General features: G+C 71.3%; 44 protein-coding genes, 1 tRNA gene, 2 pseudogenes and 1 riboswitch. Of the genes and pseudogenes, 25 read left to right on the top strand and 22 right to left on the bottom strand.

The window, feature by feature from the left end; all coding sequences use genetic code 11:
* The 7 genes from ABEA87_RS35235 to ABEA87_RS35205 all read left to right on the top strand — a co-directional run.
* Window positions 1-204, top strand: a 204-nt coding sequence (locus ABEA87_RS35235; protein ID WP_345637190.1) for a ferritin-like domain-containing protein, incomplete at its 5' end; no start/stop codon positions are given.
* Window positions 205-298: 94 nt separating this feature from the next.
* Complete coding sequence (locus tag ABEA87_RS35230) at window positions 299-802, top strand: Lrp/AsnC family transcriptional regulator (RefSeq protein WP_345637188.1); 504 nt, start codon at window positions 299-301, stop codon at window positions 800-802.
* Window positions 803-874: 72 nt separating this feature from the next.
* Window positions 875-2,194 (top strand): outer membrane protein assembly factor BamB family protein, encoded by a 1,320-nt coding sequence (locus ABEA87_RS35225; RefSeq protein ID WP_345637186.1) that lies wholly within the window; start codon window positions 875-877, stop codon window positions 2,192-2,194.
* Window positions 2,195-2,251: 57 nt separating this feature from the next.
* Entirely contained in the window at window positions 2,252-3,898 is a 1,647-nt protein-coding gene (locus ABEA87_RS35220; protein WP_425571014.1) for a fumarate hydratase, read from the top strand.
* 56 nt (window positions 3,899-3,954) lie between these two features.
* Complete coding sequence (locus ABEA87_RS35215) at window positions 3,955-5,244, top strand: YML083C domain-containing protein (protein ID WP_345637182.1); 1,290 nt, start codon at window positions 3,955-3,957, stop codon at window positions 5,242-5,244.
* A 194-nt stretch (window positions 5,245-5,438) separates the two neighbouring features.
* Entirely contained in the window at window positions 5,439-6,806 is a 1,368-nt protein-coding gene (locus ABEA87_RS35210; RefSeq protein WP_345637180.1) for a class II fumarate hydratase, read from the top strand.
* Between the two features lie 19 nt (window positions 6,807-6,825).
* On the top strand, window positions 6,826-7,251 hold the full coding sequence (locus tag ABEA87_RS35205; protein WP_345637178.1) for a heavy metal-binding domain-containing protein: 426 nt from the start codon (window positions 6,826-6,828) through the stop codon (window positions 7,249-7,251).
* A 4-nt stretch (window positions 7,252-7,255) separates the two neighbouring features.
* Here ABEA87_RS35205 and ABEA87_RS35200 read toward each other — a convergent pair.
* Window positions 7,256-7,582, bottom strand: a pseudogene (locus ABEA87_RS35200) (IclR family transcriptional regulator); the annotation flags it as partial.
* Between the two features lie 77 nt (window positions 7,583-7,659).
* On the opposite strand from ABEA87_RS35200, the gene cysS reads away from it, so the two are divergent.
* Both cysS and rlmB read left to right on the top strand, forming a co-directional pair.
* A complete protein-coding gene (cysS, locus tag ABEA87_RS35195) occupies window positions 7,660-9,078 on the top strand; it encodes a cysteine--tRNA ligase (protein WP_345637176.1) in 1,419 nt (472 codons plus the stop codon).
* Window positions 9,068-10,153, top strand: coding sequence for a 23S rRNA (guanosine(2251)-2'-O)-methyltransferase RlmB (gene rlmB / locus ABEA87_RS35190; RefSeq protein ID WP_345637173.1), 1,086 nt, complete (start codon window positions 9,068-9,070; stop codon window positions 10,151-10,153). The genes cysS and rlmB overlap by 11 nt, the downstream gene beginning before the upstream one ends.
* Window positions 10,154-10,240: 87 nt before the next feature.
* Here rlmB and ABEA87_RS35185 read toward each other — a convergent pair whose 3' ends face one another.
* The 4 genes from ABEA87_RS35185 to ABEA87_RS35170 all read right to left on the bottom strand — a co-directional run bounded on the left by ABEA87_RS35185 (window position 10,241) and on the right by ABEA87_RS35170 (window position 14,882).
* Window positions 10,241-11,062: an ATP-binding cassette domain-containing protein gene (locus ABEA87_RS35185; protein ID WP_345637170.1), complete on the bottom strand. Its 822-nt coding sequence runs from the start codon at window positions 11,060-11,062 to the stop codon at window positions 10,241-10,243.
* A 4-nt stretch (window positions 11,063-11,066) separates the two neighbouring features.
* Window positions 11,067-12,161, bottom strand: coding sequence for an ABC transporter permease (locus ABEA87_RS35180; RefSeq protein ID WP_345637168.1), 1,095 nt, complete (start codon window positions 12,159-12,161; stop codon window positions 11,067-11,069).
* 17 nt (window positions 12,162-12,178) lie between these two features.
* On the bottom strand, window positions 12,179-13,255 hold the full coding sequence (locus ABEA87_RS35175; RefSeq protein WP_345637166.1) for a sugar ABC transporter substrate-binding protein: 1,077 nt from the start codon (window positions 13,253-13,255) through the stop codon (window positions 12,179-12,181).
* 535 nt (window positions 13,256-13,790) lie between these two features.
* Window positions 13,791-14,882, bottom strand: coding sequence for an ABC transporter ATP-binding protein (locus tag ABEA87_RS35170; protein WP_345637164.1), 1,092 nt, complete (start codon window positions 14,880-14,882; stop codon window positions 13,791-13,793).
* A gap of 235 nt (window positions 14,883-15,117) precedes the next feature.
* Between ABEA87_RS35170 and ABEA87_RS35165 the strand changes: the two genes are divergently transcribed.
* Window positions 15,118-15,190, top strand: a tRNA-Thr gene (locus tag ABEA87_RS35165).
* 68 nt (window positions 15,191-15,258) lie between these two features.
* Here ABEA87_RS35165 and ABEA87_RS35160 read toward each other — a convergent pair.
* From ABEA87_RS35160 to ABEA87_RS35150, 3 genes are all read right to left on the bottom strand, one after another.
* Entirely contained in the window at window positions 15,259-15,747 is a 489-nt protein-coding gene (locus ABEA87_RS35160) for a tyrosine-type recombinase/integrase (RefSeq protein ID WP_345637162.1), read from the bottom strand.
* The gene (locus ABEA87_RS35155; RefSeq protein ID WP_345637160.1) at window positions 15,686-16,189 is read right to left on the bottom strand and encodes a hypothetical protein; all 504 of its coding nucleotides are present in this window, start codon (window positions 16,187-16,189) and stop codon (window positions 15,686-15,688) included. The genes ABEA87_RS35160 and ABEA87_RS35155 overlap by 62 nt, the downstream gene beginning before the upstream one ends.
* A gap of 80 nt (window positions 16,190-16,269) precedes the next feature.
* Complete coding sequence (locus tag ABEA87_RS35150; RefSeq protein ID WP_345637158.1) at window positions 16,270-16,602, bottom strand: hypothetical protein; 333 nt, start codon at window positions 16,600-16,602, stop codon at window positions 16,270-16,272.
* Between the two features lie 380 nt (window positions 16,603-16,982).
* On the opposite strand from ABEA87_RS35150, the gene ABEA87_RS35145 reads away from it, so the two are divergent.
* Window positions 16,983-17,555, top strand: coding sequence for a hypothetical protein (locus tag ABEA87_RS35145; RefSeq protein WP_345637156.1), 573 nt, complete (start codon window positions 16,983-16,985; stop codon window positions 17,553-17,555).
* 21 nt (window positions 17,556-17,576) lie between these two features.
* Here ABEA87_RS35145 and ABEA87_RS35140 read toward each other — a convergent pair whose 3' ends face one another.
* The 3 genes from ABEA87_RS35140 to ABEA87_RS35130 are packed head-to-tail and all read right to left on the bottom strand — an operon-like array spanning window position 17,577 to window position 20,697.
* On the bottom strand, window positions 17,577-18,392 hold the full coding sequence (locus tag ABEA87_RS35140; RefSeq protein ID WP_345637203.1) for a sugar phosphate isomerase/epimerase family protein: 816 nt from the start codon (window positions 18,390-18,392) through the stop codon (window positions 17,577-17,579).
* Between the two features lie 5 nt (window positions 18,393-18,397).
* Entirely contained in the window at window positions 18,398-19,549 is a 1,152-nt protein-coding gene (locus ABEA87_RS35135) for a dihydrodipicolinate synthase family protein (RefSeq protein ID WP_425571013.1), read from the bottom strand.
* Complete coding sequence (locus tag ABEA87_RS35130; RefSeq protein WP_345637152.1) at window positions 19,546-20,697, bottom strand: Gfo/Idh/MocA family protein; 1,152 nt, start codon at window positions 20,695-20,697, stop codon at window positions 19,546-19,548. The genes ABEA87_RS35135 and ABEA87_RS35130 overlap by 4 nt, the downstream gene beginning before the upstream one ends.
* Window positions 20,698-20,792: 95 nt before the next feature.
* Between ABEA87_RS35130 and ABEA87_RS35125 the strand changes: the two genes are divergently transcribed.
* Window positions 20,793-21,851 carry a LacI family DNA-binding transcriptional regulator gene (locus ABEA87_RS35125; protein WP_345637150.1) on the top strand — a complete coding sequence of 353 codons (1,059 nt, stop codon included), beginning with the start codon at window positions 20,793-20,795 and terminating at the stop codon, window positions 21,849-21,851.
* 133 nt (window positions 21,852-21,984) lie between these two features.
* Window positions 21,985-23,844, top strand: a complete 1,860-nt coding sequence (locus ABEA87_RS35120) for a potassium channel protein (RefSeq protein ID WP_345637148.1) — start codon at window positions 21,985-21,987, stop codon at window positions 23,842-23,844.
* Here the strand turns inward: ABEA87_RS35120 and ABEA87_RS35115 are convergent.
* Window positions 23,813-25,090, bottom strand: coding sequence for a DUF4032 domain-containing protein (locus ABEA87_RS35115; RefSeq protein WP_345637146.1), 1,278 nt, complete (start codon window positions 25,088-25,090; stop codon window positions 23,813-23,815). The genes ABEA87_RS35120 and ABEA87_RS35115 overlap by 32 nt on opposite strands.
* 81 nt (window positions 25,091-25,171) lie before the next feature.
* Between ABEA87_RS35115 and ABEA87_RS35110 the strand changes: the two genes are divergently transcribed.
* Entirely contained in the window at window positions 25,172-26,356 is a 1,185-nt protein-coding gene (locus tag ABEA87_RS35110; RefSeq protein WP_345637144.1) for a trypsin-like serine peptidase, read from the top strand.
* 29 nt (window positions 26,357-26,385) lie between these two features.
* Window positions 26,386-27,141 carry a phosphatase PAP2 family protein gene (locus ABEA87_RS35105; RefSeq protein ID WP_345637142.1) on the top strand — a complete coding sequence of 252 codons (756 nt, stop codon included), beginning with the start codon at window positions 26,386-26,388 and terminating at the stop codon, window positions 27,139-27,141.
* Between the two features lie 39 nt (window positions 27,142-27,180).
* Here the strand turns inward: ABEA87_RS35105 and ABEA87_RS35100 are convergent, their stop codons facing one another.
* Genes ABEA87_RS35100 through ABEA87_RS35080 form a run of 5 tightly spaced genes read right to left on the bottom strand, consistent with a single transcriptional unit; the run spans window position 27,181 to window position 31,880 of the window.
* Window positions 27,181-28,017, bottom strand: coding sequence for a class II fructose-bisphosphate aldolase (locus ABEA87_RS35100; protein WP_345637140.1), 837 nt, complete (start codon window positions 28,015-28,017; stop codon window positions 27,181-27,183).
* On the bottom strand, window positions 28,017-28,961 hold the full coding sequence (locus ABEA87_RS35095) for a 1-phosphofructokinase family hexose kinase (protein WP_345637138.1): 945 nt from the start codon (window positions 28,959-28,961) through the stop codon (window positions 28,017-28,019). Before ABEA87_RS35095 ends, ABEA87_RS35100 begins: the two co-directional genes overlap by 1 nt.
* Window positions 28,958-30,061 (bottom strand): N-acetylglucosamine-6-phosphate deacetylase, encoded by a 1,104-nt coding sequence (gene nagA / locus ABEA87_RS35090; RefSeq protein WP_345637201.1) that lies wholly within the window; start codon window positions 30,059-30,061, stop codon window positions 28,958-28,960. The genes ABEA87_RS35095 and nagA overlap by 4 nt, the downstream gene beginning before the upstream one ends.
* Window positions 30,055-31,011 (bottom strand): ROK family protein, encoded by a 957-nt coding sequence (locus ABEA87_RS35085; RefSeq protein WP_345637136.1) that lies wholly within the window; start codon window positions 31,009-31,011, stop codon window positions 30,055-30,057. The genes nagA and ABEA87_RS35085 overlap by 7 nt, the downstream gene beginning before the upstream one ends.
* Window positions 31,008-31,880 (bottom strand): SIS domain-containing protein, encoded by an 873-nt coding sequence (locus ABEA87_RS35080; protein ID WP_345637134.1) that lies wholly within the window; start codon window positions 31,878-31,880, stop codon window positions 31,008-31,010. Before ABEA87_RS35080 ends, ABEA87_RS35085 begins: the two co-directional genes overlap by 4 nt.
* Before the next feature lie 179 nt (window positions 31,881-32,059).
* Here ABEA87_RS35080 and ABEA87_RS35075 point away from each other — a divergent pair, with 179 nt between their 5' ends.
* Together ABEA87_RS35075 and ABEA87_RS35070 are read left to right on the top strand one after the other, a co-directional pair.
* Window positions 32,060-32,845, top strand: a complete 786-nt coding sequence (locus tag ABEA87_RS35075; protein WP_345637132.1) for a DeoR/GlpR family DNA-binding transcription regulator — start codon at window positions 32,060-32,062, stop codon at window positions 32,843-32,845.
* A gap of 149 nt (window positions 32,846-32,994) precedes the next feature.
* Entirely contained in the window at window positions 32,995-33,492 is a 498-nt protein-coding gene (locus tag ABEA87_RS35070; protein ID WP_345637130.1) for a DUF3263 domain-containing protein, read from the top strand.
* 36 nt (window positions 33,493-33,528) lie between these two features.
* Here ABEA87_RS35070 and ABEA87_RS35065 read toward each other — a convergent pair whose 3' ends face one another.
* Window positions 33,529-35,772 (bottom strand): AAA family ATPase, encoded by a 2,244-nt coding sequence (locus ABEA87_RS35065; RefSeq protein ID WP_425571012.1) that lies wholly within the window; start codon window positions 35,770-35,772, stop codon window positions 33,529-33,531.
* A 112-nt stretch (window positions 35,773-35,884) separates the two neighbouring features.
* Between ABEA87_RS35065 and ABEA87_RS35060 the strand changes: the two genes are divergently transcribed.
* From ABEA87_RS35060 to thrC, 3 genes are all read left to right on the top strand, one after another.
* On the top strand, window positions 35,885-38,710 hold the full coding sequence (locus tag ABEA87_RS35060) for an alpha/beta fold hydrolase (protein ID WP_345637128.1): 2,826 nt from the start codon (window positions 35,885-35,887) through the stop codon (window positions 38,708-38,710).
* Entirely contained in the window at window positions 38,710-39,603 is an 894-nt protein-coding gene (locus tag ABEA87_RS35055) for an ABC transporter permease (RefSeq protein ID WP_345637126.1), read from the top strand. The genes ABEA87_RS35060 and ABEA87_RS35055 overlap by 1 nt, the downstream gene beginning before the upstream one ends.
* 26 nt (window positions 39,604-39,629) lie before the next feature.
* A riboswitch (SAM riboswitch) is annotated at window positions 39,630-39,765 on the top strand.
* Window positions 39,766-39,776: 11 nt separating this feature from the next.
* Complete coding sequence (gene thrC, locus ABEA87_RS35050) at window positions 39,777-41,060, top strand: threonine synthase (RefSeq protein WP_345637123.1); 1,284 nt, start codon at window positions 39,777-39,779, stop codon at window positions 41,058-41,060.
* 481 nt (window positions 41,061-41,541) lie between these two features.
* Here the strand turns inward: thrC and ABEA87_RS35045 are convergent, their stop codons facing one another.
* Window positions 41,542-42,063, bottom strand: coding sequence for a winged helix-turn-helix domain-containing protein (locus tag ABEA87_RS35045; protein WP_345637121.1), 522 nt, complete (start codon window positions 42,061-42,063; stop codon window positions 41,542-41,544).
* 82 nt (window positions 42,064-42,145) lie between these two features.
* On the opposite strand from ABEA87_RS35045, the gene ABEA87_RS35040 reads away from it, so the two are divergent.
* Window positions 42,146-43,474: an MFS transporter gene (locus ABEA87_RS35040; protein ID WP_345637119.1), complete on the top strand. Its 1,329-nt coding sequence runs from the start codon at window positions 42,146-42,148 to the stop codon at window positions 43,472-43,474.
* 191 nt (window positions 43,475-43,665) lie between these two features.
* Complete coding sequence (gene paaN, locus ABEA87_RS35035; RefSeq protein ID WP_345637117.1) at window positions 43,666-45,342, top strand: phenylacetic acid degradation protein PaaN; 1,677 nt, start codon at window positions 43,666-43,668, stop codon at window positions 45,340-45,342.
* Between the two features lie 53 nt (window positions 45,343-45,395).
* On the opposite strand, the gene ABEA87_RS35030 is transcribed toward paaN, so the two are convergent.
* Window positions 45,396-45,899 carry a GNAT family N-acetyltransferase gene (locus tag ABEA87_RS35030; protein WP_345637115.1) on the bottom strand — a complete coding sequence of 168 codons (504 nt, stop codon included), beginning with the start codon at window positions 45,897-45,899 and terminating at the stop codon, window positions 45,396-45,398.
* A gap of 228 nt (window positions 45,900-46,127) precedes the next feature.
* On the opposite strand from ABEA87_RS35030, the pseudogene ABEA87_RS35025 reads away from it, so the two are divergent.
* Together ABEA87_RS35025 and groL are read left to right on the top strand one after the other, a co-directional pair.
* A pseudogene (locus ABEA87_RS35025) lies at window positions 46,128-46,330 on the top strand (cold-shock protein).
* Between the two features lie 775 nt (window positions 46,331-47,105).
* Window positions 47,106-48,731, top strand: coding sequence for a chaperonin GroEL (groL, locus tag ABEA87_RS35020; protein ID WP_345637111.1), 1,626 nt, complete (start codon window positions 47,106-47,108; stop codon window positions 48,729-48,731).
* A 65-nt stretch (window positions 48,732-48,796) separates the two neighbouring features.
* Here groL and ABEA87_RS35015 read toward each other — a convergent pair whose 3' ends face one another.
* Complete coding sequence (locus ABEA87_RS35015; protein WP_345637109.1) at window positions 48,797-49,024, bottom strand: hypothetical protein; 228 nt, start codon at window positions 49,022-49,024, stop codon at window positions 48,797-48,799.
* 163 nt (window positions 49,025-49,187) lie between these two features.
* On the opposite strand from ABEA87_RS35015, the gene ABEA87_RS35010 reads away from it, so the two are divergent.
* On the top strand, window positions 49,188-50,336 hold the full coding sequence (locus ABEA87_RS35010) for a dipeptidase (protein WP_345637107.1): 1,149 nt from the start codon (window positions 49,188-49,190) through the stop codon (window positions 50,334-50,336).
* Here the strand turns inward: ABEA87_RS35010 and ABEA87_RS35005 are convergent.
* Window positions 50,300-52,789 (bottom strand): S8 family serine peptidase, encoded by a 2,490-nt coding sequence (locus tag ABEA87_RS35005; RefSeq protein WP_345637105.1) that lies wholly within the window; start codon window positions 52,787-52,789, stop codon window positions 50,300-50,302. The two genes, ABEA87_RS35010 and ABEA87_RS35005, sit on opposite strands and share 37 nt — an antisense overlap.
* Between the last annotated feature and the right edge of the window lie 21 nt (window positions 52,790-52,810).

Genomic DNA, 52,810 nt, shown 5'->3' with positions numbered 1-52,810 from the left:
CTGCCGGAGTTCCCGGCCGGCCAGGTGGTCGACGACGAGGTGGTAGCGCTGATCACCGAGGCGCTGGCCGACGTGTGCGGCTCGGTGCGCAAGCGGGTCGAGCACACCGACGAGCTGGACCCGGCGAGTCAGGACCTCCTCATCGGCGTGCTGCGCACGCTGGAGCAGCAGCACTGGATGTTCGCCGCGCAGAAGGTCGACTGACCCGTTCCGGCGGCCCGCCCGGCGACACCGCCGGGCGGGCGGTCGGGCCGGCGGGGGGCGCGTCGGGCCCGACCCGGGCACGCGGGGTGCGGCGGTGACCGGTGGCCCACCCTCGCCGATCGACCGGCTGGACGCCCAACTGATCGCGCTGCTCGCCGAGGAGCCCCGCATCGGGGTGCTGGAGTGCGCCCGCCGGCTGCGGGTGGCCCGGGGGACGGTACAGGCCAGGCTCGACAAGCTGACCGGCCGCGGCGTGATCCGCGGCTTCGGCCCGGACGTCGTGCCGGCCGCCCTCGGGTACGGGGTGACCGCGTTCGTCACCCTGGAGATCTCCCAGAGCCGGGGCCACGATCCGGTCTCCACGCACCTGGGCACCATCCCCGAGGTGCTGGAGGTGCACACCATCACCGGCTCGGGCGACCTGCTGTGCCGGATAGTGGCCAGGTCCAACGCGGACCTGCAGCGGGTGATCGACCAGGTGGTGTCGTACCACGGCATCGTCCGGGCCGCGACGATCATCGCGTTGGCCGAGCAGATCCCGTACCGCACGCTCCCGCTGGTACACGCCGCCGCCGGGGGTCGGTTGAGCCCCGGCTAAAGCCGCATACCGGGGCGACACGGCCTTGATCGGGTACGCCGGGGCCTCCCGGTGCGCGGCTACGGTGTGCGGGTGGCGAAGGGCCGGGGCGTCAGGGGTTTCGTGGGTTTCCTCGCCCTGCTCGGGATCGTCGGGCTGGTCGTCGTCTACTCGCTGGTCACCGGCTGGAAGGTGCTGCCCGACACCGGCAACTGGTTCACCAAGCTGTCGTCCTCTCTGACCGCGCTGAGCAAGCCGAAGCCGACCTGGCAGACCAGCGTCGGTGACCAGCCCGAGGTGGCCGTGGCCGGCGACGGCGCCGTAGTGGTGATCTCGGACGGCGGCGTCGAGGCGCACCGGATGTCCAACGGCGAAAAGATCTGGCATCGGAACGCGGCCTGGGCGGGCGTCGGTGGCTCCGGCGACAACATCGTGATCCTCGGCCACACCGGCCGCAAGCACGGGTACGACGCGGTCGCCGCCGACACCGGCGCCGTCGAATGGACCAACTCATCGGCCATCGCGGTGTGGACCTACACCGATCTGATCCTCGACCTGACCTGTCCGGCCGACAACTCCTGTGACCTGACCGCGCGGTCGCCGGCCACCGGCGCGGCGCGCTGGAAGACCCGGCTCGCGGGCAGGGCCCAGCGGCTGGCCGGGGCGAACACCGCGCTGTCCAGCCCCCGGCCGTTCGACGGCACGATCCAGCCGCCGCAGCCGGCCCCGCCCCTGCTCGGCTTCCCGATCGACAGCCAGATCCAGGTGGTGGCGTCCGCCAGCGGCCGGCGCCTGCACACCTACGAGCCGACCAAGGACACCCGGATGGTGGTGGCCGGCAACCGGGTGGTGGAGAGCACCGCCGTGCTGCGCGACGGCAGTTGCCGGTACACCGTCCAGGGGCGGGACCCGGACGGCGACCGGCAGGTCTGGCAGCGCAGCGGGTACGACCTGAAGACCTCCTCGGGGGTGGCCTGCGAGCAGCGCGAGGACCCGTTGGGCGGGGGCGGCCTGCTGGAGGCCGTCGGCCCGGACAACCGCGAGGTGCTGCTGAGTTCGACCACCGGCGCCCCGGTGTACAAGCTCGCCGCCGGTGACACCACGGTGGCCACCGACGGACGGGTGGCGCTGGTGCGCACGGCCGACGGCAAGGCAGTCCGGGCGGTGTCCCTGAGTGGCGGGGCGAGCCTGTGGACCCGGGATTGCGACAAGTCGATCAAGGTCGACTTCGCCTCCGGTGTGGCGTTGTTCACCGACGCGGGACAGGGCACCCTCGTCGCGCTGTCGAGTTCGGGCGGCACGCTGATCGATGTGAAGAGCGGGGCGACGCTCCTCGGGTACGCCCAGAACGGGCTGGTCATCCACATCGGGCTGCGGGTCGGACTGGTCACCTACGGCAGCTCCACCCGCTGAGCGCCGGCCGCGGGATCGCCCGATCCGCCCGAGTGACCCGCGAGTAGATTGGCCACCGTGCCGGAATTCGTGTATGCGCCGCTGCTGCCGCTGGGTGAAGACAAGACCGAGTACCGCCTGCTGACCACCGAGGGCGTCGAGGTGGTCGACGGGCCGGGCGGGAGGCGATTCCTCACCGTGGCGCCCGAGGCGCTGACCCTGTTGACCGACACGGCCATGCACGACATCGCGCACTTCCTGCGCCCGGCTCACCTGACCCAGCTCCGGTCGATCCTCGACGATCCGGCCGCGTCGCCGAACGACCGGTACGTGGCGCTGGACCTGCTACGCAACGCGAACATCGCGGCCGGCGGGGTGCTGCCGATGTGCCAGGACACCGGCACGGCGATCGTGATGGGCAAGCGTGGCCGGTACGTGCTGACCGACGGCACCGACGAGGAGGCCATCGCCCGGGGCGTGTTCGACGCGTACACCCGGCTGAACCTCCGGTACTCGCAGCTGGCCCCGCTGACCATGTGGGACGAGAAGAACACCGGATCGAACCTGCCCGCACAGGTCGAGATCTACGCAGGCGACGCGCATCCGGACAGCTACGAGTTCCTGTTCATGGCCAAGGGCGGCGGCTCGGCCAACAAGTCGTACCTCTACCAGGAGACCAGGGCGCTGCTGAACCCCACGCGGATGATGCAGTTCCTGGAGGAGAAGTTGCGCCTGATCGGTACCGCGGCCTGCCCGCCGTACCACCTGGCCATCGTGATCGGCGGCACCAGCGCCGAGTTCGCGCTCAAGACGGCCAAGTACGCCTCGGCCAAGTACCTGGACAACCTGCCCACCGAGGGCTCGATGAGCGCGCACGGCTTCCGGGACCTGGAGCTGGAGGCGCAGGTGCTGGAGCTGACCCGGCAGTTCGGCATCGGCGCCCAGTTCGGCGGCCGGTACTTCTGCCACGACGTGCGGGTCGTCCGGCTGCCCCGGCACGGGGCGTCCTGCCCGGTCGCGATAGCGGTGTCCTGCTCGGCGGACCGGCAGGCGCTGGCCCGCATCACGCCCGAGGGAGTCTTCCTCGAGCAGTTGGAGACCGACCCGGCCCGGTTCCTGCCGGACGTCGAGCTCGACCAGGGGCCGGTCGTCAAGGTGGATCTGAATCGGCCGATGAGCGAGATCCGCGAAGAGCTGTCCCGGTATCCGGTCAAGACCCGGCTTTCACTGACCGGTTCGCTGGTCGTGGCGCGTGACATCGCTCACGCGAAAATCGCCGAGCGGCTGGACGCGGGCGAGCCCATGCCGGACTACCTGCGCGACCACGCGGTGTACTACGCCGGGCCGGCGAAGACCCCCGACGGGTACGCCAGCGGCAGCTTCGGCCCGACCACCGCCGGCCGGATGGACTCCTACGTGGAGAAGTTCCAGGCGGCCGGTGGCTCCCTGGTCATGCTGGCCAAGGGCAACAGGTCCGCGCAGGTCACTCGCGCCTGTCAGGAACACGGCGGCTTTTATCTCGGCTCGATCGGCGGCCCGGCGGCCCGGCTCGCCCAGGACTGCATCACCCACGTCGAGGTGCTGGAGTATCCGGAACTCGGCATGGAAGCGATCTGGAAGATTGACGTCGTCGACTTCCCCGCATTTATCGTCGTCGACGACAAGGGCAACGATTTCTTCGCGGAGACGAGTAAGCCGGTACTCACCGTCGGTCGACGTGTCTAACATGTGACCAGTTCACCGGTTGTACCTCAGCGTCGAATCGATTGACAATAGCGCCCGTGTCGCAGCCCCCGTACTCCTATGGCCCGACGAATGATCCTGGGCAACAGCAGCCCGTAGATCCCTATCAGCCCAGCGCGGCCCCGACGTATCCAGACCCGACCTACCAGGACCCGAACCAGCAGCCCGCCGGCGGATACCCACCGGCCGCCGGTGTCCCGGCCGGTCAGCCGTATCCGTCGCAGCCGTTCTCCGGGGCGCCGGTCCAGTCGCAGCCCTACTCGGCGCAGCCCTACTCGCCCGGACCGAGCTACGCCGGGCAGCAGCCGGGCTACGCGGATCCGGCGCAGGCCGGTTACCCGGGTCAGCAGCCTGGCTATGCGGATCCGGCGCAGGGCGGCTATCCGGGTCAGCAGCCTGGCTATGCGGATCCGGCGCAGGGCGGCTATCCGGGTCAGCAGCCTGGCTATGCGGATCCGGCGCAGGGCGGTTACCCGGGTCAGCAGCCTGGCTATGCGGATCCGGCGCAGGGCGGCTATCCGGGTCAGCAGCCTGGCTATGCGGATCCGGCGCAGGGCGGTTACCTGGGTCAGCAGCCGGGCTACCCCGGCGCGCCGCAGGGGTACCCGGGGGCGCAGCCGTCGTACCCGGGCCAGCAGCCGGGCTACCCGGGTGCCCCGCAGGGCTACCCCGGATACCCGGGCTACCCGGCGCAGCCACCCAAGAGCAACCGGACCGGTCTCATCGTCGGGATCGTCGCCGCGCTGGTGGTGGTGGTAGTGGGCGGTGGCATCGGCGCCGCCTTCGCGTTCAGCCACGGCCACGGCGGCACCTCGAAGGCCGGTGGTGCGACGCACTCCGGCGACCTGCGCGACTACCTGGTCACGATGCCGTCGGCCGCGCAGAAATGCGAGGACGAAGAGGGCACCAACGAGGTCCTGAGCCTCGACCAGGCCGCGCAGCTCAGCGACAACGCCGACGCCCGCAAGTCCGAGCTGCAGAAGTTCGGGTTCAAGACCGGGGCGGCCCGTTGCTGGGTGAACTCCGACGACTCCTCCGTCGACATCCGGCTCTACCAGTTCGGTTCGTCCACCGACGCCAAGGGCTTCTTCGACGAGGACATCGACGGGACGAGCAGCGCGTACGACGCCGCCAACAAGGCCGACGTGGCGGGAGTTCCGGACGCGAAGTCGTTCGCCACCCCGGACAAGGACGACCAAGGGTTCGTCCAGGCGCTCGAGATCGGGCTCAACGGTGACGTCGTGATGGTGGTTGTGACCAACCAGCACGCGCCGCTGTCTCTCGATTCGGCGAACGACCTGCTCAAGCAGGAGTACCAGAAGCTGTAACGGGGCGACGGGCGGCCGTCCTCGGGGCCGCCCGCCCTGGCCCGTTCGCCTGGCCCGCCACGCTGCCCCAGCCACTCCGCGCCGGCCGCTCCTCCTGGCCGACGCGGCCGCCGGGAGGTCGAAATGCGCTGGTCAGGGGTGGCGCCGGTCTCCACCGCTGGCCGCGCGCGGGCGGGCCGGTGCAGGATGAAGCCATGGTCGAATACCGCGTCGAGCGCGACACCATGGGCGAGGTCAAGGTACCGGCGGATGCGCTGTGGCGGGCGCAGACCCAGCGGGCAGTGGAGAATTTCCCGATCTCCGGCGGTGGCCTCGAACGGGCCCACATCGTCGCGCTGGCCGAGATCAAGGCGTCCGCCGCGCACGCCAACGCCGCGCTCGGGGTGATCCCGGAGGCCGTGTCCGAGGCGATCCAGGCGTCCGCCCAGGAGATCATCGACGGGGCGCACCACGACCAGTTCCCGGTGGACGTGTTCCAGACCGGCTCCGGTACCTCCTCGAACATGAACATGAACGAGGTGCTGGCCACGCTCGCCGCCCGCCGGCTCGGTGAGCCCGTCCACCCAAACGACACCGTGAACGCCTCGCAGTCGTCCAACGACGTCTTCCCGTCGTCGATCCGGCTGGCCGCCACGGCCTCGGCGACCCGGGACCTGGTGCCGGCGCTGGAGCACCTGGCCGCCACGCTGGACGTGAAGGTCGGCGAGTGGGCGGACGTGGTGAAGTCGGGCCGTACCCACCTGATGGACGCCACCCCGATCACGCTGGGCCAGGAGTTCTCCGGGTACGCGGCCCAGGTCCGGTACGGCCTCGAGCGGCTGCGCGCGGCGCTGCCCCGGCTCGCCGAACTGCCGCTCGGCGGCACCGCCGTGGGCACCGGCATCAACACGCCCCGGGACTTCGCCCGGCTGGCCATCGAGCGACTGGCGCAGCGCACCGGACTTCCGGTCACCGAGGCACGCAACCACTTCGAGGCGCAGGGGGCGCAGGACGCGCTGGTGGAGCTGTCCGGGCAACTGCGCACCATCGCCGTGGGCCTACACAAGATCGCCGGGGACATCCGGTGGATGGGCTCCGGTCCGACGGCCGGCCTGGCCGAACTGCGCATCCCGGACCTGCAGCCGGGTTCGTCGATCATGCCCGGCAAGGTGAACCCGGTGGTGTGCGAGGCGGTGCGGCAGGTCGCCGCCCAGGTGATCGGCAACGACGCGGCGGTCGCGTTCGCCGGCTCGCAGGGCGAGTTCGAACTCAACGTGATGCTGCCGGTGATGGCCCGCAACACGCTGGAGTCGGTGCGGCTGCTGGCGGCGGTGAGCCGGCTGTTCGCCGACAAGTGCGTGGCGGGCCTGACCGCCGACGAGCGGCGGACCCGCGAGTACGCGGAGAGCTCCCCGGCGATCGTGACGCCGATGAACCGGTACGTGGGCTACGACGAGGCGGCGGCGATCGCCAAACAGGCGCTGGCGTCCCGTACCACGATCCGGGAGGCGGCACTCGCCCGGGGACACGACGACCTCGATCTAGAAGAAATCCTCGACGTGCTGCGGATGACTGGTCGATGATCGGGGTACCCATTGACCCGTGCTGATTGTGACCGTTGAGAATCTTCCCGGGTACCAGATCAGGGGCCTGATCGGCGAGGTGGTCGGAGTGACCGCCCGCCCGCAGAACAAGTTCACCGAGGGCGTCCGCTCGCTGTCCGGCAGCCTCTCCGAGGCCGGGGAGCAGTACCTGATAGCGGGGCGCCGTGAGGCGGTGGAGCGGATGGCGTACCACGCCCGTAGCGCGGGCGCGAACGCCGTGATCGGTATGCGCTTCGACCACCGGGTCGTCTCCCCGAACTGGGTCGAGATCTGCGCGTACGGCACCGCGGTCGTGGCGGTGGCGGTCCGCGCCGCCCTGCCCGGTCCGCGCCGGGCCACGGCGCGCCGGATGGCCTCCCGGCCGGAGGCCCCACCGCCGGCGCTGTACGAGACGATCCTGGAAGAGGAGACGAACTCGCCCTGAGCCGCTACGCCTGGCCGGGCGCCAGGGCCCGGCTGGTGGCGGCCGCGGCCGCGATGACCGCTGGCCCGACGACTGGCGCGTCGAGCGCGGCCAGCGCGACCACGCCGACGCTCGCCTCCAGGCCCGGCACGCCGATCACCGGGGCGGCGATGCCGTACGCGCCGGCCTGCAGCTGACCGGTGGTCTCGACCCAACCGGACTCTCCCCGCCGACCGGCGAGGATCGCCAGGCCCGCCCGCGCCCTGATCGAGCCGGTGCCGGGAGCCCGTCCGGTAGGCGACGTGCAGTGGGTCCAGCTCGGCTCCACCACGGCCAGCGCCACGGCCTCTCCGGTCGCCGCCGGTGCCCCGCCGGCACCGGCCAGGTATCCGGACGACCGCGAACCTGGATGGCCGCTACCCTTTGGGGGTGACCCTACGGCTGTACGACAGCGCCACCCGGACGGTGCGGGATTTTGTCCCGCGGACTCCCGGTCAGGTCGGCATGTACCTGTGTGGCCTCACCGTGCAGTCCGGCCCTCACATCGGTCACCTCCGCTCCGGTGTGAACAACGACGTGCTGCGTCGCTGGCTGATGCGCTCCGGCTTCAAGGTCACCATGGTCCGCAACATCACGGACATCGACGACAAGGTGCTGGCCAAGTCGATCGAGCAGAGTGAGCCGTTCTGGGCCATCGCATACCGCAACGAGCTCGTGCTCGGCGCCGCCTACCGGGCGCTGAACGTGCTGTCGCCGACCTATGAGCCCCGGGCGACCGGGCACATCCCGGAAATGCACCAGCTGATCGGGCAGCTCATCGAGGGCGGCCACGCCTACCCGGCCACCGACGGCTCCGGCGACGTGTATTTCGACGTCCGTTCATACCCCGACTACGGCGAGCTGTCCGGGCAACGGCCCGATGCCATGGAGCCGGCCGCCGACGCGCCGGCCCGGGCCAAGCGGGACCCGGTGGACTTCGCGCTGTGGAAGGGCGAGCGCTCCGACGAGCCGGCGGAGGCCTACTGGCCGAGCCCGTGGGGGCGGGGCCGGCCCGGCTGGCACATCGAGTGCTCGGCGATGTGCTGGCGGTACCTCGGCGCCGAGTTCGACATCCACGGCGGCGGGCTCGACCTGCTGTTCCCGCACCACGAGAACGAGGTCGCCCAGTCCCGCGCGGCCGGCCTTCCGTTCGCCCGGTACTGGGTGCACAACGGCCTGCTCAATCTGGGCGCGACCAAGATGAGCAAGTCGCTGGGCAACGTGATCGACCTGGACGCGCTGATGAGCCTGGGCGTGCGCCCGGCCGAGGTGCGCTATTACCTGGCCCAGCCGCACTACCGATCGGTCATCGACTTCTCCGAGGCAGCCCTGCAGGAGGCGGCCACCGCGTACCGGCGGGTCGAGAGCTTCGTCGTCCACGCCGTGGAGCGGGTCGGCGCCGTCGAGCCGGGTGAGCTGCCGGCCGAGTTCGTCGAGGCGATGGACGACGACCTGAACACCTCGCGCGCCCTGGCCGTGCTGCACGACGCGGTCCGGCTGGGCAACGCCGCGCTGGCCGCGGACGAGGATGTCAAGGAGCCGCTGGCCCGGGTGCGGGCCATGCTGGACACGTTCGGCCTGGATCCGCTGGAGGCTCACTGGTCCGGCGCCGCCGCCGGTGGTGCCGCCGACGACCTCACGTCCACAGTGGACGCCTTGGTGCAGCTCGCCCTGCAGCAACGAGAACTCGCCCGTACCCGGCGCGACTGGACGGCCGCCGACGCGGTACGCGACCAGTTGAGGCAGGCCGGAGTAATTGTCGAAGACACACCCCACGGACCACGTTGGAGCATCGCAAATGGCCGGTAATTCACAGCGTCGCGGACGGCGCGTCACGCCCAAGAAGGGCGCGACCGTCGGATCGGGCGGCAAGCGCCGTGCCGGCCTGAAGGGCAGGGGTCGCACCCTGCCGGCGGACGAACGCCCCTGGCACAAGGGATACTCGGGCGACGAGCCGCTGCCCGAGCGCACCGCCTGGAAGCAGGACAAGGAGCGCCGGGCCGCCGCGGCGAAGGGCCGCGCACCCAAGATTGGCCAGCCGGGCACCAAGCCCACCACCACCGGTAAGAAGGCGCAGACGCCCGCGCGCAAGCCAGGTCCCCGGGTCGCACCGGGCCGCCGGTCGGCACCGGCCAAGGACGCGCCCGAGCTGCTCGTCGGCCGCAACCCGGTGGTCGAGGCGCTGCGCACGAACGTGCCGGGCACCACGCTGTACCTGGCGCAGGGGCTGGACTCGGACGACCGGATCAGGGAGTCCGTGCGCACCGCGGCCGACCGGGGCATCCCGGTACTGGAGATCACCCGGGCCGAGCTGGACCGGATGACCGGTGGCGTGCTGCACCAGGGCATCGGGCTGTCGGTGCCGGCGTACGCGTACGAGCCCTTCGAGGACCTGCTGGCCGCGGCCCTTGAGGCGACACCGCCCCTGCTGGTCGCGCTGGACGGGATGACCGACCCGCGCAACCTGGGTGCGGTGGTGCGCTCGGCGGCTGCCTTCGGCGCGCAGGGCGTCGTCATCCCGGAGCGACGCGCGGCCGGCATGACGGCCACGGCGTGGCGCACCAGCGCCGGCGCGGCGGCCCGAGTCCCGATCTCGCAGGTGACCAACCTGACCCGGACGCTCAAGCGGTGCCAGGAAGAGGGCTTCATGGTCGCCGGGCTGGACGCCGACGGAGAAACTCCGCTGCACGAGCTGGAGGCCGCGACCGGACCGCTCGTGGTGGTGGTCGGTTCGGAGGGCCGGGGCCTGTCGCGACTGGTCGGGGAGACCTGCGACCTGTCGGTGAGCATCCCGATGGCGTCCGCGGTGGAGTCGCTGAACGCCTCGGTGGCGGCCGCGGTGGCGCTGGCCGAGGTGGCCCGGCGCCGGCTGGCCGGAGACTAGCCGGGCTCGTTGTGGACAGCCGGCCGGCCGTGGACCCGCCGGGCTGGCCGGCGCCGGCGGGCTCGAAGCACCGCCGGCGCCGCCCGTTCAGCCCTTGGCGTCGCGAATCTCGGTGAGGTACCGGCCGCGGTCGCCGGCCTTGCTGCCGCCGACGCGGTACTCGTTGGCCACCATGTCGAGCAGCTCCTCGGCCGAGGTCTCGCTGGTCTTCTTGTCGAACGTGATCTCGCCGTGCTGCAAAAGGTTGACCCGGTCGCAGACGTCGAGCACCTGGGTGTAGTTGTGCGCGATCAGGATGATCGACAGGTCGCCGCGGGACCGGAGCATCGAGATCAGGTCGAGGATGATGCCGCCCTCCTTGGCCCCCATGGCGGCCAGCGGCTCATCCAACAACAGGATCCGTGCGTCGGAGTAGACCGACCGGGCCACCGCGATGGCCTGCCGCTGCCCGCCCGACAGGTTGGCCACCTCGGCGTTGATCGACGGGATGTTGATGCCGATGTCGTCGAGGTACCTGCGGGCGTTGCGGCGCATCAGCCCCTTGCGCAGGAACGGCCCGAACCGGGGCTCCTTGTTCAGATGCAGGTTCAGGTAGACCGGCAGGGTGTTGATGAGGGCCAGATCCTGGAACACCGTCTCGATACCCAGCGAGCGTGCGTGCTGGACCGAGTTCAGGGTGACCGGCTGGCCGTCGATGTAGAGCTGACCGCTGGTGGGCTGGTGGAAGCCGGTCAGGATTTTGATGAGGGTGGACTTGCCGGCCCCGTTGTCGCCGATCAGGCCCAGCACCTCGCCCCGCGCCACCGAGAGGTTGATGCTGCGCAGGGCCTGGACCTGTCCGAACCGCTTGCCGATGTTCTCGGCCCGGATGGCCAGCGGTGCCGCCGTGGTCGTGGCTTCGTCGGTCATCGGGTCAACCTTCTTTCGCGCCGCGCCGCAGCCGGGCGAGCTGGGTGTTGAGCACCATGGCGATCAGGATCGCCACACCCTCGATCACGATGAACGTGGTCGCGTCGATGCCCTGGATGTTGAAGCCGTCCTGGAGTACGGCGAGCAGCATCGCACCGAAGAACCCACCGATCACCGTGCCGGAGCCGCCCAGCAGCGCGGTGCCGCCGATGACGCACGCGGCGACCGCCTCGAACATCAGGTCGTTGCCGCCGGCGTTCGGGTCGAAGGAGTGCGAGATGTGTACGCCGTCCAGGATGCCGGCGAGTCCGGCGAAGGTCGACGCGATCACGAACGCCCGGATCTTCACGAGCCGGACCTTGATCCCGGCCTCGGAAGCCCCGAGCATGTTCGCCCCGGTCGCGATGGTCTGAGACCCCCATGGGGTCATGGTCAGCACCACCTGCATGACCACGGCCAGACCCACGGCCCAGATGAACTCGGACCACTTCGAGGCGCCGAGGATGTGCATCAGCCAGCCGTCCTGAGGCGCCGGCCGGGGGAAGTTGTGGGAAACCTTCAGGGTGACGCCGTGCAGCAGGTAGAGCGTGCCCAGGGTGGTGATGAACGACGGCAGCCTCAGCAGCTGGCTGACCAGTCCGTTGAACGCGCCGATGGCCGCGGCGACCAGCAGCGCGATGATGACCGACAGAATCATCGGGACGCCGTCGTCGTTCGCGGCCATCATCACGAACGGAACCAGGCCGAAGGTCATGCCCGCGGACAGGTCGATCTCGCCGCAGATCAGCAGGAAGACCTCGCCGGCGGCGACGATCGCGGCGGCGGAGGCGAAGTTGGCGATGTTGCTGAGGTTCGAGGACGACGAGAACGCCGAGTTGGAGAACTGGAAGTAGACAATCAGCACGATCACTACGATGACCACGCTGAGCTCACGTAGCCGGAGCACCGAGGAGCCCCACGACGAAAGCCAGCCTCGGCCCGCGGCGGGCGCCGGTACCGCTACCGATGAATCGGTGGCGGTACCGGCGGAGCGCCGCTGGGTCGGGACCGTCTTGCCGTCGCTGGCGTCATCCTTCGCCGGCACGGACTTTTCGGTCACGATGATTTGCCCATTCGTTACTGGTTGATGTACTGCTGCTTGGGCGAGCTGCCCTCGAACCGGTTCTGCGACTTCAGGTACGGCGCGACGAGGTCCTTGGTGACGAACTTCAGACCGGTGTCGGTGGCCGGCGGGCTGACCAGGGTGCCCGACAGCTTGTACAGGTACAAATAGAGCACCGGCAGGAAGCCCTGCATGTAGGCGGACTGGTCGATGGTGAAGTCGAGGATGCCGTCCGAGATCGCCTGCTCCGTGGGGACCAGCAGGTCGAAGCCGCCGCCGTGGTACCCCTGGGTGTGCAGGTTGTACTTGCGCATCACGTTGGCGATGCCCTGCGTACTGCCGGCGTCCACCGCGAACAGGCCCTTGTAGCTCTTGCTGCCCTGGGTGAACGCGTCGATGGCGGACTGCTCCGGGTTGACGTCGGCACCCGTGGTGACCTGCTTGACGTTGAACGGCTTGCCGGTCGCCTTGAGTGCGGCCTGCGCGCCGTCGGCCCGCGGCTGGATGTTCAGCGAACCCGGGGTCGCGATGAAGAGGGCGATGTCACCACCGTTGGGGAACAGGGTGGCGATCCGGTTGCCCATCGCCTGCCCGGCCGCGAACAGGTCCTGCCCGACGTAGGCCAGCCGGGCGTTGGTGGTCACGTCGGCGTTGTACGACACCACCGGGATGTTCTTGGCCAGCGCCTGCTGGGTGGGATCGTTGAACGCGCTCTGGTCGACCAGCGCCACCGCGATGCCGTCGGCCCCCGACGTGACGGCGGTGTTCATCGCCTCGACCATCTGTGCCACGTTCGAGGTTTCGGAGCCGGTCCACTGGTAGGTGCAGCCGAGCAGGTCGCAGGCGTCCTGGATGCCGTACTGGGTGGCCTGGAAGAAGGGGTTCGTCGTGACGTGGTTGACGAACACGAACTTCCACTTGGGGGTGTTAGGGAAGCTGCCGTGGCCTCCGCTGCCGGAGCTGTTCTTGTCGCTGCTGCAGGCGGCCAGCGCCGCCAGGCTGGCGGCGGCCGTTGCCAGGCCCGCACCGCGCAACATGGTGCGGCGCGACGGATTCGGGGGAACGAGCGTCGAATCCTCGTTGTATGACACCTTTGTTTCGTCCCTTCGATCGCCAAGGCCGGCATCACCGAGAGATGCCGGCCGCCATAGTCGAATCGATCGCCATCGGGAGGCTGTGCCCGGCGACTAAGCTGCCGGCGCGTGCTCACCGCGACCGGATGGCGTAAACGGCGACGTGCCACGCCGGAGAGCGGTATGCACGCATGTGGCACTCCGGCGTGTTTTACAGATGCAAAACGACCCATGTTGGTGTTGAACGAGAGCATAGTCCGGCCGACATGCGACGGAAATATCATCTTGGCACCGAATCCGGTCAGCCGGACGCATGTTCGGTTGACCGAACAGCGAAGCGAAGGCCCGGATTCTGGTCGACCGGCCGAACGCACTCCTACCGTCCGTGGTGGAGGCTTGGCCGTTGGTACCAATAGCGTTGGGCCCCGGGCGGTGTGGCGGCGCCTGCCGTGCTCGCCTGGGAGGCCGTGCTTTCCTGCGAAGGTGTCAGCACGCAAACGGTGGCGGGGCGGCCTTCCGTTGCCGGAAGACCGCCCCGCCGGGGTTGGCTGCGTCAGATGCGCACGCCGCTGGTGGCGTGGAAGGCGTGGTGGTGGCCGACGCGCGGCTTGACGTAAACCGTGTCGCCCATGCGCGGGGTGCTCCGCCCGTCGGTACGCACGACGAACCGCTCGTCCGCACCGCTCAGGTTGACGTGGCCGTACACGTACGCGTCGGAGCCCAGCTCCTCGACCAGGTCGACCAGGATCGGCATGCCGCCCTCGCTCTCGGCGACAAGGTCGGTGTCCTCCGGCCGGAAGCCGACGGTCACGGTGCCGCTGTTGCCGTCGCTCTTGGCAGTGGTGATCTGCTCGCGGGTCAGCGGCAGAACCATGCCGGCGAAGTTGGCGCCGTCGTCGGTCAACGGCACGGTCTTGATGTTCATCGCCGGCGAGCCGATGAACCCGGCGACGAACACGTTGGACGGGCGGTCGTACAGCGAACGCGGTGTGTCGACCTGCTGGAGCACGCCGTCGAGCAGCACCGCGACCCGGTGACCCATGGTCATGGCCTCGACCTGGTCGTGCGTGACGTACACGGTGGTGGTGCCCAACTGCGCCTGCAGGGTGGCGATCTGCGAACGGGTCTGCACGCGCAGCTTGGCGTCCAGGTTGGACAGCGGCTCATCCATGAGGAAGACCTGCGGCTTACGCACGATCGCGCGGCCCATCGCGACCCGCTGGCGCTGGCCACCGGACAGCGCCTTGGGCTTGCGGTTGAGGTACTCCTCCAACTGCAGCAGCTTGGCCGCGTTCTTGACCGCCGCGTCGATCTCCGCCTTCGGGGTCTTGCGCAGCTTCAGCGCGAAGGCCATGTTGTCGTACACGGTCATGTGCGGGTACAGGGCGTAGTTCTGGAACACCATCGCGATGTCGCGGGACTTCGGCGGCAGGTTGGTGACGTCCCGGTTGTCGATGAAGATCCCACCGGCATCGACGTCTTCCAACCCGGCGAGCATGCGCAGGCTGGTGGACTTGCCGCAGCCGGAGGGGCCGACCAGGACGAGGAACTCGCCGTCGCCGATCTCGAGGTTGAGGGCGTCCACCGCAGGCTTGGTGCTGCCGGGATAGATCCGCGTGGCATCGCGGTACGTGACTGTAGCCATGGCGTGTGCATCCTTCCACCGGCAGGAACGTGCCGGACGATCCGAGTAAAAGGTGCGGCACCCAGCGGATGCCGGGTGTGCCGTTCTGTCAAGGTAGACGTACACGTTGGCAAATGCCAAGAGCTATCGGACCTGCGCGGGGTCATTTGCCCGGTACCTGCCTGGTTGTGGTGCGCCGCGCGACGGGCGGCTACGCCACGGGCGTACCATGCTGGAGGCTCGCGGGTCGGGCCGTGCCGACGTGGCGCAATTGGTAGCGCACCCGACTTGTAATCGGAAGGTTGCGGGTTCAAGTCCCGCCGTCGGCTCCCCAGCTCAGGCCCGGGGGCGGCTGATCTTGACCGCCCCCGTGACCCCAGCGATTGACCCCAACGCCTCACTCATCGAACAGGAACGCGAGCTTGTCGACGGCACCGCGCCGTACCTTGTCGGTGGGGTCGACGTACAGCGTCTTTGTGATCGTCGGCGAGCTGTGCCCGAGAACGTCCTGGATGTTTTCGATCTTGACGCCCTGCTCGTCGAGCAGCGTCGCGCAGGAGTGCCGAAGATCGTGGAACCGGACCCGTCGCACGCCGGCCCGGTCGCACAGGTCCGCGAAGTGCCGGTTCAGGTTGCGTGGGTCCATCGGCGTGCCGATCGCGGTCGGGAAGACCAGATCATGATCTTTCCAGCTCTTGCCGGCCCGCTCCCGCTCGGTGGCCTGAGCTTCCTTGTGTTGCCGTAGCGCCTGGACCAGCGGCGCCGGCAGGGCAACGACCGCTCCGAGTCGGCCGTCTTGACCGGGCCGATGGTCAGCGACCCGTTCACCCGATGGACGGCCTGGCGGACGTAGAGCGTGGCACTGTCGAAGTCGATGTCCGCCCAACGCCCCAGTGCCCAACCGCGGCGCAATCCCACCGCCAGCCGACGGCGTACAGCGCGTAGAGCCCGTCCGGCTTAGCGGCCTTGAGGACCGCCCGCGCCTCGTCGGCGGTCAGCGGCTTGAACCGGGGCCGGTACCGGAACGTCAGCCGCAGGTTCTTCGCGACGTTGTGGGTGAGCAGCCCGTCGAGGATGGCGTCTTGCAGCGCCACCCGCAGCACCCGATGGATGTAGCGGATCGTCCCGTCACTCAGGTACGACTCGCAGCACTCGCGCGGCTTGCGTGCGCAGCAACGCCGCTTCGACTCCGGCCGCCGCTCGTCCTTGCGGAGCGCGCAGCACTGGCACGACCGCTTGACCTTGTTGAGAAACGTCCGCAGCTCCGGAGCAGACAACCGGATCAGGCTCTGCTTGCCGATGCCCGGCACGATCAAGGCGCCGCGCAAGCGCGGCGCAGCGGCGCACTCGCCGGCGCGCTGCTGGCGGCGCTAGGCCCCGGCACCGCGCGCCACGGCGCGCCGCCTCCCTACTGCGACTCGACCCAGGCGGTGACGGCGGCAGCGAACTGGGCGGCAGGAAGCTCCACGACGACACCCTCGCCGACGAGCTGCGACCCCTTGGAGATCGCCAGCCCGAGCAGCGCAAGGTCTCCGGCCTGGCGACGAGAACGGGCCTGCTCGCAGGTCTCGGCACCGGCTGGCCCCTCCTCATCGCGATCCCAGGCAGCGGCAGCCGCGGACGCGAGATGCCTCGGGATCGTGACCCTGACCGTCGGGACCGCCAAAGCCAGAACAGCACCGATCTCCGCCAGGACCTCGACGTCCTGGCGATAGCGGTCATACTCGCCCGGCTCGCTCATGACCGCAGGCTACCCGGCATGACCATCTCGGGACTCCGCCCCGAACTTCGGCCGTCCTCGGCGAGGGTCGGTCACCCGGCGGGACATCCTGAGATTCTCACGCGGCTTCTCACCGGAAGAACGACCAGGCAACGGGCCGTGACGACCGCGAGGGCGGCCGGCCGCCGCCGATCCCAGGGCGATCGGCTGCTGGCGCCCGCAGGGACATTCCACGGCAAGTGGCAGTTGATTGCTCCAGCGGCGCCATCGCCGGGAGACGGGCCATGTGAAGCGCTCGCTCGGCCCCGCTGATCGAGAGGCGACTCCGCCGCTCGGGGGAGGCCGGGGCGACCAGGCGGTGCGAGCATGGAAGACAACGTGTGCGCACGTGGGAGGCGATCGTGAGCGACGAGCCGACCATCATTGACCTGTCCGAGCGTGGGCCGGGCGGCCGGTTGGACGCGCGCCCATCGACCCGGCGCCAGCGGTACCTGTGGGTGGCCGGCATCACCGGGCTGGCCATCTTCGCCGGGGCCTGGATTCCGTTGCACGGACACGGTTCCCGCGGGTTCGCGCCGCCCGCGCCGACCATTGAGGTGATCCCGCTGCGCGGCTCGGGTGCCGCCCAGATCACCGCCGACTCGTTCATCCACCAGGCGTCATACCGGTACGCCCTGGTCAATGCCGGAGTCGACGCGATCGAGATCGACCGCCTGTACGTGCTCGTACCCGGGATGGTGCTGCTGCGCGTCGATCCCGAACGTGCCGCCATCTCGGCCGGGCGCACCCAGATCGTGACGCTCACCTTCCAGGTCTGGGACTGTCCGGACGTCCTTTCCCAGGGGGATATGCGCACGCTGCGGGCCATCGTCAGGACGGCGGGGGGTCCGGTCGAGTGGCAGGTCGAGCTGGCGTCGCGGTTCCCGGGCCGGCAATGGCAGGCCGACGTGGCCGTCGCCGCGTGCCAGCGTTAGGGACGGGCACTGGGGATCGGGTCAGCCGAGTTCGCGGGCGAAGCTCTCCTTCATGATGCGCAGCGTCTCGTCGCCCGGGGTCGCCCAGATCTTTTCGTTGAAGATTTCCACCTCGACCCAGCCGGTGTACCCGGCCGCCGCCACCGGTGCCGCGATCCGGCGGAAGTCGATGTGGCCGTCACCCACGTGACCCCGGCCGAGCAGCATGTCCTCCGGCAGCGGGATGATCCAGTCGCAGACCTGGAAGCTGGCGATGCGGCCGCCCGCGCGGGCGAGCTGCGCGTCCAGGTCGGGGTCCCACCAGACGTGGTACGTGTCGACCACCACGCCCACCGTCTCGCTCGGGTACGGCAGCGCCAGGTCCAGCGCCTGACCCAGGGTGGACACCACGCACCGGTCGGCGCAGAACATCGGGTGCAGCGGCTCGATCCCCAGGCGTACGCCGGATTCCTGGGCGTACGGGGCGAGTTCGTCCAGCGCGTCGGCGACCAGCGACCGGGCCGTGGGCAGGTCCTTGCTCCCGCCCGGCAGCCCCCCGCTGACCAGGACGAGCACGTCGGCCTCCAGTGCGGCCGCCTCGTCTATCGCCAGCCGGTTGTCGGCCATGGCGGCGGCCCGGGCGTCCGGGTCGACGGCCGTGAAGAAGCCGCCCCGGCACAGGCTCGACACGTGCAGCCCGGCGCGGCGTACCGCGGCCACCGACTCGCGCAGCCCGGCCTCGCCGACCTGGCGGCGCCACAGTCCGATGGCGCCGATGCCGGCCCGTTGGCAGCCGTCCACCGCCTCCGCGACGCTCCACCGGTCGGTGGTGGCCTGGTTGAGCGCCAGGCGGTCGATGCCGATCACCGGAATCCCTCCGCGGAGCCGTCGAGGTACCCGTTCATCCGGTACGCGGCCAACTCGGGGTCGGCCAGCACGCCGGCCTGGTCGGCGAGCACGAACAGCCGGGACAGGTGGGCGGCGTCGCGGGCCGTCTCGTACCCGCCGATGAGCCGGAAATGGCTCTGTTGCCCGTTGAGCCAGGCGAGGAACGCCAGCCCGGTCTTGTAGTGGTACGTGGGCGCCTGAAAGATGTGCCGCGACAGCGGAACGGTCGGGCGCAGGGCGGCGAGATAACCGTCGGTGTCACCCTCGTCCAGCCGGGCCAGCGCGGCGGCGGCCGGGGCGGCGATGCCGTCGAAGATGCCCAGCAGCGCGTCGCTGTGCCGGGTACCGTCGCCGAGGATCAGCTCGGGGTAGTTGAAGTCGTCGCCGGTGTAGAGGCGTACCCCGGCCGGCAGCCGGCGGCGCAGATCGATCTCGCGGTCCTTGTCCAGCAGGGAGACCTTGATGCCGTCGACCTTCTCGGCGCGCGCGGTGATCAGCTCGATCACGGTGTCGGCCGCCGCGTCCAGGTCGGTGTGGCCCCAGTAGCCGGTCAGGGCCGGATCGAACGCGTCGCCGAGCCAGTGCAGGATCACCGGCCGGCGCACCTCGGCCAGCAAAGTGCCGTACACGGACAGGTAGTCCTCGGGCCCGTTCGCGGCGGCGGCCAGCGCGCGGCTGGCCATCAGCACGACGGTGGCGCCGCTGCCCTCGATCAGCTCCAGCTGCTGCCGGTACGCCTCGAGCACCTCGACCAGGCCGGGCTTGCTGTCCAGGTCGAGCTGGTCGGTGTTGGCGCCGCAGGCCAGCGCCCCGTTCACGCTGGCCGCCTCGGCGGCGCTGCGCCGGATCAACTCGGCGGTGGTCGGCCAGTCCATGCCCATGCCGCGCTGCGCGGTGTCCATGGCGTCGGCGACACCGAGACCCAACCGCCACAGGCCGTGCCGGAACGCCATCGTCTCGTCCCAGTCGACGGTGCTGCCCCCGGTGCCGTCCGGGCCGGCCACCACGTGTGCGGCCGCGTACGCCCGGCGGAGCCGGGGCGGTGCCGCGACGCGGGGCCAGGACGGCGCCCTGCCGACAGCGTGCCGCCCCTCGCCGGGCAGCTCGATAGTGGCGACCACGCTCACACCTCCAGCGCCGGCACTGGCAGCCGCCGCCCGGTGCGACCGGACTCGAGGGCGATCTGGGCCAGCTGCACGCCCTTGGCGCCGTCGACGAGGTCGTACGGGAACGGTTCGCCCAGGTACGCGGCCCGCAGGAACATCTCCCACTCGGCCTTGAAGCCGTTGTCGAACTCGGTGTTGTCCGGCACCTCGGCCCACTGCTCCAGGAACCGGTGGGGCGAGGGGACGTCCGGGTTCCACACCGGGCGCGGGGTCATGGCACGCTCCTGGATCCGGCAGTTGCGCAGCCCGGCCACCGCGCTGCCGCGCACCCCGTCGACGTGCAGTTCGAGCAGCTCTTCGCGGTTGACCCGGGTGGCCCAGGAGGCCGAGACCTGCGCGGTCACGCCGCCGGCCAGTTCGAGGATGGCGAAGGCGGAGTCGTCGGCGGTCGCCGCGTACTCGCTGCCCTGCTCGTCCCAGCGCCGGGGGATGTTCGTCACGGCGTGGCTGTAAATCGACTCCACCGGCGCGATCAGGTGCTCGAGCAGGTAGCGCCAGTGCGGGAACATGTCCAGCACGATCCCGCCGCCGTCGGCGGTCCGGTAGTTCCAGGACGGTCGCTGCGCCGGCTGCCAGTCGCCTTCGAAGACCCAGTAGCCGAATTCGAGCCGGACCGACAGGATGCGCCCGAAGAAGTCGCCCTCGATCAGCCGGCGCAGCTTGAGCAGGCCGGGCAGGAACAGCTTGTCCTGCACGACGCCGTGCGTGATGCCGGCGTCCCGGGCGGCGCGAGCCAGGCGCAGCGCACCGTCCAGCGAGTCGGCGACCGGCTTCTCGGTGTAGACGTGCTTGCCGGCGTCGATGGCTGCCAGCAGCGCCTTCTCCCGCACGTGGGTCAGCTGGGCGTCGAAATACACCTGCATGTCGGGCTCGGCGAGCGCCTCGGGCAGCGAGGTCGTCCACCGGTCGATGCCGTGCCGGTCGGCGATCGCGCGGACCCGCTGCTCGTCCCGGCCGACCAGCAGCGGCTCGGGCCACAGCCGGGTGCCGTCGGGCAGCTCGAAGCCGCCCTGCTCGCGAATGGCCAGGATGGAACGGATCAGGTGCTGGCGGTAGCCCATCCGCCCGGTCACACCGTTCATGATGATGCCGATGCTTCGCCGAGACATGCTGCCTCTCTCGTTCGTATGGCCGCGAGGGAAGCCGACCCGGTGAGCCGGACCCTATGACGAATGGAAAGCGCTTTCCGGCCTAGACTACGGGCGTGGGAACGAAGCGGTCAAGGGTCACCGGCCTAGTCACGGCGGTCACGTTGCAGGATGTCGCGACCGAGGCGGGGGTGTCGTTGGCGACCGCCTCGCGGGCGCTGCACGGAGGCACCCGAGTGGTCACCGCCGAGCTGCGCGAGCGGGTGGAGAAGGCCGCGCGGCACCTCGGGTACACATCTCACGGGCCGGCCCAGGCGCTCGCCCGCGCCACCACGCCCGTCGTCGGCTTGATCGTGCACGACATCGCCGACCCGTACTTCTCCGCGCTGGCCATCGGTGCCATGCGGGAGGCCCACGAGAGCGGGCTGCTCGTGCTGGTCTGCAACACCTTCCGCGACCCGCTGCTGGAGCTGGACTACGTCGCCCGTCTGAGGGCCCAGCGCGCCCGCGGGGTGCTCCTGTTCGGCAGCGGCTTCACCGAGCGCAGCTACCAGTCGAAGCTGCACCGCGAGCTGGACCTGCTGGCCGGCCTCGGCGGCCGCGTCGCGTGCATCAGCCCGCACGGCTTCACCACCGACGCCGTGCTGCCCGATCACCGCGACGGCGGTCGGCTGGCCGCGCAGCACCTGACCGACCTCGGCCACCGGCGCATCGGGGTGGTCAGCGGCCCGGCCAACCTGCTGGTGAACCAGGAGCGGCTGCGCGGCTTCCGGGATCAGCTGCGGGCGCTCGACATCGAGCTGCCGGCGGAGCAGATCGCCAAGGCTGACTTCACCCGCGAGGGGGGCCGCGCGGCAGCCATCGAGCTGCTCGGTCGCGATTCCGAACTCACCGCGATCTTCGCGCTCAACGACGTGATGGCGGTCGGGGTGCTCGCCGCCCTGCGCGACGATCTGAAGCTGTCGGTACCCGACGATGTGTCGGTGGTGGGCTTCGACGACATCGCGCTCACCGCCGACGTGCAGCCCGCGCTGAGCACCATTCACCTTCCGCTGGAGGAGATCGGCCGGCGAGGCATGGAGCTGCTGCTGGACGAGCAGGCGGTCAGCACCAGGACCGTTCGCGTGCCGGCCAGCCTGGTGCAGCGCGCATCGTCCGCACCGCCGCGCGGCTGAGCCGCCGCCGCGCCCCCGGCCGAGCCGCCGCCGGGCGCGCGGCCGAGGGCGCGGGCCGATGGGTTCCGGCCGATGGATCGCGGCGCGATGTCAATGGCGGTGGCACCTGGTGATGCGTCGTTAACATTTCGGCGTGGCCACCAACGGATTCCGACGCCGATCAGGTCGCGCGCCCGAACTGGTGGCGCAGGCCCGGCGGCGGCTGCTCGCCGCGCGCGACAACGCTTCCGAGCCGTCCCGGCACTACGTGGTCTGCGGCGACGACCCGCTGGCGTACCGGCTCGTGGAGGAGCTGGCCGTGCGCTACCAGCGGCAGGTCACCGTGATCCTGCCGTCGAAGGCGCGCGGCCACGGGCCGGAGCTGGACGCGATGAGCGGCGTGCGGATCGTGGAGGCTCCCCGGCTGGACGCCGACGCGTTCCGCCGGGCGAAGATCGCCGCCGCCGCCGCGCTGGCTCTGGTGCGGCAGGACGACGTCGGCAACCTGGATGCCGCGCTGCAGGCGCAGGAGCTCAACCCCAACATCCGCGTGGTCATCCGGATGTTCAACATGAGCCTCGGGTACGGCATCAGGAATCTGTTCAAGAACTGCCGGGTGCTGTCCGACGCCTCGATCGCGGCCCCGGCATTCGTCGCGTCGGCGCTCGGCGAGGTGGCGCCCAGCTACATCCGCCTGCCCGGGCGCACGCTGTACCTGGCCCGCCGCGAGGATGTCGCGCCCGGCAAGGTGATCTGCGGGCTGGCCGACACCACCGTCGGCCCCGAGCCGGTGCTGCTGCCGCCCGATCAGGCGCGCTGCGACCTGGTGCTGGCCGTCGCGGACGGCGGGCCCGGCGCGCACCGGGCGGACGAGCAGGCGGAGGCGGCGGTGCGCGGCGCGAACCGGCGAGCCCGGCTGGCGAACCGGTACCGGCGGCTGGCGGCGGGCCGGTTGTTCGGCTCGGTACTCAGCCGCAACCTGCGGATCGCCACGCTGATCCTGCTAGGGGTGGTGGTGGTCGGCACCGTGCTGCTCGCCTGGCAGAGCAGCGGGCTGCTGTCCCTCTGGCAGGCGTTCTACCTCACGGTGCTGGACACCGTCGGCGGGGTGGATCCGGACCCGAACGGCCGGGTCACCGTGCAGGTGCTGCAGGTGGTGGTGATGCTGGCCGGGCTCGCGATGATCCCGGTGGTCACCGCGGCGGTGGTCGAGGCGGTGGTCAACGCCCGGCTGGCGCTGGCGCTGGGCGGGCTGCGGGTGCCGATCGCCGACCACGTGGTGGTGGTCGGCCTGGGCAACGTGGGTACCCGGGTCATCCAGCAACTGCACGACCTGGGGGTACCGGTGGTCGCCATCGACCGGCTGGACCAGGCCCGGGGCGTACAACTGGCACGCGACCTGGGCATCCCTTTGATCATCGGAGACGCCAGCCGGGTCGAGACCCTGCAGGAGGCGTCGGCCGGCACGGCCCGCTCGCTGGTGGTGCTGTCCACCGACGACGTGATCAACCTGGAGGCGGCGCTGCACGCCCGCAGCCTGAACAGGGGTCTGCGGGTGGTGCTGCGGCTGTTCGACGGCGGGTTCGCCGACCGGATCCAGCGCGTCTTCGGGGTCACCAGCTCGAAGAGCGTGTCCTACCTCGCCGCGCCCGCGTTCGCCGCGGCGATGCTGGAGCGCGAGGTGATCGGTACGTTCCCGGTCAAGCGCCGGGTGCTGCTGGTGGCCGAGGTACCCGTCGAGCCGGGCGCGGCGCTGTGCGGCCGTACGGTCGCGGCGGCGCAGCACAGCGGCGAAGCGCGGATCATCGCGGTCACGGCCGGTGAGTTCCGCGACGCCGTCTGGGCGCCGTCGCCCGACCGCCCGCTGTCCCCGGGGGAGCGGTTGATCGTGGTGGCGACCAGATCCGGCCTGGGCCGCCTGGTGGCGCAGTCGACCCCGGCCACTGACCCGCCGGACCTTGAGCGGACCGACGTCGGGCCGGTCAGCCCTCAACCCCCACCGGATCGTCCTTGATCACCGGCAGGTCCTGGGTCGGCGGGCCGACCGCGTAGCCCAGCACGGCCTGCTCGTCCGGCCGATGGGTGAGGACGTCGGCCAGGTACGACTGGACGGCCGGAGCCAGCCCCACGTCCCGGCCGGACCGCTCCGACAGCCGCCACCGGTGCTCGATCACCTGCACGAACAGTTCGGTGGGCTCCAGCTTGCCCCGCAGGTGCGCGGGCACCGCCCGGACCACGGGCTCGAACACCTCGGTCAGCCACCGGTGCGCGGCCTGCTGCTCGTCGTCCAACTCCGACTCGGCCCGGTACGTGTCCAGGTCGTTGAGCAGCTTCCGGGCCTGGTTCTCCTCGGCGTCCAGGCCGGTCAGGCGCAGCAGCCGGCGGGTGTGGTGCCCGGCGTCCACCACCTTCGGGCGCACCGAGTACCGCTGCCCGTCGTCGCGCACCGACAGCTGCAGCTCACCGACGTCGAAGCCGAGCTCGTTCAGCCGCCGGATCCGCTTCTCCACGTGGTGACGCACCTCGTTGCCGCCGTCCACCTCCTGCTCGTAGGTGACCTCGTGCCACAGCGACTCGTACCGGCGCACCACGTCGTCCGCGACCGCCTCCGGGTCGATCGACTCGTGCAGCAGCTCGGCGGCCTGCAGGTCGAGCATCTCGCCGAAGATGTTCACCCGGGCCAGTTCCACGTCCTCGCGCCGCTGCCCGGTGGACAGCCTCTCGTGCAGGGCGCCGGTCTCCGCGTCGACCAGGTAGGCGGCGAACGCCCCGGCGTCCCGGCGGAACAGGGTGTTGGACAGCGACACGTCGCCCCAGAAGAAGCCGGCGAGGTGCAGCCTGACCAGCAGGGCGGCCAGGGCGTCCAGCAGTCGGGTCATGGTGTCCGGGCGCAGCGTGTGGGAGAACAGCGCCCGGTACGGCAGCGAGAACTGCAGGTGCCGGGTGACCAGCACCGGATCCAGGGGCTCCCCGGTCGGGTCGAGCCGGTCGGCGACGATGGCCACCGCCTCCACGCTCGGCGCCCCGATCCGCTCCAGCGCCCGTAGCAGGTCGTACTCCCGCTGGGCCACCCGCTCGCCGGTCTCCTTCACGGCGTACACCGTGGAGTTCAGCCGCACGAACCGCACGACGTGCCGGGAGATGCCCCGGGGCAGCAGCACCAGCCGATCCTCCGGCCACTCCTCCAGCGGGGTGGTCCAGGGCAGATCCAGCAGGGCCGGGTCGAACACGGCGGACGTGATGCGCACGGATACCAGCATGACAAAGGTTTGTTGCGCGACGCGCCCCGCAGTGATTCGTTACACATTCAGGGAGATAGTCGGATCTGAGGGGAAAGGGCGATGCGTACCGGTCTGGCCATTGTCGGGGTCGTGGTGCTGCTCGGGCTGGGCGGCCTGGCATCGCAGGGGAAGCGGCCCATCGCGCCGGAGTCGCTCCGCGCCCCGGCGAAGACCACCGCGCTGCGGGCGCAGGCCGGTGGGATCGCCACGGTCGGGGTCACCGCGACCATGCAGCACAGCGTCGCCGAGGGGCACCCGGTGGTCCTGTCCTACCCCGGCGCCTCCTACGTCAAGGTGCACGTCAAGATGCTGCTGCTGCCGGGGGAGTACCTGACGGTCACCGACCGGTCCGGCGGCCAGTCGGCCAGGTACGGCGCCGCGGTGATCGACCGGTGGCTGATGTCGGTCGACGGTGACACCGCGGTGCTGACCGTCCGGGGCAAGCTCACGCACGTCGTGGTGGACAAGATCGCCCGCGGCTTCACGCCCGCCGAGCGGGCGGCCCAGCGCAAGGTCGAGCAGTCCCACCGGGACGCGGCGGTGACCGCCATGCACCGGGGCGCAGACGGCCAGGCCCGGTGCGCCACCGGCCCCGCCGCGGACGCGGCCTGCTTCAAGGGCTCGCACCCGGTGGCGTACGGCAACTCCCGCGCGGTGGCCCTGCTGCTCATCGACGGCATGCGGCTGTGCACCGCCTGGCGGGTCGGCCCGGACAACCGGATGATGACCGACAACCACTGCCTGTCCACCACCGCGAGCGCGCGCGACACCGAGATCTGGTTCAACGACGAGTGCCTGATCTGCGGCGGAGACACGATCACCAAGCCGGTCAAGGTGACCGGAGACGAGGTGCTGTTCACCGACGCCACGCTCGACTTCACGCTGTTCAGCGTGCAGAATTTCGCGGCCGTGCGGCCGTTCGGGTACCTGTCGCTGGACGTGCGCGACCCGAAGCCGGGCGAGCAGCTGTACGTGCCCCAGCACGCGAACGGCGACCCGACCGTGATCGCCACGGGCTCGGGGCCGAGCGGCAGCGGCGCCTGTGAGGTCGTCTCGCCGGTGGCCAACGGGTACGCGAAGGGCACCGACGTGTCGTACTACTGCGACACCTCGGGCGGATCGTCCGGGTCGCCGGTGATCTCCTGGAATAGCGATAAAGTCGTCGCCCTGCACCATTTCGGGGGCTGTCCCGACTCCGGGGTGCGGATCGACCTCATCTACCCGAAGATCCGTAGCCTGATCTAGCGGCTGGCCTGGCCCGGTACCCTGGTCGGGTGGCGGCGATCAAGCGGGTCAGGCCGGCGAGCTGGTGGTTCGACGGGCTGCTGCTGGCTGCCTTCGTGGCGATCACGATCGGGGTCGCGAACCATGCCCTGATCGGGATCGATGTCGCGCTGCGCGACTGGTTCGACCACCACCGCCCGGGGGTCCTCTACTGGCCCGCCTGGGTCGGCAACCACCTCGGCCAGGGCGGCTGGCTCACCAGCATCTGCGGCATCCTGGCGCTGCTGCTGGCCTGGCGGCGGCGCTCGGTGCGCCCGGTGCTGCCGGTCATCGTCGCGTTCGCGCTGACCTTCGGCGTCCTCACCCCGCTCAAGGACCTCACCGATCGCCCGGCGGCGGACGCCAACGTGGTGCACGCCGGCCGGGCCTGGGCGCGCGGCTACTTCGGCGTCGGCGGCGTCTCGTACCCGTCGGGCCACCTGGTCAACTCGATCGTCTGGTACGGGCTGCTGGCGCTGCTGCTCACCGCCTGGGTACCGGTGGGCTGGCGACGGGTGATCCGGGTGGTGCCGCCCAGCGTCCTCGCGGTCACCACTGTCTACCTCAGCTTCCACTGGCTCACCGACACCGTGGCCGGGCTGCTGCTAGGCCTGGTCTTGGACCGGATCATGCACCGGATCCCGTGGGACGACCTGCCCCTGGGGCGCAGGCTCGCCGCGGCAGGATGGGCCGGACCGGGCCTGGGTACCGGCCGGCCGGCCGACCCGCGCGGCGGGCGGAGCCCGGAGTTGGCCGGCCGCCGCTAACCCGGTCCCCGTCCCCGGATCGGGACCGGTGAGGCTTGATCAGGCCAGGACGGACAGGAACGCGGCTACCGTCCCGGCCATCGCGTCCCGGCCCTTCGCGAGGTACCGGCGCGGGTCCACCACCGCCGGATCGGCCGCCAGGGCGCCCCGGACGGCGCCGGTGAAGGCCACGTTCAGCGCCGTACCCACGTTCACCTTCACGATGCCCGCGGCCACCGCCCGCCGCAGCCCGGCGTCGGTCACCCCGGACGAGCCGTGCAGCACCAGCGGCACCGGCACCGCGGCCCGCAGGGCGGCGATCAGCTCGAAGTCCAGTTCGGCACCCCGGCTGGTCATGGCGTGCGACGAGCCCACCGCGACCGCCAGCGCGTCGACCCCGGTGGCCTTGACATAGTCGGCCGCCTCGGCCGGGTCGGTGCGGGCGCCGGGCGCGTGCGGGGGAGGCGGCGGGGCGCCGTCCTTGCCGCCGACCGCACCCAGCTCGCTCTCGATCCACAACCCGTGCCCGTGGGCGAACTCGGCCGCCTCCCGGGTGGCCGCCACGTTGTCGAGGTAGGACAGCTCGGAGAAGTCCGCCATCACCGAGCCGAACCCGTGCTCCGGTGCCTGCCGCAGCAGGTCAGGAGACTTCACGTGATCCAGGTGCAGCGCCACGCCCACGGTCGCGGCGCCGGCGACCGCCCGGGCCGCCGCGGCCACCGGCCCGAGCGCGCCGGCGTGAAAGCGCACCGCGTTCTCGCTGATCTGAAGGATCACCGGCCGGTTCGCGGCCGTGGCGCCGGCCACGATCGCCTCGGCGTGCTCCAGGGTGATCACGTTGAACGCGCCGATCCCGGTACCGGGGACCACCAGCTCGGCCGTTGGAACGAGCGGCATCAAACCTCCCGTACGTCGGCGGCGCGGCGCAGTCTGGCGTAGTCGGTCTGCGAGATAGTTCCGGCCACCGGGTTCAGCACGGCCGCACCGGACAGGCCGACGGCGTCGGCCAGCCGCTGGGGCCAGGGCACCCGATAGGCCAGCCCGAAGGCGAGCGCGGCGACGGCGGCGTCACCGGCGCCGGTCGGATTGCCCGTGAGCGCCGCGGCCGGCCGGGCGTGCCACCGCCCGTCGCCGGTGGACGCGACCAGGCCGTGCGGCCCGAGCGAGGCCACCACGGCGGTGCGGCCACCGTCCCGTACGGCGTCGGCCGCAGCCACCGCCTCCGCCTCGACCAGTTCCACGGCGCCCGCCTCGAAGGCGCCGACCGCCATTCCGGACATGATGGCCAGCTCGTGGGCGTTCGGCTTGACGATGTCCGGGCCGGCCGCGACCCCCGCGGCCAGCGGCTCGCCGGAGGCGTCGAGTACGACCGGCACCTCTACCGAGCGGGCCAGCTCGATGAGCCTGGCGTAGGCGTCGACCGGCAGGCCGGGCGGCAGGCTTCCGGACAGCACCACGACCCGGCTGATCCGCAGCAGGGCGGCGTAGTGAGCGACGAAGGACTCCCACTCCGGCCCGGACACCTCCGGCCCGGGCTCCCAGAACCCGGTGGTCGACGAGCCGTCCACCACGACGGTGGTGCGCCGGGAGATCCCGGCGATGTCCACGAAGGAGTGCCGGATCTCGCCGAGCAGGGTACGGATCGCCGCGCCGGTGCCGCCCCCGACCAGGCCGGTGGCGAGCACCGGCTCGTTCAGGCCGTGGAGCACCCTCGCCACGTTCACGCCCTTGCCGCCGGGCCGCTCGTGTACGCCCGCGACCCGGTGCACCTCGCCCGGGCGCAGCCGCGGTACCTGATAGGTGACGTCCAGGGCGGCGTTGAGCGTGACGGTGAGGATCACACCCACGCACCGCCGCGCATCACCCGCACCACCTGGAAGTCCTCCGACAGCTCGACCAGATCGGCCCGCAGGCCGGCGCGCAGGGCTCCGACGGTCGCGTCCAGCCCGATCGCGGCGGCCGGCGTGGTGGACGCCATCTGGCACGCGTCCACCATGGACACCCCGGCGCCGATCGCCCGGCGCAGCGCGGCGTCCATGGTCAGCGTGCTGCCGGCGATGGAGTCCTTGCCCGCCAGCCGGGCCACGCCGTCGGCCACGGTGACCGCCAGGCCGCCCAGCTCGTACGTGCCGTCGCTCATGCCGGCCGCGGACATCGCGTCGGTGATCAGGGCTGCCCGCCGCGGCCCGGTCACCCCGGTCGCGAAGGCCAGCGTGCCGTCGTGCAGGTGGGTGCCGTCGGCGATGAACTCGCAGACCACGCTGGGCGCGCCGAGCAGCGCGAAGACCGGGCCGGGTGCCCGGTGGTGCGGCGGGCGCATGCCGTTGAAGACGTGAGTACCGACCGTGGCGCCGGCCGCCACCCCGGCGAGGGTCTGCTCGTACGACGCGTCGGTGTGCCCGAGCGCGGCCACCACCCCGTGCCCGACCAGCAGTCGGATCGCCTCGATCGCGCCGGCGCGCTCGGGAGCGATGGTCACCATCCGGACCGCGCCCGCGCCGGCCCGGATCAGCTCGGTCAGCTCCTCGGTCGAGGGGTCGCGCAGGAAGGTCGGGTTCTGCGCGCCGCAGCGCAACTCGGACAGGTACGGCCCCTCGAAGTGGACGCCGGCCAGCACGCCCTCGTCCACCAGCGGGGCGAACTGCCGGGTGGCGGACAGCATCAGCTCGTACGGGGAGCTGACCAGGCTGGCCAGCATCGTGGTGGTGCCGTGGTGGAGGTGGAAGTCGGCCGCCTTCCGGGCCTCGTCGGCGTCGCCGGTGGTGAAGCTGTGTCCGCCGCCGCCGTGCACGTGGATGTCGACGAAGCCCGGCACGATCCAGTGCCCGTTGTCGGCATCCTGGCCGGGCCCCACCGCGACGATCAGGTCGCCGTCGATCGACACCTCGCCGCCGTCGAGCACGCCCTCCGGCGTGACCACTCGACCCGAAACCTTCACGATTGATCCTCCAACGCAGCCAGCGCCAACAGCCCGGCGCCCAGGCAACCGGCCTCGTCGCCGAGTTCGGCGCGCACCATCGCGGGCATGTACTGGAAGGTGAGCTTGCCGGCCAGCGCCTCGCGCAGCGGCCGGATCAACGCGTCGCCCGCCTCGGCCAGGCCGCCGCCGATGACGATCACCTCCGGGTCGAACAGGGTCAGCCCGGTGCGCAGGCCGTCGGCGAGCACATCGATGGCCTCCGTCCACACCTCGGTCGCGATCGGGTCCCCCTCGGCCAGGCGGCCCACCAGGTCCAGCGCGGTCGCCGGCCGGCCGATCCGGGCCGAGTACGCGCGCCCGATCGCCGCCGCCGAGGCCTCCGCCTCCAGGCAGCCATGCGCGCCGCAGCCGCACCCGTGCCCGCCCGGCCGGACGATGATGTGTCCGATTTCACCGGCCGCCCCGTGCGCCCCGGCGAACGCCTTGCCGTGCACGACGTGTGCGGCGGCGATGCCGGTGCCGATGGGTACCACCAGCACGTGCCCGTACCCGCGTCCGGCGCCCAGCCGGGCCTCGGCCACGCCGCCCGCGCGCACATCATGGCCCAGCACGGCGGGCAGGCCCAGCCGCTCGGAGACCAGTCGGCGCAGCGGGACGTCGCGGAAGTCCACGTTCGCGGCCCAGACCGCCACCCCGGCCGTTTCATCGACGATCCCGGGCACCGCCACCCCGACCGCCCGCACCCGGTACCCGTCGGCCCGGCCCTTCTCGGCGAGCGACTCGGCGACCTCCAGGATGGTGGCGACCACGGCGTCGCCCCCGCGCTGGGCGTTGGTGGCGTACCGCTGGGAGTGCACGGCCACGCCGTCCCGGTCGACCAGCGCGGTCTTCATCGCGGTGCCGCCGACATCGATGGCGACCACGACGTCGTGCGGGCCTCCGGCTCCGGAGGATTGTTCGGGTTGACTCACGGCAGCACCACCGATCGGGTCAGGTGGACCGGCCGGTCCGGGTCCAGGCCCCGGCTCGCGGCCACCGCGACGGCGAAGCGCTGGGCCAGGACGAGTTGGGCGACCGGGTCGCGATTCGACGGCACCAGGGTGGCGCCGGTCGCGCCGATCTGCTCGGCCAGCCCCTCAGGCAGGTCGCCGAATGCCCACACCGCCCGGCCGGGCGCGGCTATCGCTATCGGGCCGTGCCGGTACTCCATGGCCGGGTACGTCTCGGTCCACAGGCGTGCCGCCTCCCGGCACTTGAGGGCGGCCTCGTACCCGAGCCCCACCGTCCAGCCGCTGCCCAAGAAGGTCACCTGCTCGATGTTCGCCGGGTCCAGTGGCAGCGGGGCGGCCAGCGCGTCGTGGGCGTCGGCGATGGCCGGCCCCACGTCCTCGCCCAGGTGGGCCCGCAGCAGGGTCAGCGCGCTGGTCGCGAACCGGGTCTGCACCACCGACCGCTCGTCCGCGAACGGGAGCTCGATCGAGGCGTCCGCGGCGTGCACCGCCGGCGAGGTGGGGTCGCCGACCAGGGCGGTGGTCGGGATGCTCGTGCCGTGCAGCAGCCGGAGGATCTCGGTGGTGGTGCCGGAGCGGGTGATCGCCAGGATCCGGTCGTACTTCCGGCCGGTGGGGAGTTCCGAGGCGGCGAAGGCATCGGTCTCGCCCTGACCGGCCGCCTCGCGGAGGGCCGCGTAGCACATCGCCATAAACCAGGACGTACCACACCCAACGACCGCTATCCGTTCCCCGGGTCGGGGGAGCACCGGAGCGGACGGCGCGGCGAGCGCGACGGCTCTCGTCCAGCACTCGGGCTGGCTGGCGATCTCCTCGTCGACGTGCGTCACTGGAACCCCCGGCTCGTGGTCCTGCTCATTACAAGCGTGTTTCGCGCACCATTGTGCAGGTGGTTCCCCGGACGGCGCCAGAGGCAGCACAAACTTCGCTCACGTGACTCGACGTTCACCCCCTCTTTCAAGCATGATTGTGCACACATTCGTCAGCGAGTGTGCGGAGGGTGCTCACGGTGGATCGATATGCGCGCTGGAACGCGCTGCTCGAACTGCTCACAAACAGTGGCCGGGTGACCGTGGAGGACGCCGCCGAGCGGCTCGGGGTGTCGCAGGCCACCATCCGGCGCGACTTCGACCAGCTCGGCCAGCAGCAGATGATCACCCGTACCCGGGGCGGGGCGGTCGCCAACGGCGTCTCCTACGATCTCCCGCTGCGGTACAAGACCGCCAAGCACTCGGCCGAGAAGCAGCGCATCGGCGCGGCGGCCGCCGCCCTGGTCGCGCCCGGCATGGTGGTGGGGCTCAACGGCGGAACCACCACCACCGAGGTGGCTCGCGCGCTGGCGGTCCGCCCGGAGCTGGCCGGTACCCCCGACGGCGCCCAGTTGACCGTGGTCACCAACGCGTTGAACATCGCCAACGAGCTGCTGGTCCGGTCCCGGATGAAGATCGTGGTGACCGGTGGCGTGGTGCGCCCGCAGTCGTTCGAGCTGATCGGTCCGTTGGCCGGCGGCATCCTGCGCGACGTGACCCTGGACATGGCGCTGCTCGGCGCGGACGCCATCGATGTCACGCTCGGCCCGGCCGCGCACAACGAGGGCGAGGCCGCGATGAACAACCTGATGGTGGCGCGGGCCCGGCAGGTCGTCATCATCGCCGACAGCTCGAAGCTGGGCGAGCGGGCCTTCGCCCGGATCTGCCCGATCGAGCGAGTGGACGTGCTGGTCACGGACGCGGGGGCGAGCGACGACACGGTGGCCTCCTTCGAGGCGGCCAGCATCCGCGTGGTCCGCGTCTGACCGGTGTGCGTCGGACCGGTGTGCGTCGGACCGGTCCGCGTCTGACAGTCCGCGTCTGACCGGTCCGTGTTTGAGCCGCTGGTCGGCTCGTCGGCGCGCGGATGTTTGACAGGTGTCGGTGACCGGCGGGCGTACTACCCTCGTTCGGTATGGACAGGGTGGGCGTCGACGACCACGAGTCGGCCGGTGAGCCCGGCGACGTCGAAGAGTTCGACGGCGACATCACCGACGGCGACATCACTGACGGCGACATCACCGACGATGACGTCACGGATGACGACCGCACGGATGACGACGTCGCGGACGCTGACGACCTCGGTGATGACGAGTCTGACGAGCCCGGAGACCCGGACCAGCTTGCCACGTTCCGCGTGCCGGAGCAGCGTTCGGCCCCGGACGCCGTCGACTCGCTGACCGAGCGGGAGCTGGCGATGCTCGCCTTCGAGCGCCGGTGGTGGAGGCACGCCGGCTCGAAGGAACAGGCGATCCGTGACCAGTTCGGCGTGTCCTCGACGCGCTACTACCAACTGCTCAACGCGCTGCTCGACCGCCCGGCCGCGCTCGCGCACGACCCGGTGCTGGTGAAGCGGCTGCGCCGGCTGCGGGCCACCAGGACCCGCGCGCGCAGTGGCGGCCGGACGAGCTGAGCCAGCGCGCTCGGGCGGCACGGTCGGGGCGCACTGTCAGGTGGCCGCGGGGCCGGGTGCGTGCCGCTGCGCGTAGGACTCCAGCCACGCCACCTGGGACGGCTCCAGCGACGCCCTGACCCGGCCGCGGGCCGTCTCGACGTGCTGCGCGGTGACCGTCGCGGCGTCCAGCGACTCGCGCATGGCGGCGAGCGCCGACTCGCGGATCAGCGCGGCGCAGTCCGCCGCCGAGAAACCGTCCAATGTGGAGCCCAGCGCCGCCAGGTCGACGTCCGCGGCGAGCGGCACGCTGCGCGCCGCGGAGCGCAGTATCTCCGCGCGGGCGTCGCCGTCCGGCGGCGGTACGTACACCAGCCGCTCCAGCCGTCCCGGGCGCAGCAGGGCCGGGTCGACCAGGTCCGGCCGGTTGGTGGCGCCGATCACGACGACGTTGCGCAGCGACTCCACCCCGTCCAGCTCGGTGAGCAGCGCGGCGACCACCCGGTCGGTGGTACCGCCGTCGCTGGCCTGCCCACGCACCGGTGCGAGCGCGTCGACCTCGTCCAGGAACACCAGGCTCGGCGCCGCCTCCCGGGCCCGGCGGAACAGCTCCCGGACCGCGCGCTCGCTCTCGCCGACCCACTTGGACAGCAACTCGGCGCCCTTGACCGAGAGCACGTTGGCCCGGCCGGTGCCGGCGACCGCCTTGACCAGGAAGGTCTTTCCGCATCCGGGCGGACCGTAGAGCAGCACGCCGCGCGGGGGCTGCACGCCCAGCCGGGCGAACGTGTCCGGGTACGTCAGCGGCCAGAGCACCGACTCGGTGAGCACCTCCTTGACGGAGGCCATGTCGCCGACGTCGTCCAGGGTCACCTTGGCCAGCTCCAGGGTGGACTCCGCCATCGAGGTCGGCCGGACCACCTCCAGCGCGCCGGAGAAGTCGGTGGCCGCCACCACCGGCGCCTCGGCGACCTTCTGGCGCAGGGCGGCCCGTACCCCGGCCTCCCGTACCAGCGCGGCGAGGTCGGCCGCGACAAACCCGGGGGTACGCGCGGCGACGTCGTCCAGCTTCACGTCCTCGGCCAGCGGCATCGGCCGGGTCAGCACGGTGAGCTGTTCGCGGCGCATGGCGGCGTCCGGCAGGGGTACCGCCAGCTCGTGATCGAGCAGTCCGGGCGAGCGCAGCGTCGGGTCCACCGCCTCCGGACGGCTGGTGGTGCACACCACGGCGATGCCGTCCCGCAGCGCCTCGCCGAGCAGTTGGCGGAACACGGTGGGCAGCGGCCCGGGCTCGTCCCGCGGGGCGAGTGCCTCGGTGTCGGCGACGATCACCACGCCCGGCGTGGTCGTCGACTCGAACGCCCGGCGCAGCCGGCGGGCCGCGTCGTCGTTGGCCAGCGCGGCGATCTCGGGTGCCCAGAGTACGGTGACCATCGCGCCCACATCGGCGGCGACCGCGCGCACCAGCGCGGACTTGCCGGAGCCGGCCGGGCCGGTGATCAGCACGCCCAGCGAGACGGTGGTACCGAGCCGGGTGAGCACCTCGCGGTGATGGAAGCCCAGGTCCAGCAGCTCGGTCAGCTCCTGGGCCTGGCTGCGCAGGCCGGGCAGGTCCTCGATGGTGGGCGCCGCCGGCGTGGGCTCCACGGTCGGGGTCACCTGGGTCTCGGTGGAGTGGGTCGCCTGGCCGTTCCGCCAACCGACCATGGTGTCCATGGTGACGACTCCGGCGTCGCCGGGCTCGTGACCCGTCACGGTCAGCAGCGCCGTGGTCCACCCGTACCCGACGGTGTTGGCCAGGCTGCGCCGCACGCCCTGGACTAGCGGCCGGGCGCCGCTGGCCGGGAGTACGTCCTGGGGCAGCAGCGAGACGTTGTCGCCCACCGTGATCACCTTGCCCAGCAGGGCGAGGCGGAGCATCTCCGGGGTGACCACCGCGACGATCTCGGGTGGCCCGGTGAGGGTGACCTGGTGCGCGGCCCGTACGTCCGCGGGGGCGACGTTGACCTGGCCGCCGTCCCGCACGCCCAGGTTGCCCAGCAGCAGGTCGTCGGCGTAGAGCACGGCACGGCTGGCTCCGGCCTCGGCGAACGCGACGATCCCGGCCGTCTCGCGCCGCCCGGCCAGCCGGACCGGGTCGCCGGCCCGGAGCCCGAGCGCGGCGATCACCTCGGGGTGCAGGCGAACGATGCCGCGCCGGGCGTCCAGCGCGGCCGGCCGGAGGCTCGCGGTCAGCGTCAGGGAGGCGGCATCGTGCGCCCGTGTCCGGCCCACGCCGCCGGGGCTGCGATTGTCGGTCACGCTTGCGAGCCTATCCGCGCGCCGGCCCGAGTTTCGCCTACCGGTAGTTTGCTGAGCGCGGGCTGAGAGGGTTCGGGACAGTGGGGGCCCCCGACGACGTACCGTTTCGACCATGCCTACAGCGCTGTCCGCGCGCCTGCGCCATGCCCTGCCCCACCCGCGCCTGACCCGGGGCCGGATCGTCGCCGGGGCGGCGGCGCTCGCCGTGCTCGTCGGGGCGGTGACGTGGGCGGCCTGGCCCTCGTCGGCCGGATACCGGGTCACCTCTCAGATGATCAACGTGCTCACCGGCCCCGACGGCAACACCCCGATCAGCCTGGACACCAGCTACTACCAGCCCCGCTCGGCGTCGGCCAGCCACCCGGTCCCGGCGGTGCTGCTGGCGCACGGGTTCGGCGGCACCAAGGACGACGTCGCGTCGCAGGCGGAGGACCTGGCCGACCAGGGATACGCCGTGCTCGCCTGGACCGCCGAGGGGTTCGGCAAGAGCGGCGGTGAGATCCACCTGGACAGCCCGGACTGGGAGGTCAAGGATGCGGAGCGCCTGATCGACTGGCTGGCCACCCGGCCCGAGGTGCGCAAGGACGGCCCCCGCGACCCGCGGGTGGCGGCGGTCGGCGGCTCCTACGGCGGCGGGCTGGCGCTGATGCTCGCGGGGTACGACCGGCGGGTGGACGCCATCGTTCCGCAGATCACCTGGAACAGCCTGGCCAACGCCTTCCTACCGGAGGCGACCGGCGCCGGCGCGTCCTCGGGGGTGTTCAAGAAGGGCTGGGCGGGCATCTTCTTCACCGGCGGCGCGGTACCCGCCGGGGCCGCCGTGCCCGCGTCGCGGGCCGGCGGTGCGGCACCGGGCGGAGGCGCCCCACCGGTTGGGGCGGAGGGCACCGATCTGTCCTGCGGGCGGTTCGCGGCCGACCTCTGCCAGGTGTACCTGTCGATCGCCACCACCGGTCGGGCCACCCCCGACGAGCTGGCGCTGCTGCAGCGGTCCAGCCCGGCCAGCATCCTGAACCAGATTCACGCGCCCACGCTGCTGATCCAGGGGCAGGCGGACTCCCTGTTCCCGCTGTCCGAGGCGGACGCCAACGCGCGCGGCATCGCCGCGAACGGCACCCCGGTGCGGGTCGACTGGTTCACCGGTGGGCACGATGGCGGCTCCGGACCGCAGTCCGATCAGGACCGCTCGAACGAGCTGACGACGCAGTGGCTCAACCACTACCTGAAGGGCGCCGGGCCCACGCCGTCGGACACCTTCACCTACTCCCGGCTGGCCGGCATCGACGCCAACACCAACGGCGTGGTCGCGTTGGGCTACACGGCCGGCGCCTACCCGGGGCTGTCCGGACGCTCGGCGCGGACCGTCGCGGTCGCGGGCCCGCCGCAGCCGGCCGTCAATCCGCCGAACGGGACGCCGGGCGCGGTCTCGACGCTGCCCGGGGTGGGCGGCGGTGGGCTGTCCAGCATCACCGGTTCGGCGGCTCAGGACGTTCCAGGGCAGCACGCCGACTTCTACTCCAAACCGCTACCGTCCACAGTGGATGTCGTGGGCGCGCCGACGGTACAGGTACGGGCGGCCAGTCCCACCGGTGAGGCGGTGCTGTTCGTCAAGCTGTACGACGTCGATCCGCACAGCGGCGCCACCCTGCCGGACGGGCTGGTCGCTCCGGTGCACCTGACCGGCCTGCCGGGCAGCCTGGACGACGCGACGCCGGTGACCGTGACGCTGCCCGCGATAGTGCACCAGTTCCAGGCCGGGCACCTGCTCCGGGTCACCGTGGCCACCTCGGATCAGGGGTACCTGAGCCCGGCGGCGCCGACGGTGTACCAGATCTCGGCGGCCGGCGGCGTGCGGCTGCCGACCGTCCACGGTGTACCGGTGGCCAGCCCCGACCTGATCTGGCGGTGGGTCCTGGGCGGCCTGGCGGCGCTGATCGCGATCGCAGTCGTGGTGGCGGTGGTGGTCGCCCGGCGCCGACACCGCACCGCAGACCACTCGGTACGGGCCGACCTGGCCGACGTGCCGCTCGTGGTCAGCGGTCTGCGCAAGGAGTACGGGGACGGCTTCGTCGCGGTGTCCAAAGTGGACTTCACCGTCCGGCGTGGACAGGTGGTGGGCCTGCTCGGCCCGAACGGTGCCGGGAAGACCACGTCGCTCCGGGTGCTCATGGGCCTGACCAAGCCGACCGCGGGCGACATCTACGTCTTCGGCCACCGGCTGGTGCCCGGCGCGCCGGTGCTGTCCCGGCTCGGTGCGCTGGTCGAGGGGCCGGGCTTCCTGCCGCACCTGTCCGGCCTGGACAACCTGCGACTCTACTGGCGCTCGACGGGGCGGCCGCTGGCCGACGCCCGGATGGACGAGGCGCTGGAGATAGCCGGGCTGGGCGACGCGGTGCACCGCCGGATCAAGACGTACAGCCACGGCATGCGGCAGCGGCTGGCCATCGCGCAGGCCATGCTCGGCCTGCCCGAACTGCTGGTGCTCGACGAACCGACGGATGGGCTGGACCCGCCGCAGATCGCGGAGATGCGCCGGGTGCTGCGCCGGTACGCCACCGACGGGCGCGCCGTACTGGTCTCCAGCCACCTGCTGGCCGAGGTGGAGCAGACCTGTACCCACGTGGTCGTGGTGCACAAGGGCATGGTGGTGGCCGACGGGCCGACCGACGACATCGTCGGGGACTCGCCCTCGGTGCAGTTCGACGTGTCCGACCCGACCGCGGCCACCGAGGTGCTCAACCGCAACGGCGCGCGCAGCGTCTCCGGCGAGGGCGAACGCACCCTGGTGGCGGACCTGAACGGGGCGAACCGGGCCGAGGTGGTGGCCGAACTGGTACGGGCCGGCGTGGGCGTGGACCGGGTGGTACCGCGTCGCCGGTTGGAGGACGCGTTCCTGTCGCTGGTCGGCGGGGACACCAAGGCGAGCGGAGAGCGCTGATGTCCATGGAGTCGACCCTTGCCCCGGCGCCCACCGTGGACGGCGCGGCCGGCGGGTACCGTCCGACCGCCACGCTCAGCTTCCGCACCGAGCTGCGGCGCCAGGCCAGCCGCCGGCGCACCCAGCTGAGCCTGGGCTTCATGGTGCTGCTCCCGCTGGTCATCCTGCTGGCGTTCGAGTTCGGCGGGACCGGTGACGGCGGCGGTGGGGATCGCGGCCAGTTCGCCGCGCTGGCCGACATCGGCCGGTCCAGCGGGCTCAACTTCGCCCTGTTCACCCTGCTGGTGTCCGCGTCCTTCCTGCTCGTCGTGGTGGTGGCGCTGTTCTGCGGTGACACCGTGGCCAGCGAGGCGAACTGGGGCTCGCTGCGGTACCTGCTGGCCGTCCCGGTACCCCGGGGTCGCCTGCTGGGCAGCAAGCTGCTCGTCGCGCTGTTCTACAGCCTGGTGTCGCTGCTCCTGCTGACCGGGGTGGCGCTGCTGGCCGGAACCCTGCGCTACGGCTGGCATCCGTTGCGCACCACCGTCGCCGGGGACGTGGCACCCGGCTCGGCCGTGCTGCGCCTGCTGGGCATCGTCGCGTACCTGGCGGTCACCCTGCTGATCGTGGCCGGCCTGGCGTTCCTGCTGTCGGTGTCGACCGACGCGCCGCTCGGCGCGGTCGGCGGCGCCGTGCTGCTGCAGATCCTCTCCGGCATCCTCGACCAGATCACCGCGCTGGGCTCGATACGAGTGATCTTGCCCACTCACTACGGCGACGCCTGGCTCGGCCTGATCTCCAACCCGATCCAGACGGAGGACATGGTCAAGGGCGCCATCGCGGCCCTGGTCTACGCGGCGGGCTTCTTCGGCCTGGCCTGGTGGCACTTCTTGCGTAAGGACGTAGTGAGCTAAGCTGTCAGCGGAACTTACAACTGAATACCTCATCCAGAGGGGCAGAGGGAACGGCCCGTTGAAGCCCCGGCAACCACCGCGTTTCACCTCGATGTTGAGGCCACCGGCGTGCAGGTGCCAATTCCGTCCAGGGTTGTGAGACTCACCCTGGGAAGATGAGAGGAAGGCCTCCCATGACGTCGACGATCGACGCAAACGTCGGAACCGACACCGTTCCCACCGCCGCCAGGAACCTGGTCTGCCGTGGCTGTGGCGCGACCTACCCGCTCGCCGCCCAGCACGCCTGTTACGAGTGTTTCGGCCCCCTTGAGGTCAGTTACGACGCCGAGGCGCTGGCCCGGGTCACCCGCGAGCAGATCGAGGCGGGCCCGCAGAACCTCTGGCGCTACGCTCCGCTGCTGCCGGTCGGGCAGGACCCGGCCACCCGGGTGAGCCTCAACCCGGGCTGCACGCCGCTGGTGCGCGGCGACGCGCTCGCCGCCGAACTGGGCATCACCGGACCGCTGTGGGTCAAGGACGATTCGGCGAATCCGACCCACTCGTTCAAGGACCGGGTCGTATCGGTCGCGCTGACCGCCGCGAAGGGTTTCGGCTTCACCCGGTTCGCCTGCGCGTCGACCGGAAACCTGGCGAACTCGGTCGCCGCGCACGCCGCCCAGGCCGGCATCCCGTCCGTGGTCTTCATCCCGTCCGACCTCGAACAGGGCAAGGTGCTGAGCACCGCCGTGTACGGCGGCGACGTGGTGGCCATCGAGGGCTCGTACGACGACGTGAACCGGCTCTGCTCGGAGCTGACCGAGACCGACGAGTTCGAGGACACCGCCTTCGTCAACGTCAACGTCCGGCCGTTCTACGCGGAGGGCTCCAAGACTCTCGGCTACGAGATCGCCGAGCAGCTGGGCTGGCGGCTGCCGGCGCAGGTGGTCATCCCGATGGCCTCGGGCGAGCTGCTGACCAAGGTCGACAAGGCGTTCAGCGAGCTGGTCGCGATCGGGCTGGTCCCGAACACCCCGTGGAAGATCTTCGGTGCCCAGTCGGCCGGCTGCAACCCGATCGCCGTCGCGCTGCACCAGGACACCGACGTGATCACTCCGGTGCGCCCGACCGGGATCGCCAAGTCGCTCAACATCGGCGACCCGGCGGCCGGCCTGTACGCGCTCGAGGCGGTGCGGCGCACCGGCGGCTGGATGGACTACGCCGACGACGACGAGATCCGTGCCGCCATCCGGCAATTGGCCCGCACCACCGGCGTGTTCGCCGAGACCGCGGGCGGGGTGACCACCGCCGTGCTGGGCAAGCTGGTGGCGGCCGGCAAGCTGGACCCGACGGCCGAGACCGTGGTGCTCAACACCGGCGAGGGGCTCAAGACTTTGGATGCCGTCGCCGAACTGGTCGGCCCCACCTACCGGGTCAAGCCGTCACTGAAGGCCGCCCGTGAGGCTGGTCTTCTCGGTTGATTTTTTAGCGGCGAGAATCACCCAGCGTAGTGATTCCTGAAGTACTCACGCCGGTTCATCTCGCGTGTCAACTCTGAGGCTGGCGAACAGGTAGCTCAGGGTAATCAGGGATGTGCTTTGCGTCCATTTTCAGGGGTCGTCGGGGCTTGACGGCGTTGTCTGAGGCGCGCAGGATGCTGCGTGCGGGAGGACGCATCGCCGCTTGGCCCCGGGGAAACCCGGGAGGTCAGCGACCCGGCGCAGAAGCGCTGTGCGAGCGTCCTCTCGACCAATTTCCGGGCCGTTTCGGCTGGTCATCCGGCCGGAACCGGTTGAGGACGGGCGGCCCGGCGCCGGGGACGGCCATCGGCCGCCGACGCCGGGCCTCACGAATCTCGGCGCCGAACCCGCGGGGCGGGCGGCCACCGGTCGCCGGTCGGCCGCCAGGAGCGACCGCCGGGCGACGGAGCGCTACCCCTGTCCGCACTCATTCACGGTGACCTCATTCACGTGAGCGGTCCGGGTAGACCGCCACGAAGATCGAGTAAGGCTCGCCCTCCGAGGCGCGCGGGCGGGACGCGAAGTCGTCGAGCAGCTCGGCCACCCGGTCGCGCAGCTCCTGCAGCTGTGATTTGTCCAACCGCAGCCCCAGCCGGCTCACCCGGGGCTCGGCCGGGTCGGCCAGCCTGACCTCGTCCAGGAATGCCTCGATCATGGCCTGACCGCTGCCCTCGACGCCGGCGCCGTACACATCCAGCGTCCAGGACTTGCCGGTCGCCAGGTACGGCACCTCGCGCGCGCCCCGGGTGCCCCGGCGCTCCTGCTGAGCGGCGAGAAAACCGGTGGCCACCAGGGTGCGGACGTGGTGCAGTGTGGTCGCGGGGTTCAGGCCCAGCCGGGCCGCGATCTCCTTGTTCGTCAGCGCCCGGTCCAGGCACAGACGCAGGATGCGCAGCCGTAAGGCGGAGGCGAGCGCGCGCGCCTCCTGCTCCGTCGCCGGCCGGCGGGTCTTGTCGAATGACATGGCCCGTTCAGCCTATGGCAGAAGTCGCGGATCACCGAGATAACTGGTTGACTTTTCCCAATCACTAGCGCACGCTGCCCTCATGGCCAGCGGCGACCAGCACTTCTCCGCGCCCGCGGACCCGCCGGTGGTCGGTGGGCGCCTCGGGCTGCTGGTCGCGCACGACTTCCGCCAGCTCTTCGTCGCGGACACCATCAGCCAGCTCGGCGCACAGGTCAGCCTGCTGGCGCTGCCGCTGGTCGCCGTCCTCGCGTTGCACGCCAGCACCTTTGAGGTCGGCGCGCTCAGTGCCTGCGAGACGGCCGCCTTCCTGCTGGTCGGGCTGCCGGCCGGGGCCTGGGTGGATCGGATGCGGCGCCGGCACGTGCTGATCGCGGGCGACCTGGGCCGGGCCGTCCTGCTCGGCAGCATCCCGGTGGCCTGGTGGCTGCACTGGCTGACCGTGTACCAGATGTTCGTGGTCGCGCTGCTCGCCGGCGTGTGCACGGTGTTCTTCGACGTGGCGTACCAGAGCTTCCTGCCGCACCTGGTCGGCCGGGACAACCTGGTCGAGGGCAACGCCAAGCTGGAGTCGGTCCGGGCGGTCAACCAGATCGGCGGCCCCACCGCGGCCGGCCTGATCATCAGTTGGCTCACCGCGCCGTTCGCGATCGCCGTCAACGCGGCCAGCTACCTCGGCTCAGCGCTGTTCGTGACCCGGATTCGGCGGCGCGAGCCGCGGCCCGAGCGCGCCCCGGACGCGCACCTCGGCCGGGAGATCATGGAGGGCCTGCGGTTCGTGCTGGGCAACCGCATGCTGCGCTCCATCGCCGCGTGTACCGGCTCCTCCAACCTGTTCGGTTCGATCGCGACCGCCCTGCAGGTGGTCCTGCTGGCCGGGATCCTGCGCCTGCCGCCCTGGCAGATCGGCCTGGTCTCCTCGGTGTCGGCGGTCGGCGGCCTGGTCGCGGCGTTCACCGCCACCAGGGTCGCCCGCCGGCTCGGCCAGGGCCCCACGATCTGGATCTCGATCGGTGCCACCTCGCCGTTCGCCCTGCTGATGCCGCTGGCCCAGCGCGGCGTGCTGTTGTGGCTGGCCGCGGTCGGTGGCGGCGTCTGGTCGTTCGGTGCCGTGGTCTACAACGTCACCCAGGTCAGCTTCCGCCAGGGCCTGTGCCCGGAGCGGCTGCTCGGCCGGATGAACGCCACCATGCGCTTCCTGGTCTGGGGCACCATGCCGTTGGGTGCGCTGCTCGGCGGGACGTTGGGCGCGGTCCTGGGGGTGCGGCCGGCGATGTGGATAGGCGCCATCGGCGGCATGTTCTGCTTCCTGCCGGTGCTCGCCTCCCCGCTGCGCGGGATGCGGGAGCTGCCCTCGTGGGGGCCGAGCCCGGGATCGGACCTGCTACCCGCCGGGGCGCAGGCCGGATAGACGCCTGATCGCCGGGAGGACTCCGTTGGCTGCGTTGTTCCCTCCCCGGTGATCAGGAGCGGGGGTGGGGCGGTGCCATGAGCGCCGCCCCACCTGACCATGCCCGCCCCGGCCCGGGGGGCGGCCCGAGGTCGGCACCGGAGCAGAATCGGCCCTGTCGGACCGGCGGTGGCCTCCGGCATCATTGGCCCATGACTGCCACCGTCGCCAGCCACGAGCTGTACGCGAAGCACTCCGAAACGCTCCAGCGCGCGCTGACCGCGATCGCCGAGCGCGGTTACTGGTCCGCCTTCCCCGAGTCGCCGAGCCCGAGGGTGTACGGCGAACAGGCGGCGGCCACCGGGGCCGCCGACTTCCGGTCCTACCTGGGCGCGGATTTCCCGCTCGACCAGCCGGCCGATTCCGTCGTGGCCACCGAGTCCTCACCGTTCGGGATCGCACTCGATGTGCGGTATCCGCACGCTGCGCCCGACGCTCTGGTCGCCGCCGCCACGGCCGCGCTGCCCGCCTGGCGGGCCGCCGGCCCGCAGGTGCGGGTGGGCGTCTGCCTGGAGATCCTCGCCCGGCTGCACGCGCACATCTTCGAGCTGGCCAACGCGGTGCAGTTCACCACCGGGCAGGCGTTCGTCATGGCGTTCCAGGCCGGTGGCGCGCACGCGCTGGACCGGGCGTTGGAGGCGCTGGCGTACGCCTACGCGGAGCAGACCCGCCATCCGGCCGTCGCGGACTGGGAGAAGCCGGCCGGCCGCGGCGATCCGCTGCGCATGAGCAAGACCTTCCACGTGGTACCGCGCGGAGTCGCCCTGGTGATCGGGTGCAACACGTTCCCCACCTGGAACTCGTACCCTGGGCTGTTCGCGTCGCTGGCCACCGGCAACCCGGTCATCGTCAAGCCGCACCCGCGCGCCGTGCTGCCGCTGGCCATCACCGTCCGGTACGCGCGGGAGGTGTTAGCGGAGGCCGGCTTCGAGCCGGACATCATCCAGCTCGCTCCCGAGGGGCCGGACGAGCGGCTGGCCTCCGAGCTGGCGCTGCGACCCGAGGTAAAGATCATCGACTTCACCGGCTCCACCGGGTACGGGGAGTGGCTGGAGGTCAACGCGCGCCAGGCGGTGGTGTTCACCGAGAAGGCCGGCGTGAACACGATCGTCGTCGACTCGACCGACGACTTCGCCGGGATGTGTGCGAATATCGCATTCTCCTTGACTCTCTACAGTGGACAGATGTGCACCACGCCCCAGAACATCCTGGTGCCCAGGGGCGGGATCGAGACCGGGGCGGGGCACCTGTCGTTCGACGAGGTGGCCACCGGGATCGCCGACGCGGTGGGCAAGCTGACCGGGGACGACGCCCGTGCGGTCGAGTTGACCGGCGCGATAGTCAACGACGCCGTGGCATCGCGCATCGAGGCGGCCCGCGAGCAGGGGACCGTACTGCTGGACTCCCGTACCGTGAGCCACCCCGCGTACCCGGACGCGGTGGTGCGAACTCCGCTCATCCTGACGCAGGACGCGTCTCGCGCGGAGGTCTTCGACGGCGAGTGGTTCGGGCCGATCTCGTTCGTGGTGGCCACAGACTCGACGGCGCACAGCATCGAGCTGTTCCGCCGTACCGTCGGCGCCAAGGGTGCGCTGACCGCCGCGGTCTACTCCACCTCGCCCGAGGTGCTGGCCGAGGTCGAGGAGGCGGCCATCGAGGTCGGCGTGCACCTGTCGGCCAATCTGAACGGCGGCGTGTTCGTCAACCAGTCCGCGGCGTTCTCCGACTTCCACGCCAGCGGCGCCAACGCGGCGGCCAACGCGGCACTGACCGATGGCGCCTACGTGGCCAGCCGGTTCCGGATCGTCCAGTCTCGCCGGCACATCTGAGCACCCGCTGAACCGCCGGGACGGCACGGTGGCGGCCCCGGCGGTTCAGCGGTTCAGGCCGGGCGGCGCATCTTCAACTCGGTGAACACCGGGATCACCGGGTGGCGCGAACGCAGCCCGGTGTCGACGAAACCGAGTCCCTGGTACGCCCGGATCGCCCGCTGGTTGCCGGTCATCACCTCCAATTCGAGCTCCGGCCGGCCCGCGGCCAGCGACCACTGGGCCACCGCGTCCACCAGGCGGCCGAGCAGGCCCCGGCCGCGCCAGGTCGGCGCCAGGTACACGGCGAACACCAGCGTGACGCCGCGGGTACCGGGCGGCGTGAAGCCGCCGGCCTGCCCGACCAGCCGGCCGTCGGCCGCCGCGACAAACAACGCCTGGGCGTTGCCGGCCACCCGCTCGCGCAGCTTGGCCGCGAACTCGGCATGCGGCCGGGCCGCCGCCTCATCGATTGTTTCGAGAAAGGCGAGTGGGGCGTCTGCGAGCATTTCAAGACGCAATGCCCTTGCCATTGCCGCATCAGCCATCGTCACTCGCCGCACTACCGCTTCGGCCATTGCACTAGCCCGCCCTTCGACGCTTACCCCGTGACACCCATTGAGTCTTGACTGTGACCATGAGGTCCGATTTGCGGGGGTGCGGCCTACGGACCGCTCGTGTACCGTGCTTTTTCGGTCGCTGTTTCGCCCCGCGTCCCGCCAGACCGGCAAGCAAACCGCGGCACCGGCTCCGCGGTGGGGTCGGGGGTCGGCAGACCCAGCACCATCGAAGTGAGGAAGTGCACCGTGGCACAGGGCACCGTCAAGTGGTTCAACAGCGAGAAGGGCTATGGCTTCATCGCGGTCGACGGGGGCAGGACGTCTTCGTCCACTTCTCCGCGATCGAGATGGACGGCTACAAGTCGCTGGAAGACGGTCAGCGCGTCGAGTTCGAGATCGCGCAGGGTCAGAAGGGCCCGCAGGCGGAGAAGGTCCGCCTGATCGCCTGAGTCTGCGAGGCCGGCTATCGCGGGCCGTATCAGACGTGACATCACGGGACATCGATCCCCACTACTGTGGGATTCGGTGTCCCGTGTGGCGTTTCCGACCGTCTTTCCACCCTTGCCGATCGTGGCAGGGGGCTGCGCCGACGCGGACATGACCCCGTGCCCCGATCATCCGCCGGCCACCCGCCTTTTCTAGGGGTGCGGGCGCACGCTCCGGCCACGCGGTGGCGCGAGGCCGGCCATCGGGTCGGCCATCACCCGGTAGCCGACAGGTGGCGCCCGGCCGGGCCGTCCGGCCGCCCCCGATCCGCTTGGCCGCCCCCGGCTTTCCGCCGCCGCGCTCGGCTTCCCGGCTCCCCGGCTCCCCGGGGTCCCCGACCGGGCCCCGTCCGCCCGGCCGCCCGATTCCGCCGGCCGCCGGCCCCGCTCCCGCCCGGGTCTGGACCCGCTCTCGCCCCGATCCGGGACGCTCCCGGGGTCCCACCTGCTCGGCCGTGGCGGCCCCGCTCCCGCCCGCGTTTTCGGACGCTTGCACTCGTAAGGGGAGAGTGCTAAACAAGTGATTGGCACTCGGGTAGGCTGAGTGCCAACGGTCGAGCCGGTGTGGTCCCAGCAGTGGGGCCGGTCGTCGCGGGCTCTGTCTGGCTCGGCCGGGGAGCGGTGTTGCCCTTGCCGGCGCATCTGACGGCGGCGGTGGCACCGTTCTGACCACGCGTAGACACACGGGCCGCCGTCTAAGAAGCGGAGGCGCCGGGATTGTCCAGGAGGACAACGCCGAATGGCCAAGATTATCGCGTTCGACGAGGAGGCGCGCCGCGGTCTTGAGCGGGGCATGAACAACCTCGCCGACGCCGTCAAGGTGACGCTGGGCCCCAAGGGCCGCAACGTCGTGCTCGAGAAGAAGTGGGGCGCCCCCACCATCACCAACGATGGTGTGAGCATCGCCAAGGAAATCGAGCTCGAGGACCCGTACGAGAAGATCGGCGCTGAGCTGGTCAAGGAAGTTGCCAAGAAGACCGACGACGTGGCCGGTGACGGCACCACGACGGCGACCGTCCTGGCTCAGGCGCTGGTCCGCGAGGGCCTGCGTAACGTCGCCGCCGGCGCGAACCCGATCGCCCTGAAGCGGGGCATCGAGGCCGCCACCGCGGCGGTCGCCGAGGAACTGGCCAAGATGGCCAAGGACGTGGAGACCAAGGAGCAGATTGCCTCGGTCGCCTCGATCTCGGCCGGTGACTCCAGCGTCGGCGAGATCATCGCCGAGGCGATGGACAAGGTCGGCAAGGAAGGCGTCATCACCGTCGAGGAGAGCAACACCTTCGGCCTGGAGCTTGAGCTCACCGAGGGTATGCGCTTCGACAAGGGATACATCTCCCAGTACTTCATGACCGACGTGGAGCGGATGGAGGCCGTCCTCGACGACCCGTACATCCTGATCGTCAACAGCAAGATCTCCGCGGTGAAGGACCTGCTCCCGAGCCTGGAGAAGGTCATGCAGTCGAGCAAGCCGCTGCTGATCATCGCCGAGGACATCGAGGGCGAGGCCCTGGCCACCCTGATCGTCAACAAGGTGCGCGGCACCTTCAAGTCGGTTGCCGTCAAGGCCCCCGGCTTCGGCGACCGCCGCAAGGCTCAGCTGCAGGACATCGCGATCCTCACCGGTGGCCAGGTCATCAGCGAGGAGATCGGTCTCAAGCTGGAGAACGCCACCCTCGACCTGCTGGGTCGCGCCCGCAAGGTGCAGATCACCAAGGACGAGACCACCATCGTCGATGGTGCCGGTGACGCCGACCAGATCCAGGGCCGGGTCAACCAGATCCGTGCCGAGATCGAGAAGAGCGACTCCGACTACGACCGCGAGAAGCTGCAGGAGCGGCTGGCCAAGCTGGCCGGTGGCGTCGCGGTCATCAAGATCGGTGCGGCCACCGAGGTCGAGCTGAAGGAGCGCAAGCACCGCGTCGAGGACGCTGTGCGGGCGGCCAAGGCCGGCGTCGAGGAGGGCATGGTCTCCGGCGGCGGTGTCGCGCTGGTTCAGGCCGGCAAGACCTCGTTCGACAAGCTGGACCTGGTGGGCGACGAGGCCACCGGTGCCCAGATCGTGCGTACCGCTCTGGAGGCTCCGCTGCGCCAGATCGCGGTCAACGCCGGCCTCGAGGGCGGCGTGGTGGTCGAGAAGGTCCGCAGCCTGCCGGCTGGCCAGGGCCTGAACGCGGCCACGGGCGAGTACGTCGACATGCTCGAGTCGGGCATCATCGACCCGGCCAAGGTCACCCGGTCGGCGCTGCAGAACGCGGCCTCGATCGCGGCCCTGTTCCTGACCACGGAGGCCGTGGTCGCGGACAAGCCGGAGAAGTCGCCGGCCCCGGCCGGTGCGCCGGGCGGCGGCGGGGACATGGACTTCTGAGTCCCAGCTCCAGCCACGACGGACGGGCGAGCCAGTCGGCTCGCCCGTCCGCCGTATCCGGGCTCTTACCGGTTTGGTGGCTTGTTGTTGTTCTTCTTCGGCGGTATGGACAGCGGGCTAGGAGCACCCGGCTGACCCTTCATCGCCTTACTGCGGTTACGTAGCCATTCGTCGGCGCTCGCCGGCGTGCCGTCGTCGTGCACCATTCGACCGGCCGCGGTCTCGTCAGGCAATTCTTCGACCAGATCCTGAGCTTCGGCTCGGAGATCTTTGTCTGATGGTGACGTGCCCATGGCTCCTCCTTCCGGACTCCCGGAAAGGCCCACATTACGGCTCAGGACGGTTACGGTCCGGCGAATCGAAATAACTGCCCGAATGGGGGTCGCTGGAGCGTCCATCCGTTTGACGCCCCCCTGGCCAGGGTTATGAGGGGTGTCCCCCGGGTACCGTGCCACCATGGTTACCGACCGGTTTCGTACCCTGTTGTCCGCCGCTCCGGTGATCGACGGCCATAACGATCTCGCGTGGGAGATGCGGGGCCGGGTGCGCTACGACCTCGACCGGCTGGACGTGGGGGTCGACCAGAGCGGGAGCGGCCTGCACACCGACCTGGTCCGGCTGCGGGCCGGCGGCGTGGGCGCGCAGTTCTGGTCGGCGTACGTGTCGGTACGCCTGACGGGTGACGCCGCCGTGGTCGCCACCCTGGAACAGATCGACTTCGTGCATCGGCTGGTCGAGCGGTACCCGGATCTGCTGGCCTTGGCCCGGGACGCCGAGGAGATCGAGGCGGCACGCGCGTCCGGCCGGATCGCCGCGCTGATCGGCATCGAGGGCGGTCACAGCATCGACGGATCCCTGGAGACCCTCCGGCTGATGTTCGACCGGGGTGCCCGGTACCTGACGCTGACCCACCGCCTGAACACCGAGTGGGCGGACAGCGCCACGGACGTCCCTGGGGTCGGCGGGCTGGCGCCGTTCGGGTACGAGGTGGTTCGGGAGTGCAACCGGCTGGGCATGCTGGTCGACCTGTCACACGTCGCGATGTCCACCATGGAGGCCGTGCTCGACGTGTCCAGCGCGCCGGCCTTCTTCTCGCACTCCTCGGCTCGGGCGTTGTGCGATCACCCGCGCAACGTCCCCGACTCGGTACTCGAACGGGTGGCGGTCAGCTCCGGCATCGTCATGGTGACCTTCGTGCCGGGCTTCCTCCGGGATGATTGCCGAGAGTGGATGGCGGAGCAGGGCGCCTTCGAGGCCACCGTGGAGGCGCCAGACGACTCTCCACAGTGGAGGGATGAGCTGGCGGCCTGGGTCCGGGACCACCCCCGCCCGCCCTGCACGGTGGCCGACGTCGCCGATCACGTCGAGCACGTACGGGAGGTGGCCGGGCTGGACTGCGTCGGGCTCGGCAGCGACTTCGACGGGGTGGCGGCGACCCCGGACGGGCTGGCCGACGTCGCCGGGTACCCGAACCTGCTCGCGGAGCTGTCCGGGCGCGGCTGGTCCGATGCCGACCTGGCCAAGCTGACGTGGCACAACGCCATGCGCGTGATCCGGGAGACGGCCCGCTACGCGGATCCGGTCGCCGAGCGCACCGCCGCGTAGGCGTCCACGATCCCGGCGTTGCCGCCGCAGCCGTCGGCGCTCGCCCCGGTGGCCGTCTGCCGCAGGATCTGCGCGGTACGGGCGACGTCACCGATCAGGTCGGGGTTGGCCGACCACATCAGCGCGACCACGCCGGCCACGTGCGGCGCGGCCATCGAGGTCCCGGACAGCACCGCGTACCCGCCCGGCACCGCGGAGACCACGTTGGCGCCGGGCGCGAGGACGTCCGGCTTCCGCTCGCCGGTCACCGGTCCCCGGCTGGAAAAGTCCGCCACGTCGCCGGAGCCGTCGACGGCCCCCACCGTAAACGTGTCCTGGTACGGCGCCGGTGGGTCGGTGATCGAGCCGCAGCGCGGGCCGGTGTTGCCGGCCGAGGCGACGACGAAGATTCCGGCGTCGGTCAGCGCGTCGACCGCCGGCCGCAGGGAGCCCGGGTCGCACCCCTCGTCGCTCGGGCACCCCCACGAGTTGGTCAGCACGTCCGCGCCCCGGCTCGGGTCGCCGTCCCGCAGCGGGTTCCCGCCGTGCGGGAACGGGGCCAGCATGAACTGCAGGCAGCCGAGGTAGTAGCCGGGGTTGCCGAGGTTGCGGGCCAGGTCCACGCAGCCGATCCACTGCGCGCCGGGCGCCACCCCGACGCCGTCCCGGCCGAGCGCCGTCGCGATCGTGTGCGTCCCGTGCCCGATGTGGTCCGTCGGGGCGCGGGTGCCGTTCCACGGGTCGTACCAGGAGTCGTCGCCGCCCCGGAAGGAGCCGGCCAGGGCCGGAACCCCGGCGTCGACCCCGGAGTCCGAGGTGCCGATCACGATGCCGCGCCCGGTGTCCCCGGTCGCCCAGACCTGGTCCGCCTCGATCATCTTGATGTTCCACTGTGGACCCTTGGGGGCCGGTGCGTCCGGCGACACGGGTGAACTCCCGGCCGGTACCGGGCGCAGCCTGGGCGCCAGCAGCACCCGGTTCACATCCGAGCGGCCCGACAGCCAGGCCCGCGCCGCCGGCCCGCCGTCCACCTCGATCCCGTTGACGAGGTAGTACGGCGTGTACGCCAGGTGCAGCCGGGACAGTTGCTGGCGCAGCCCGGCCTGGGTCCGATTCGCGGTCGCCACCAGCCGCTGGTACGCCTCGGTGCGGCGGTCGTCGGGGTCCGCGATGCGCGACAGGTCGCTCAGATCGGCCTGGGTACGCATCACCACGAACAGCTCGTCGCCGTGCAGGCCGGGCGATCCGATGGTGGCGTACCCGACGAGGCCGGTGGCGCCCATCGCCACGGCGGTGGACACGGCGACCCAGCGCCGACCGGTGCCACCCGCCGCCCGGGCGCCGGACTTCCCGGCCGGCCGGCCCCCGCGTACCAGCGGGCCCACGCCGCAGAGCAGCCCGATGACCAGCGCGCAGCCGGCCGCGATCAGCGCCCAGTACCCGACGTCCCGGCCGTCCAGGTTGATGACGAGGCTCGTCTGTAGCGGCTCGACGAAGCCCAGCGGGCCGAGCGCCGCCAGGGCGACCATCACGGCGATCGCCGACGGACCGGCCAGCCGGAGTCCACCCCGCACCCGCCGCACGCCGGTGGTCCGCCGCCCCGCCGTGCCCGCGTCGATTGCGCCCGCCCCGGTCGTTTCCGAGTCGCTTGCGCCCGCGTCGGCCGTTTCCGCGTCGCTCGGGTCCGCGTTGGCGCGCTCCGTGTCGACTCTCGTCCGGAGCGCATCCTTGGGGCGACGCAGCGGCTCGCGGGCCAGCGCCGCCGCCGCGAAGCCGAGCGGAGGCAGCACCACCAGCTCGCCCAGCTGGATCCCGCTCGCGCCGGTCCCGGCCGCGACCAGCGCGAGGAACACCCCGGCGGCCAGCCCACCGAGCACGATCAGCCGCCGCCGGGAATCGGTGAAGTTGCGCCAGAACGGTGCTGCCAGCGGCCACGCCACCAGCAGCCCCAGCGCCGCCGCGGCGGTGAGCGCGAACAGCGTCTCCAGGCCGCCGCCGAGCGCACCCAACCAGAGCCAGGGCGCGAGGCTGGCCAGGCCGGCGGCGAGGCCGAAGAGCGCGCTGCCGTCCCGAGGCAGCGCCGGCCGGTACGGCGCCCCGCGGAGCGGCGTCGAGTGGTAAGTGCGGCGCAGCACCAGCCAGGCCGCCAGACAGACGGCGGTGAGCAGCAGCAGGTACAGCGTGTTGTGCGGCAAGGCCACGGCCCGGAGCGAGCCGAGGACGCCCAGCAGCACGGCGCCGAGGGTCCACAGCCGGCCGACCGCCCGTACCGCCGTCCTCGTCGAGGTGAGCGGGCGCGGCACGGTCGCCAGCAGCACGGCCGGCACCCCCACCGTGATGGCGTTCAGCCAGCCGACCGCGGGCCACGCCCATCCCGGCGGGGACAGCTCCTCCACGCCCAGCACCTGTCCGGCGAGCCATGACCCGGTCTGCAGCACCACGGTGCCGGCGGCCGCCCACAGGCCGATGAGCACGGCGGCGAGGATGGCCGCGAT

Origin of the sequence: Rugosimonospora acidiphila, from assembly GCF_039543385.1 — a bacterium.
Taxonomy (GTDB): Bacteria; Actinomycetota; Actinomycetes; order Mycobacteriales; family Micromonosporaceae; genus Rugosimonospora; species Rugosimonospora acidiphila.
The sequence above is the reverse complement of the archived record's forward strand: the minus strand, read 5'-3'. Positions and strand labels throughout refer to the sequence as shown.

Coding starts and splice junctions, on each gene's coding strand:
- ABEA87_RS35210 (WP_345637180.1), top strand. CDS start 5,439: ATGGTCGAATACCGCGTCGAGCGCGACACCATGGGCGAGGTCAAGGTA.
- rlmB (WP_345637173.1), top strand. CDS start 9,068: ATGGCCGGTAATTCACAGCGTCGCGGACGGCGCGTCACGCCCAAGAAG.
- ABEA87_RS35185 (WP_345637170.1), bottom strand. CDS start 11,062: ATGACCGACGAAGCCACGACCACGGCGGCACCGCTGGCCATCCGGGCC.
- ABEA87_RS35170 (WP_345637164.1), bottom strand. CDS start 14,882: ATGGCTACAGTCACGTACCGCGATGCCACGCGGATCTATCCCGGCAGC.
- ABEA87_RS35150 (WP_345637158.1), bottom strand. CDS start 16,602: ATGAGCGAGCCGGGCGAGTATGACCGCTATCGCCAGGACGTCGAGGTC.
- ABEA87_RS35130 (WP_345637152.1), bottom strand. CDS start 20,697: ATGTCTCGGCGAAGCATCGGCATCATCATGAACGGTGTGACCGGGCGG.
- ABEA87_RS35115 (WP_345637146.1), bottom strand. CDS start 25,090: ATGCTGGTATCCGTGCGCATCACGTCCGCCGTGTTCGACCCGGCCCTG.
- ABEA87_RS35110 (WP_345637144.1), top strand. CDS start 25,172: ATGCGTACCGGTCTGGCCATTGTCGGGGTCGTGGTGCTGCTCGGGCTG.
- ABEA87_RS35100 (WP_345637140.1), bottom strand. CDS start 28,017: ATGCCGCTCGTTCCAACGGCCGAGCTGGTGGTCCCCGGTACCGGGATC.
- ABEA87_RS35070 (WP_345637130.1), top strand. CDS start 32,995: ATGGACAGGGTGGGCGTCGACGACCACGAGTCGGCCGGTGAGCCCGGC.
- ABEA87_RS35060 (WP_345637128.1), top strand. CDS start 35,885: ATGCCTACAGCGCTGTCCGCGCGCCTGCGCCATGCCCTGCCCCACCCG.
- ABEA87_RS35055 (WP_345637126.1), top strand. CDS start 38,710: ATGTCCATGGAGTCGACCCTTGCCCCGGCGCCCACCGTGGACGGCGCG.
- thrC (WP_345637123.1), top strand. CDS start 39,777: ATGACGTCGACGATCGACGCAAACGTCGGAACCGACACCGTTCCCACC.
- ABEA87_RS35045 (WP_345637121.1), bottom strand. CDS start 42,063: ATGTCATTCGACAAGACCCGCCGGCCGGCGACGGAGCAGGAGGCGCGC.
- ABEA87_RS35040 (WP_345637119.1), top strand. CDS start 42,146: ATGGCCAGCGGCGACCAGCACTTCTCCGCGCCCGCGGACCCGCCGGTG.
- paaN (WP_345637117.1), top strand. CDS start 43,666: ATGACTGCCACCGTCGCCAGCCACGAGCTGTACGCGAAGCACTCCGAA.
- ABEA87_RS35030 (WP_345637115.1), bottom strand. CDS start 45,899: ATGGCCGAAGCGGTAGTGCGGCGAGTGACGATGGCTGATGCGGCAATG.
- groL (WP_345637111.1), top strand. CDS start 47,106: ATGGCCAAGATTATCGCGTTCGACGAGGAGGCGCGCCGCGGTCTTGAG.
- ABEA87_RS35015 (WP_345637109.1), bottom strand. CDS start 49,024: ATGGGCACGTCACCATCAGACAAAGATCTCCGAGCCGAAGCTCAGGAT.
- ABEA87_RS35010 (WP_345637107.1), top strand. CDS start 49,188: ATGGTTACCGACCGGTTTCGTACCCTGTTGTCCGCCGCTCCGGTGATC.